The sequence below is a fragment of the Nocardioides sp. NPDC127514 genome (genome assembly GCF_040302125.1).
Lineage (GTDB): Bacteria > Actinomycetota > Actinomycetes > Propionibacteriales > Nocardioidaceae > Nocardioides.
The window spans coordinates 112,461-167,224 of sequence record NZ_JBEORF010000007.1 but is presented as its reverse complement, the minus strand read 5'-3'; the positions used below and the strand labels follow the sequence as shown (position 1 = coordinate 167,224).

Here is a 54,764-nt window from a genome sequence, read left to right as displayed (position 1 = left end):
GACGTCGCGGTCGAGGGTGGCGTCGGGCAGACCCTTGAGGTGGGTGTCGAACCACCGCAGAGCCATCTCGCCCATGCTGTTGATCCCGCTGCCCTCCAAGCCGGCGCCGGTGGCCGCCTCGGCGTGCGTCCACGGTCCGATGAGCAGCTTGGTGTCCACGCCGTTCTTCTGCATCCGGTCGAAGAGCATCGGCGTGCCGCGCTGGAAGATGTCGTACTGCCCGGCCGTCACGAACGTCGGTACGTCGATCTCGTCGACCACGCTCAGCGGTGACCGCTTCCGGTAGAAGGGTCCGTCGTAGCCGGCGTCGCTGCCCAGAACCGCGCTGACGAGCATCGGCACCTGAAACCCGAGTGCACCGCCGACGTGCTGGAGCAGCGTCGTCAGCGTGGCGTCGGGGCGGGTCTGGTTGACGGCCGGCGGCACCAGTCCGGCACCCGTGACCAGCCCGAACCACAGCGGGATGAACCCGGCGTCGATCTGGCCGCCGGAGGCGACGACGTCGCGGTAGACGTCGCCGGCGGGCACGATCGGGAACATCGCCTTCAGTCCGCGCGGGTGCTGAGCGGCGGTGAAGAACTGGTTGATCGCCATGTAGGACGCGCCCCACAGGCCGAGCTCGCCGTTGCTCCACGGGCGCTTCTTCGAGGTCGCCCAGTTGGCGACCTCGAGGCCGTCCTTCTGCTCACGGTCGCCGAACGCGTCCCACTGGCCCGCGGAGGAGCCGGTGCCGCGTACGTCGGTCTGGACCCAGACGTAGCCACGCTCGACGAAGTAGTCGCCGCCGCCCCCGCCGGAGGCGTTCTTGTTGTAGGGGTTCTGGGTCAGGATCACCGGGAACCGGCCCGCCGCCGGCGTCCCGTCCGCCTTCGCCGGACGATGGACGTCGGCGCGGAGCACCACCCCGTCGGACATCGTCAGCTGGATGTCCTTCTCGACCACCACGCCGTACGTCGCCGGGCGAGGCTTCCACGCCCCGGCCCGCGCCTGGGGCGCTTGAGCCGCCACCGTCGCGACGGAGGCAGCAGAGGCCGCAGAGGCGGCGGACGCGGAGTGCGCCGGTGGCAGAAAGGTCGTGACCAGAGCCAGGAACGGTACGAGGAATGCCAGTCTGCCGAGTTTCACGACTCACTCCAGGGGTGTGTTGGATATCACACCTCGAACGACAGAGTGCAAACGCGAGTTACGTAGCAGGTCTCGGGTTTTGAATAGTGAGACTAAGCAGTCACGGCGACGGTCTTGTCGACGACCGGTGCGCCCGTGGCCGCCGCGACCTCGTCGTACGTCACCCCGGGAGCGAGCTCGACGAGCTCGAACGCTGCGCCCGCCACATCGAGCACACCGAGATCCGTGATGACCCGCTTCACGATCCCCCGACCGGTCAGCGGCAGGTCGCAGGCCGAGAGCAGCTTGGGCGCACCCTTCTTGGTGACGTGCTCCATCAGCACGATCACCCGCCCGGCGCCGGAGACCAGGTCCATCGCACCGCCCATGCCCTTGACCATCTGGCCGGGCACCATCCAGTTGGCGATGTCGCCGTTGGTCGAGACCTGCATCGCGCCCAGGACGGCGACGTCGATGTGGCCGCCGCGGATCATCGCGAACGAGGTCGCCGAGTCGAAGTAGGAAGCCCCCGCGAGCACGGTCACGGTCTGCTTGCCGGCGTTGATCAGGTCGGGGTCGACCTCGTCCTCGTAGGGGAACGGGCCGACGCCGAGGATGCCGTTCTCGGCGTGCAGCACGACCGTCGAGGTCTCCGGGATGTAGTCGGGGATCAGCGTCGGCAGGCCGATCCCGAGGTTGACGTAGTCGCCGTCCTGCAGCTCCTGCGCGGCGCGTGCGGCCATCTGGTTGCGGTCCCAAGCCATGACTCAGGCCTCCTGGTTCGTGGTCGGGCGCTCGCCGCGCGTCGTACGCTTCTCGATGTCCTTGCGCGCTGCCTGCTCGGGCGTCAGCGCGACGATCCGCTTCACGAAGATCCCCGGAAGGTGGACGTCGGCCGGGGCGATCTCACCGACCTCGACGACCTCCTCGGCCTCGACGACGGTCACCCGACCGGCCATCGCGGCCGGTACGTTGAAGTTGCGCGTGGAGGCGTTGAACTGGGCGTTGCCGGCCCGGTCGACGCGGGTCGCGCGGACCAGCGCGAAGTCGGTGATGATGCCCTCCTCGAGCACCATCTGCTTGCCGTGGAACTCCCTGACCTCCTTCGGCTCGGAGGCCTCGGCGATCGTCCCGTCGGGGTTGTAGCGGTAGGGCAGGCCGCCGTCGGAGACCATCGTGCCGACGCCGGTCGGGGTATAGAAGGCGCCGATCCCGCTGCCGCCCGCGCGCATCCGCTCCGCGAGCGTGCCCTGCGGGGTGAGCTCGAGGGTGATCTCGCCGGCCAGGTACTGGCGCCCGAACTCCTTGTTCTCGCCGATGTAGCTCGCGATCACCCGGGAGATGCGGTGGTCGTCGAGCAGCAGCCCGAGCCCGGCGCCGTCGACGCCACAGTTGTTGGAGACCACCATCAGGTCGTCCGCACCCTGCTCGCGCAGCGCCTCGATCAGGAACCACGGGATTCCCACCAGCCCGAAGCCGCCCACGGCCAGGCTGGCCCCGCTGTGAATGTCGGCGACCGCCTCCGCGGCCGACCCGACCACCTTGTCCAGACCCATGTCTTCTCTGCTCTCTCGAAGGATTTCGTACGTCGCTCTGCCGGCTGCTTTCAGCGCACCGACTCGAAGACCGCAGCGAGCCCCTGCCCGCCACCGATGCACATCGTCTCCAGGACGTACCGGGCCTCACGCCGCTGCGCCTCGCGGGCGGCGGTGGCGAGGATGCGGGCGCCGGTGGCGCCGATCGGGTGACCGAGCGAGATGCCCGAGCCGTTGGGGTTGAGCCGCTCGTCGGTGGCGTCGATCTTCCACTCGCGCAGGACGGCGAGGACCTGGGCGGCGAAGGCCTCGTTGAGCTCGATCAGGTCGACCTCGTCGAGGGTGAGCCCGGCCCGATCGAGTGCGGCGCGGCTGGAGAGGACGGGGCCGATGCCCATCCGCTCGGGTTCGCAGCCGGTGACGGCCCACGACTTGAGCGCCAGCAGGGGAGTCAGGCCGCGCCTCTCGGCCTCGGCGCGCGTGGTCACGATGCACATGGCGGCGCCGTCGTTCTGGCCGGACGCGTTGCCGGCGGTGACGGTCGACTCCTCGTCGACCTTCAGCCGGATCGGGCGCAGCGAGGAGAGCTTCTCCAGGGAGATGTCGGCACGCGGGTGCTCGTCGCGGTCGACGACGACGTCGGGCTTGCGGCGGCCGCCGGGGACGGTCACCGGAACGAGCTCGTCGGCGAACTTGCCGGCCTCGTGGGCGGCGACGGCACGCTGGTTGGAGCGCAGCGCGAGCTCGTCCTGCTCCTCGCGCCCGATGCCGTAGTCACGGCGCAGGTTCTCGGCGGTCTCGATCATGCCGCCGGGGAGCGGGTGGTCCTTGCCGCCGGCGGTCTCGCGAGCCCGGTCGAGGCGGTCGAGCAGCTCGATGCCGCCCTGCTTCACCCCTCCGCGCAGCCCGAGCGCGTAGTGCTCGACGTTGGACATCGACTCCGCACCACCGGCCACGACGAGGTTCGCGGCCCCGGTGGCGACCGAGCCCGCGGCGTACAGGATCGCCTGCAGGCCCGAGCCGCAGCGACGGTCGATCTGGAGGCCGGGGACGCCGTTGCCGAGCCCGGCGTCGAGGGCCGCGATGCGGCCGATCGCAGGGTTCTCGCCGCTCGCGTAGCCGTTGCCGAGGATGACGTCGTCGACGTCGCCCTCCTGGAGGCCGGTGCGCGCGACCAGCTCGCGCAGGACCGTCGTGGCGAGGTCGGTCGCGGTCAGCGGCGCCAGGGCGCCGAGGAACCGGCCGACCGGGGTGCGGAGGGGCTCGCAGATGACGATGTCGTTGGCGGAGCTGCTCATGCCGTCGACGGTACGCGTGCAGTCATGACTTGAGAAGTATTCATTTGGCGTCGATTGACACGTCTGAAGTCTTGATCCACTGTCCGACCGGACAGTGCGCGGGCGAGGCTATTGCGATAAGTTCGCGTTAGCAGTTTCCTCTCGGGTTCCACTTCGACCGACCCCCACGCAGATCAATGAGGTGACCATGCACGTCCCCGACGGCTTCCTGGACGCGCCGACGTCGATCGCCACCGGTGCAGTCGCTGTCGTCGCGGTCGGCGTCGCGCTGCGCGGCGCGCGCCGTGAGCTCGACGACAAGACCGCCCCGCTGGCCGGCCTCGTGGCCGCGTTCGTCTTCGCGACCCAGATGCTCAACTTCCCGGTGGGGGCGGGCACGAGCGGTCACCTGATGGGTGGCGCGCTGGCGGCGGTGCTGGTGGGGCCGTGGACCGGGGTGCTGTGCGTCTCGGTCGTGCTGATCGTGCAGTCCCTGCTCTTCGCCGACGGCGGCATCACCGCGCTCGGCACCAACATCCTGCTCATGGCCGTCACCACTGTGCTCGTCGGCTGGTTCGTGAGCCGGGTGCTGATCAAGGTGCTGCCGAAGCGGGTCGGGCTGGTCGCCCCCGCGGCTGCGATCGGCGCCTTCCTCTCCGTCCCCGCGGCGGCGGTCGTCTTCACCGCGCTCTACGCGGTCGGTGGCACCGCCGACATCTCGCTGACCACGCTGGCCACCGCGATGCTCGGCTGGCACACGGTGATCGGTCTGGGCGAGGGCGCGATCACGTTCCTCGCGGTCGGCGCGATCCTGTCCGTACGCCCCGACCTCGTCTACGCCGCGCGAGGCGTGATCGCCGAGCGAAACCTGGTGATCAAGCCGAAGGAGTCGGTGGCATGAGCGAGTCCACGAAGACCGTGCCGTTCAAGTGGGTCGCCGTCGGCATCGCCGTCGTCGCGCTCCTCCTGGCCGGGGTGGTCTCCTACTACGCCTCCGCCCACCCCGACGGCCTCGAGTACGTCGCCGGCAAGACCGGCTTCCTCGACAGCGCCTCGGAGCACGGCGCGGCCGACGGCCCGCTGGCCGACTACGGCACGAAGGGCGTCGACAACGAGCGGCTCTCCGGCGGTCTCGCCGGCGTGATCGGCACCGTGGTGGTGCTCGTCCTCGCCGGTGGTCTGGCCCTGGTCGTACGCCGCCGCTCCGCCGAGTCCGAAGAGGCCTGACCCGGTGCCCGCCCATCTGAAGGTGCTCGCTCTGATCGGCTTCATGCTCGTGGTGGTGGCGACGCCGCGGGAGTGGTTCGCTGCGTACGCCTTCTTCCTCGCGGTCCTGGTGACGGTCGGCGCGGTGGCGCGGGTGCGCCCGGGGTGGGTGCTGAAGCGGATGGTGGTCGAGACGCCGTTCGTGGTCTTCGCGGTGCTGATGCCCTTCATCGCGCACGGGCCGCGGATCGAGGTGCTCGGACTCAGCCTCAGCGAGTCGGGTCTGCTCTCGGCGTGGGGGCTGCTCGTCAAGGGCACCCTCGGTGTGATCGCCGGGCTGCTGCTGGCCGCGACCACGACGCCCCAGGAGCTGGTCCACGGCCTGGAGCGGCTGCGGCTGCCTCAGCAGCTGGTGCAGATCATGGCGTTCATGGTGCGCTACCTGGAGGTGGTGACCGACGAGATGCGCCGGATGGCGGTCGCGCGTGCGTCCCGTGGCTTCGAGGCCCGCAACCCGCTCCACTGGCCGGTGCTGGCCCGCTCGGTCGGCGCGCTGTTCATCCGCTCCTTCGAGCGCGGCGAGCGCGTGCACCTGGCTATGGTCTCGCGCGGCTACACAGGGAGAATGCCCCGGTGACCACTCCAGTCCTGGACGTACGCGGCCTCGCCTTCGCCTACCCCGACGGCCATCAGGCGCTCTTCGGCGTCGACCTGCACGTCCACCGCGGTGAGCGGGTCGCGCTGCTCGGTCCCAACGGGGCCGGCAAGACCACGCTGGTACTGCACCTCAACGGCATCCACCTCGCCGGCGCCGGATCGGTCGCGGTGAGCGGGCTTCCCGTGACCAAGGCCAACATCAAGGAGATCCGCCGCCGAGTCGGCATCGTCTTCCAGGATCCCGACGACCAGCTCTTCATGGGCACCGTCCGCGAGGACGTCGCCTTCGGCCCCGCCAACCTCGGGCTGCGCGGCTCGGAGCTCGACGCCAAGGTGACCGAGGCGCTCGCGAAGGTCGGCATGGAGGAGTACGCCGACCGGCCCCCGCATCACCTCTCCTTCGGCCAGCGCCGCCGGGTCGCGGTGGCCACCGTGCTGGCGATGGACCCCGAGATCCTGGTCCTGGACGAGCCCTCCTCCAACCTCGACCCCGCCTCCCGCCGCGAGCTCGCCGACATCCTCCGCGACCTCGACGTCACCGTTCTGATGGTCACCCACGACCTGCCGTACGCCCTCGAGCTCTGCGAGCGCTCCGTCATCCTCGACGGCGGCATCGTGGCCGCCGAGGGCCGCACCGTCGACGTACTCTCCAACGCCGACCTGATGCGCGCCCACCGCCTCGAGCTCCCCTTCGGCTTCGACCCGGTCGCCGCAGCCGCCACCCTCTAGCCGAGACGTCACTTACGTTGGCCGAGACGTCAGTTAGGTCGGCCGAGACGTCAGTTAGGTCGGCCGAGTTGGCACCGTGGTGCCAACTCGGCCGACGGGGCTGACGCCTCGGCAGGGGTCAGTCGGCCAGGCGGCGGGAGCGGTAGTGGAGCTTGGCGCTGACGTAGCCGCGCCAGCCGACCAGGGTGAGGCCGAGGAAGAGGAGCGAGACGACCAGGAAGGCGGGCGCGAGGCCCTCGCCGGAGAGGCCGCGCAGCACCATCCCGATGACGTACGTCCCGAGCCAGACGACCACGCCCGCAGGCCATGCGCGAGCGGCAGGCCAGCGGCGCCAGATCAGCACGGCCCAGGACACGGCGAGCCCGATCAGGAAGGGCCAGGCGATGCGGAGCACGACGAGCGCTGGGCCGGAGTCGTGCGACTGGCGTCCGGCGAAGGCGAAGAGGAGCACGAAGAAGACGTCGACGGCGAAGGCCGCGACCGCCCACTTGGGCACGAGCCCGGCGATGAGTGGGGAGGAGTCGTCGGGCTTCGTGGAGGACATGGGCCCAGGATACGAGCCTGATCTACGAGACCAGCCAGACCCCGCCGCGCATCACCCGGGTCGGCTGCAGCGACTCGTCGGTGAGCACGAGGTCGGCGCGCGCGCCGGGCTCGAGGCGGCCCGCGTCGAGGCCCACCACCGATGCCGGCCGCAGGCTCGCGGCCTTCATCAGCATGGCCAGGTCGATCCCGGCGGCTGCATGGCGGCGTACCTGGTCGATGAGCCGCGACGTACCCCCGGCGATCGACCCGTTGCCGGTCCCGTCGGCCACGCGAGCGACCCCGGAGCGTACCTCCACGGACAGCGGTCCGAGCTGGTAGTCGCCGTCGGCCATCCCGGCCGCGGCCATCGCGTCGGTGACGAGCACGACCGAGCCGGGCACCATCGACATCACGGCCCGGACCGTCTCGTCGTCGAGGTGTACGCCGTCGGCGATCAGCTCCACACAGGCATCGCCGACACCCGCGGCTCCGAGAGCGCCGAGCACCGGCCCAGGCGAGCGATGGTGCGCGGGCGGCATCCCGTTGAAGAGATGGGTGACCAGGCTCCCGGGCCCGGACAGGAAGGCACGAGCCCGCGAAGCCGACGCCGCGGTGTGTCCCAGTGCCACCACGACCCCGGCCTCGGTGAGCACCGAGGCGACCTCATCGGCCCCGGGGAGCTCCGCGGCCAGCGTCATCACCCGCAGGTGACCCCGTCCGGCCTCGACGAACTCACGGGCGAGACCGGCATCCGGCGCGAGCAGCATCGCGGGATCGTGCGCCCCGCGGCAGGAGTGCTCCAGGAACGGCCCCTCCATGTGGATCCCGGCGATCAGCCCGGCCTCCGCGGCCGTGGCCAGCGCCGAGACGACCGACAGCAACCGGGTTGGCGAATCGGTCACGGTCGAGGCCAGCAGCGTGGTCGTGCCGGCAGCGTGATGAACGCCGGCCGCGGTGGCGATCTCGTCCGCCGACGTCGAGTGGAAGGACGCACCGCCACCGCCGTGGTTGTGGATGTCCACCAACCCCGGGAGCAGGATCCCCGACGACGACGGGTCGCCGGGGACGGCAGCCCGCACATCCGAGACGAGCCCCGCGGACACGGTCACGACGACGTCGTCGAAGCCGCCCGGCCGCGGCACTCGGCCGCGCACCACATGCTCTAGATCCATCGCTTGAACCAGATCCTCGTCAGCCATTCCTGCCGGGTGAGCAGCTCATCGGTGTAGATCGGCCAGAACCAGGCGAAGTTGCAGATCACCAGCACGACGAAGATGCCACCGGCGACGGCACCCCCGACGCGACGCCGGGTGGCAGGGTTTCCGCCGGCCAGCGGCGGCGGCCGGTCGAGCAGCTTGCCCAGACACAGGCACAGGCCGAGCACCAGGAACGGCAGCGCGATGATCATGTAGAAGGAGAAGATCGGCCGCCCCGCGTACTGCAGCCAGGGCAGCCACGTCGACAGCACCCCGACGACGGCGACCCCGAACCTCCAGTCCCGCGCGGCGACCCACATGAAGGCCGAGACGATCAGCGCGACGAACGCTCCCCACCACAGCACCGGGGTGCCCAGGAGCAGCACCTGCCGCAAGCACGTCCCAGCCTCGGCAGGGCCGTCGCCGTCGGGATCGGTTGCGGGGGAGGCATCGCACATCTCGCCGCGCGACTTCGCGCCCGACAGGATCCCGGTGTCGGCGGCGACCCCGACCGGCCGGTTCAGGACCAGCCAGCCGATCGGATGCGAGCCGTAGGTGTGCTCGGCGCACTCCAGGAAGTGGGTGTGGAAGGTGAAGACGTCGCGGTGGTAGTACCACAGCGACCGCAGCGACTGGCTGACCTCGCCGAGGCCGGACGCGTCCGGCTCCGTGGCGGTCGGCCAGCGCTTGTCGTTGAGGTTCTCGGGGACGTACGACTTGTTCTCGCAGTGGCCCTCGCCGGTGTAGCGCGTGTACTGCGTCGCCGAGAGCGACTCCTCGTAGACGTCCGCGTGGGTCATCCACGGGATCCACGTCATCACGTAGACGGCCAGCGCGACGCCCACCAGATGCACGAACGCCGTCGGCCCGTCGGCCACACAGGCACGGAGCCATGACAGCCGTACGCCGAAGGAGCGCCGCATCCCCGCGGACCAGGCCACATAGAGGAGACCGAAGGCGGCCAGCGGGTAGAGCGCCTCCCACTTGGAGCCGATCGCCAGGCCCCATGCGATGCCTGAGCAGAGCAGCCACGGACGGAACAGCATCTGGCGGACAGGACCCCATGCACCCGGCGCGGCGAGCTGGGTGGGCGCGAGCGCGGAGAACCGCCGCCGGCACCAGTCGCGGTCCATCACCATCAGGTGCACCGCGAGCAGGAGGAAGAAAGCGACGAAGAGATCGAGCAGGGCCAGGCGCGAGAGCACGAACGCGAGCCCGTCGAGGGTGACCAGGATGCCGCCGACGAGACCGAGCAGCATGGAGCCGGAGACGCGGCGTACGAACCGGATCGTCAGCAGCACCAGCAGCGAGCCGACCACGACCGAGGCGATCCGCCAGCCGAACGGGTCCATCCCGAAGAGCTTGATGCCCAGGGCGATGATCCATTTGCCCACGTCGGGGTGGACGATCATCGACGGCCCGTCGGCGAACTGCCCGTCGAGCTGTCCGGCCAGGATGTTCTCGTCGGCGCCCTCGATGAAGTTACGCGCGTAGCCGAACTCGAGCAGCGCCCAGGCGTCCTTGGCGTAGTAGGTCTCGTCGAAGGCGAAGACCTTCGGGGTGCCCAGGTGCCACAGCCGCAGCAGGAACGCCAGCGCGGTGATCCCGAGCGTCGCCGCCCAGCCGGCCCGCGGCGAGCCGTTGATGCGGCGCCGGGCGCGTTCCCAGGCGGTCGGCAGGAAGTGACCTGAGGGGGTGCTGGCCAGGCCCTCCATGGGCTCCGGCTCCTCGGTCACCGTCGTCGTCACGAGGGAACCTTATAAGCCTGCGACAATATCGGTGTGGTAGATCCAAACGATGGCGTGCTCGTACTCGCGGCAACCCCGATCGGACGCGTCGAGGATGCCCCACCCCGCTTGGCCTCCGAACTCGCCACCGCGGACGTCATCGCCGCTGAGGACACCCGCCGCCTGCGTCGGCTGACGACGGATCTCGGTGTCGAGATCAAGGGCCGCATCGTCTCCTACTTCGAGGGCAACGAGAGCTCACGTACGCCGACGCTGCTCGCCGACCTCCTGGACGGCAACCGCGTGCTGCTGGTGACCGACGCCGGGATGCCCTCGGTCTCCGACCCCGGGTATCGCCTGGTCGCCGCCGCGGTCGAGAAGGACGTACGCGTCACCGCGGTGCCCGGCCCCTCGGCCGTCCTCACCGCCCTGGCCGTCAGCGGCCTCCCCGTCGACCGGTTCTGCTTCGAGGGCTTCCTGCCCCGCAAGGCCGGCGAGCGTTCCCGCCGCCTGGCGAACCTGGCGAAGGAGGAGCGCACCATGGTCTTCTTCGAGGCCCCCCACCGCACCGAGGCCGCCCTGGCGGCGATGCGCGACGCCTTCGGCGACGGCCGGGGCGCCGCGGTCTGCCGCGAGCTGACGAAGACCCACGAAGAAGTACGCCGCGGGGGACTGGCCGAGCTCGTCGACTGGGCCGCCGAGGGAGTGCGCGGCGAGGTCACCATCGTCGTCACCGGCGCCGACCCGTCCGCCGAGATCGGCAGCGACCCCGACAGCCTCCGCGCCGCCGTCGCCGACCTGGAAGGCGAGGGCCACACGAAGAAGGAGGCCATCGCCGAGGTGGCCAGACTGGCCGGCGTACCGAAACGCGAGGTCTACGACCTCGTCCACAAGAGCGTGTAGAAGACTGGTGAGCATGAGTTTCGCCCCGGCACCCGAGCCACTGCCCGCACCGGTCGTCGACAACCACACCCATCTCGACATCGTCCGAGGGGACGAGAGTCTCCCGGTCGAGGAAGCGCTCGCGCAGGCGGCCGCCGTGGGCGTGACCAGGGTGGTCCAGATCGGCTGCGACCTGCCCGGTGCGCGCTGGGCGGTCGAGGCGGCCCAGACGTACGACAACATGGTCGCCGGGGTGGCGCTCCACCCCAACGACGCTCCCCGCCAGCCCGACCTCGAGGCCGCGCTGGACGAGATCGAGAAGCTCGCCGGGGCGCACGACAAGGTGCGCGTGGTGGGGGAGACCGGGATGGACTTCTTCCGCACCGACGAGGAGGGTCGCGAGACCCAGGCCTACTCGTTCCGGCGCCACATCGACATCGCCAAGAGGCTCGACAAGACCCTGATGATCCATGACCGCGACGCGCACGAGGCGGTGCTCGAGGTGATCGACAGCGTCGGCCCGCCCGAGCGCTGGGTGATGCACTGCTTCTCCGGCGACCCCGAGTTCGCCCGCCAGTGCCTCGACCGCGGTGCCTACCTCTCCTTCGCCGGCACGGTGACGTTCAAGAACGCCCAGTACCTCCGTGACGCCCTCGCGATCACTCCCCAGGACCGCATCCTGGTCGAGACCGACGCCCCGTTCCTGACGCCCCACCCGCACCGCGGCGCGATCAACTCCAGCTACATGATCCCGGCCACGATGCGGGTGATGGCCGACGTACGCGGCGAGGACCTCGAAGCGCTCTGCCACGCCGTCAACACCAACACCGAGACGGCCTTCGGCGGCACCTGGTGATGGACCGGCACTGACACGAGAGGGGCCCGAGGCGATCGCCTCGGGCCCCTCTCGTTGCTGTGATCAGGTCAGGAGACGCTGAGCGTCATCGTGCCCCTGCGCTCGTCCGAGTAGAGCACCTTGATCTTGACGCCGCTGCCGGCCGTCTTGGTGGAGTGCGCCGGGTTGGACGCGTCGTAGTACGCCGTCTCCGAGCTGTCGTAGAAGGTCGGCACGCCCTTGCGCCGCGGCAGGTCGAGGACGTTGTTCGGGGCGCCGGCGATCTCGTTCTCCAGGTGGAGCGCGTCGGTGCGGTCGACGTCGAAGGTCGAGTCGTACCCCTGGATCCGGTTGCGCGACAGGGTGCCGTTCGACCACTTCTGGACGCCGACGGAGGCGTCGACGACCAGCGCCTGGCCACCACCGGGGTGCTCCGAGGTGTTGTTGTCGGTGAACTCGCCGTTCTTGTACCAGATCAGCAGGCCGTCCTGGTAGGCGTAGTGGTCGACCTTGTCAGGCGCGGTCACCCCGTAGCCGAAGTTGTACGGACCCTCGGCCAGCGTCTTGTCGTAGCCCTTGTACTGCCGGTTCTCGGCGATGTAGAAGCGCGGGTACGTCGAGATGTAGGTGCCGTCGGTGATGCCCATGTACTCCTTGTTGGTCCAGCCGTCGAAGGACGAGAAGTCCGTCGTGTAGGCCGAGCCGACCGAGAGGTCGTCGATGGCGAAGCCGTAGTAGGCGACGCCGCCGTCGTTCGCGGTGCGGAAGCGGAGCTTGACGTTCTGGCCCGCGTACGCCGAGAGGTCGGCGGTCAGGTCGACGTACTCCTGCGGGTCGTGGTCGGCGCAGTTGCCGTCACAGGTGCTGTCGGAGGTGCCGTGGATGCCGTTGTTGTACTCAGCAGAGGACAGGTTCGTCGCCAGCGGGGTCGACCACGTGGTGCCGCCGTCGGTGGAGGCCTCCAGGAAGGTGAAGTCGTACTCCGCCTCGAGGTCGTACTTCACCTTGGCCGAGAGCGTGCCGCCCGCGGGGACGGTGATCTCCGGGCTGACCGCGGTGGCGGTGCGGTCGTCGCCCTTGCCGGAGTAGAGGAACGTCTTGCCGGACGTACCGGAACCGACGTCGTGGGTGGTCTCGCCGTCGGGCAGGTTGACCACGAGCGCCTGCGGGGTCTTGGACCCGGTGTCGTGGAAGCTTGGACCCAGGGTCAGCTTCTTGGACGTACCGGCCTCGACGGTGTCGTAGTTGAGCCAGCCGAGGAAGAGCTTCTCCGGGGCGCCCATGTGGTTCGGGGTGGTGCCGATGGTGCCGTCACCGTGACCGAGCCAGGAGCCCGAGCTCATCAGGGTCCAGAAGCCGGTGCCGTTCTCGCCGCCCGCGGTGTCGTAGAAGTCCGGCAGACCGAGGTCGTGGCCGAACTCGTGCGCGAAGACGCCCAAGCCGCCGTTCTCGGGCTCGGTGGTGTAGTCGCGGATCCAGATGTCGGTGTTACCGATCTTGACGCCGCCGGCCTTCGGGTGGTTGGCGGGGCCGTCGGAGCCGGACGCGTTCGCGGCCCAGCGGTGCGACCAGATGGTCCACGGTGCGCCACCGGCCTCCTCGCCGACGCCGGAGTGGATCGCCTGGAAGTGGTCGATGTAGCCGTCGGCCTCGTTGAAGTTGCCGTCGCCATCGAGGTCGTAGCGGTCCCAGATGTCGTAGTCCTGGAGGTACGCAGTGATCTCGGCGTCGGTCTTGCCGGCCGCCTTCTGCGCGTCGTACCAGGCGTTGGCGCTGTCCTGGACGAAGTTCTTCATCGCGGCGGCGGTCTCGTCGCCCTTGTCGTTCTGGTAGTAGGACTCCGCGTGCGGAAGCGTCACCCAGTCGCTCACGTCGCCCTGGAGGTCGAAGCGGCCGCTCGACATCTCCTTGTAGACGTTGTGGAAGGACTCGGCGCCCTTCTCCTGGTTGAAGAACATGTCCATGTAGTGCTCGCGGGAGAAGTCCTCCTCCCAGTAGGTGGAGTTGTCGTTCTCGGCGGGCGGCGCGATCTCGTTGTGGAGCGGGCCCGAGGTGTTGTCGGGGAAGGCCGGGTTGCCGCCTTCGCCGAACTCGACCAGGAAGCTCAGCAGCTGGGACTTCTCGGTGGGCTCGTGCTCCACCCAGCGGGCGTTCTTGCCCGAGCCCATCTTCACGACCTCGCTGCCGTTCTTCGTGACCGTCTGCTTCTCGCCCGTGGCGACGGCAGTGGCGGCGTTGGTCTTGAGCTCGCGGCGCTTGGTGTTGAGCGCGTCGGGCTTGTCATCGACCTTCTGCTTCACCGCAGCGGCGGCGGGGGTCCCCGAGTCCTCGACGGCGCTAGCCGACGAGTGGGTCAGGGCCACCGGCGTCACGCCGGCGACCGCAACCGCGGCGAGAACGCTGGTAAGGCGTCTGTTCATCGTTCCTCCGGAGTCTGGTGACATCGCGCACATCTGCCTTCCCCGAGAACTGACCGGCACGACGGGCCATCACGACAGAGATGGCTTCGGAGTACAACACCAAGCAACGGAGTTACCTGTAAAGGATTTGTCGCCTATTGGCCAGAGGGAACGAAATTTCGTGGCGGGATTACGACATGCGCTCTGATCAACCCGCTTGACCAGCGATTTCGACGTGGTGAATCGCACACCTGTCATTTGCTACGACAGGTATTGACAGCACTCCCTGACCCTCATTTGATGCCGAGATTGCATGCTTGTAATTGCCTGCGGACTGGGCAGGAGACTTGCATTTAACCGACCGTATTTGTTCCGCTGTCCGGCGAGATAGCCGGGATCGGGACAGATCCGGACGGTGTTGGGGGTGGGCCTCAGCGCGTAGATCACCAGATCTCGCAACACCGTTCGCCCGTGCCCGGAGAGCACGAACATCGGAGCATTGTGCCCGTCAGCAGCACCACCTCATGGGTTCGCAACATCGCATCTACTCGTCGCCGTAAGGCCATTCTGGTCGGCGGACTCGCCGCCGCCGTGGTCGCCACAGGCGGCACCGCATACGGCGTCAAGACCTCGCAGACCGATGTCATCGTCTCGGTCGACGGCAAGGCCAAGGACGTCAGCGTCCACGCCGACACGGTCGGTGAGGTCCTCGAGGCCGAGGGCATCGAGATCGGCGACCGGGACGCGGTTGCTCCCTCGCTCGACACCGAGGTCGAGGACGGCAGCGCGATCAGCGTCCGCTACGCCCGTCAGCTGAGCCTCGAGGTCGACGGCAAGGCCCAGGACCACTGGGTCACCGCGACCACCGTCGGCGGCGCTCTCGCCGAGCTCGGCCGTGACTACGACCGGGCAGAGCTCTCGACCAGCCGCGGTGCCTACATCGGCCGCGACGGGATGTCGCTCGACGTCATCACGCCGAAGACCGTCAAGGTCGAGCTGGCGGGGAAGAAGACCAAGAAGGTCAGCGTGACCGCGCTGACCGTCGCCGATGCGTTGAAGGACCTCGGTGTCGACCTCGAGCGCCGGGACAAGGTCTCCCCGGCCTCCGACAAGGCAGTGAAGACCGGTCAGAAGATCGTCTTCACCGACTTCTCCGCCAAGACCCAGAAGGTCGCCCGCGAGAAGATCGAGGCGCCGGTCGAGGAGCGCGAGGACTCCTCGATGTACGAGGGTGAGACCGAGGTCGTCGACGAGGGCTCCGACGGGGTCCGTTCGGTGACCTACCGGATCGTCCTCAAGAACGGCGAGGCCGTCTCCAAGAAGGTCCTCGAGCAGAACGTCCTCGACAAGGCCGAGCCGCGCATCGTCAAGGTTGGCACCAAGGAGAAGGAAGCGCCTGCGGCCAACTTCGCCGGCGGCAACACCGTCTGGGACCAGCTCGCGCAGTGCGAGTCCGGTGGCAACTGGGCGATCAACACCGGCAACGGCTACTACGGCGGGCTGCAGTTCAACCTGCAGACCTGGCAGGCCTACGGCGGCTCCGGTCTCCCGAGCGAGAACAGCCGCGAGACCCAGATCGCGATCGCGACCAAGGTCCGTGACGCCAACGGTGGCTACGGCTCCTGGCCGCACTGCTCGCAGCAGCTCGGTCTGCCGCAGTAAGGCTGTTTCGGCCCTCGGGCCATAGTCTGTACCCATGACCGACCGCACCCCGCCGCGCCTGTTGGGCCCGGCGGAGGTGCGGTCGCTCGCATCCGAGCTCGATCTCCGCCCCACCAAGCAGCGCGGGCAGAACTTCGTGATCGATGCCAACACCGTGCGCCGGATCGTGCGCGAGTCCGGCGTCACCGCCGATGACGTCGTCGTCGAGGTCGGCCCCGGCCTCGGGTCGCTCACCCTCGCGATCCTCGAGACCGGCGCGAAGGTGACCGCGATCGAGATCGACGAGGTCCTGGCGCAGCGGCTGCCGAGAACCATCCAGGAGTACGCCCCCGACCAGGCCGACGCGTTCAGCCTGCTCCGCGCGGACGCTCTCCGGGTCGACTCCGTCCCCGGCCCGCCGCCCACGGCGCTGGTCGCGAACCTCCCCTACAACGTCTCGGTCCCGGTCCTGCTGCACCTGATGTCGCTGCTGCCCTCGCTGCGCCACGGCCTGGTGATGGTGCAGGCCGAGGTCGCCGACCGGCTGGCGGCCAAGCCCGGCTCCAAGGTCTACGGCGTCCCCTCGGTCAAGGCCGCGTGGTACGCCGAGGTACGCCGCGCCGGCGCGATCGGTCGCAACGTCTTCTGGCCGGCGCCCAACGTCGACTCCGGCCTCGTCTACTGGCGTCACCGTGATCCGCCGTCGACCGCCGTCTCGCGCGAAGAGGTCTTCGCGGTCATCGACGCCGCCTTCGCGCAGCGTCGCAAGGCGCTGCGCGGCGTACTCAAGCCTCTGGCCGGCTCTGCCGACGCCGCCGAGAAGGCACTCGTCGAGGCCGGGATCGACCCGCTGGCGCGCGGCGAGGCGCTGACCATCGCGGATTTTGTACGCATCACCGAATCGCTCCAAAGGGTTCCCTCATGACGATCACCGTCCGCGCCGCCGCGAAGTTCAACCTCCACCTCGGCGTCGGGCCGGTCCGTGCGGACGGGTTCCATCCGCTGGCGACCGTCTACCAGGCGATCGGGCTCTACGACGACGTCACCGTGAGCGAGGCCGCCGAGTGGCAGGTGACGCTCACCGCGGAGGACCACATCGCGCTGGGGGAGATCCCGACCGGCGATGACAACATCGTCGTGCGTGCCGGCAAGGCTCTCGCCGCCCACCACGGCATCGACAGGGCCGCGAACGTCGCGATCCACAAGGGCATCCCGGTCGCCGGCGGTCTCGCCGGCGGCTCGGCCGACGCCGCCGCGACGCTCGTCGCCCTCGACCGGCTGTGGTCGCTGGAGACCTCCGACGAGGATCTGCTGAGTCTGGCGGGGCAGCTGGGCTCCGACGTACCGTTCGCGCTCATCGGTGCCACCGCCATCGGCGGCGGCCGCGGCGAGATCGTGGAGCCGGTCACCGACAACGGTGCCTGGTGGTGGGTCGCGGTCGGCAACGAGCAGGGGCTCTCGACGCCGGCGGTCTACCGCGCCTTCGACGAGCATGCCGGGACCGGGGTCGGCGACCCCCAGGTCCCCGAGAGCCTGCTCATGGCGCTGGAGAAGGGCGACGCGGAGCTCCTCGCCGAGGCGCTCGCCAACGACCTGCAGGCCCCGGCGCTGGCGCTACGCCCCGACCTCGCCCAGACCTTCGCCGACGGCGCGGAGGCAGGTGCCCTGGCCGTACAGCTCTCCGGATCGGGCCCGACCGTCCTGATGCTCTGCCGCGACGCCGCCCACGCCCGCGAGGTCGCCGGAGCGATGCAGGCCAAGGCGTACGACCGCGTCTGGACCGCCCCGGGCCCCGTCGCCGGTGCCCACGTCGTCACCTACTGACAGCCGAGACGTCAGCTACGTCGGCCGAGAGGGCAGCACCGTGTCCCCTCGGCCGACGTACGTGACGTGTCGGCCGACGTACCTGACGCCTCGGCGGGGTCAGGCGGCGCTGGAGACGACCTCGTCGGAGATCGCCGCGGCAGCGCGGCGCAGGTGGCGGGTGATGCTGGCGGCGTTGAACCCGGCGGCGCTGCCGGAGACGGAGACGGCGGCGATCGCGCGGCCCTCGATCATGATCGGGACCGCGGCGCAGACGATGCCGAGCTGGGCCTCCTCGCGGTCGAAGGCGATGCGCTCGCTGTTGGCGCGGCGGAGCTCGGCGAGGAACTTCGCCGGGTCGCCGTGCGAGTGGCGGGTGCGCCTCACCAGGCCCGACTCGAGCACGGGCGCGATGTGGTTGCGGTCGCTGAACGAGAGGATCGCCTTGCCGAGCGCGGAGCAGGCGGCGGGCGCTCGCCCGCCGACGTACGTGTCCGGCTGGATGCCACCGCGACCGGTGATCTTCTCCAGGATGACGATGTCGGTGCCCTCGAGGATGGCGAGGTGCACGGTCTTGCCGGTCGCCACGTAGAGCTCGGCCAGGTGTGGCATCGCGGTCTCCCGGATGCCCTGCGGTCGGCAGATCTGCACCGCGTTGCCGAGCTCGAAGAGCCGCCGGCCGAGGACGTAGTGGCGGCCGGTGCGCTCGACGTACCCGCTCTGCTCGAGGTGGCGCAGAAGGCGGAAGGCGGTCGACTTGGGAAGGCCCGCGGTGCGAGCGATCTCGCTGACACCGAGCTTCGGGCCGGCTCCGAGAAATGCCTCCAGGATCTGGAGGGCCTTCGTCGCAGACGGGGTCGCCGAGGAGGTCGTCCTCGGGGCACCTTCATGGTCGTGCTGACTAGCCAGGGTGGGGATAGCAGTGACGCTCATGGGGGGGATCTCCTTAACTGAGACGGAGGCACCACGAAGGGGGGATCTGGGGCCTCCAACTCTCTGTGACAGCAGTCACTGTAACGATCGTTCCGGAGGTTGTGGAGCAAATGTTGGATAAATCTCATTCCTGACCTGCGGAAATAGATGACACGGCATACAGTTCGATGCGTTTCCGCCCGTTAGCGCCGTAAACCCTCTGTGGACGTACGGTAGTAGGTCAGTGACTGATCTGTGTATGAAACGGCGTAGCCGTCACCAGTCGCGCCAGCAGGTCCGAGGTCGTGGCCGGTGGCATGTCGGCGCTGTCGAGCGCCTCGGCAAAGAGAAGTCCGTCTGCGATCACCAGCAGGAGCGCGGCCATCTCATCGGCGTGCACCGGCCCGTCGTCACCGAGAGCTCCGCGGAACCAGCCGGCGAAGTCGTCGCGCGACTGGCGGCGTACGGCAAGGAACCGGTCGCGGCCGGGAAGTGGCTCGGCCCTCTTCGGCAGCACCAGCATCAGGCCGATCCGCAGGAACGGGGGCAGCCGGCGCAGGCTGGCCACCAGGGGCCTCAGCATCAGTGGGAGCTCGGCCGCGCAGTCGCAGTCCGCGCTGGGCGGCTGCCAGGAGGACTGGGTGCTGATCCAGGCGCGGTAGGAGTCGTCCACCGCTGCCGAGAACAGGTCGTCCTTGTTCGCGAAGTGCCAGTAGACCGATGAGGCCGGCAGCTCCGCCGCGGCGCAGATCCGGCTGATCGAGGCGCCCTCGTAGCCGCTCTCCGCGGCGACCTCGAGAGCTGCCGCGACGAGCTTCTCGCGGCTGCTGCTCCTGCCCTGGTACGTCACCGGCGGCAGCTCCACGGGCTCGGAAACGGCCGCGGGGTCCTGCTTGCGGAGGTGGTCCGCGACCTCGGCCAGCCCGTCGGCGAGCCGCTGCCGGAGCGGGTCGAGCTCGGCGTACTCGTCGGTCTGGGCGTGGATGAAGAGGCCGTCGTGGGCGGCGAGCGTCAGCCGGGCGAGGGTCTCGATGTGCGGGGCCGGAAGTTCGACCGCCTCGTCCCACCACCGCTCGAACTCGGCGAGCGTCTGGGTGCGGATCTGGAGGAAGCGCTCGCGCGGACCGTCGCCGACTGTCGGTCCGGACTCGAGTGCCAGCATCAGGCCCATCCGCCACCAGTCGGCCCTGGCACCGTGGGTGTCCGACGTCGTACGCCGCAGGTTGGCCAGCAGCCCCTCGCGCAGGTCGTCGCCGGTCGGTGTCGGCTCCCACCGCGGGGCGATGTCGTTCCAGCGGGTGTAGCCGTGCTCGAGCGCCTCGGCGAGGAGCTGGTCCTTGTTGGAGAAGTGCCAGTAGAGGGAGGACGGCGGGAGGCCGGTCGCGCGACGGACCAGCGCCATCGTCGTGCCGACATAGCCACGCTCGGCGGCCAGCCGGAGCGCTGCTTCGAGGATCATCTGACGCGAGCCGTGCGTGTGCTCGCGGAGCGTCGTCTTCTCGGCCATTGCACTGAGTCTAAGCAGGTCAGGGGCTCTTCGTCCGCCCGGTGTGCCGCTGGGTGGCCGCCGCGATGCTGGCTGCCTCACCGCCCTCGGGGACAATGGGAGACGATATGGCGAACCTCCTCAACCTCGAGCACGTCTCCAAGGCGTACGGCATCCGGCCCCTCCTCGACGACGTCTCCCTCGGCATCAACGCCGGCGACCGGGTCGGCATCGTCGGCCGCAACGGCGACGGGAAGACGACGCTCCTGCAGGTGATGACCGGCCTGGAGGAGCCGGACTCCGGTCGCGTCTCGCGCCAGCGTGGCCTGCTGGTCGGGTTCCTGCACCAGGGTGACCAGCTCATCGACACCCACACCGTGCGCGAGGCGGTGCTCGGCGGGCGCTCCGACCACGAGTGGGCCGGCGTCCCCGTGCTCCGTGAGATCGTCGAACAGCTCCTGGCCGGGATCGACCTGGACCGTTCCGTCATGGGTCTCTCCGGTGGCGAGCGCCGTCGCTGTGCCCTGGCCGAGCTGCTCCTGGGCGACCACGACCTGATCGTGCTCGACGAGCCCACCAACCACCTCGACGTCGAGGCCGTGGCCTGGCTCGCTTCGCACCTGGCCGCGCGCTCGTCCGCGCTCGTCGTGGTCACCCACGACCGCTGGTTCCTCGACGCGGTGTGCCAGTTCACCTGGGAGGTTCACGACGGCCAGGTCGACGCCTACGAAGGCGGCTATGCCGCCTTCGTCCTGGCCAAGGCCGAAAGGTCCCGTCAGGCCGCCGCCACCGAAGTACGCCGCCAGAACCTGGTCCGCAAGGAGCTGGCCTGGCTGCGCCGCGGTGCCCCGGCGCGTACGTCGAAGCCGAAGTTCCGCATCGACGCCGCCAATCAGCTCATCGAGGACCTACCCCCGCCGCGCGACCGCTTCGAGCTGCAGAAGTTCGCCACCCAGCGGCTCGGCAAGGACGTCATCGACGTCGAGGACGTCGACCTCTTCCGCGGCGAGCGGCAGCTGCTGTCGCACGCCACCTGGCGCATCGGCCCGGGGGACCGGATCGGTATCGTCGGCGTCAACGGCGCCGGCAAGACCTCGGTGCTGTCGCTGCTGGACGGCACCCTCCCGCCTGCGGTGGGGAAGGTACGCCACGGCCGCACCATCGCTCTCCAGCACCTGACCCAGCAGCTCGACGACCTCGACCCGGAGGCGCGAGTCCTCCCGACCGTCGAGTCGATCAAGCGCGTCACCAAGACGACCGACGGCCAGGAGCTCTCGGCGACCTCGATGCTCGAGCGCTTCGGCTTCACCGGCGACAAGCTGGTCACCCGCATCGGCGACCTCTCCGGCGGCGAGCGCCGCCGCTTCCAGCTGCTGCGCCTGCTGCTCACCGAGCCCAACGTGCTGCTGCTCGACGAGCCGACCAACGACCTCGACATCGAGACGCTCAACGTCCTCGAGGACTTCCTCGACGCCTGGCCCGGCACCCTGATCGTCGTCTCCCACGACCGCTACTTCCTCGAGCGCGTCACCGACTCCATCTGGGCCCTTCTCGGCGACGGCCAGATCTCCATGCTCCCGCGTGGTGTCGACGAGTATCTCGAGCGCCGCCTCCCCATCCCTGCCGAGACGTCAGCCCCGCCGGCCGAGGCGTCACGCTCGTCGGCCGAGACGGCAGCGGCTGGCCCGTCGAAGGCCAAGCCCGGCTCCGCCGACGAACGAGCGGCGAAGAAGGTCATCGCCAGGATCGACAAGCAGCTCGAGCGGATCGGTGAGCAGCAGCAGAAGCTCGAGCTCGCGATGGCCGAGTCGGTCAACGACTACACCCGGCTCGCCGAGCTCAGCGCCGAGCTCGATCAGCTCGCCGCGGAGAAGGACGACCTGGAACTGGAGTGGCTAGAAGCCGCCGAGGTCCTCGAGTAGTTCTTCGGGAACAAGCACGCCGAGTCGGCGCAAACTGACGAGATCGAGCGCCGAGTCGGCGCGTCATGACGAGCCGACTCGGCGGAGATTTCGGTCAGGATGAGCCGACTCGGCGGGGCTCTTGGTCAGGACGAGAAGGGGACCAGCAGCCGGCGCAGCAGGTCGGTGAGCTGGCTCTGCTGGTCGCCGGAGAGGCCGTCGAGGAACTCCCGCTCGGCTGCGAGGAGCGCCTCGAAGGCGCTGTCGACGGTCGCCTTGCCGTCGGGGGTGAGCCGGACGAGGACACCCCGCCGGTCGGCCGGATCCGGCAGCCGTTCGACCAGGCCGCGCGAGGCGAGCCGGTCGACGCGGTTGGTCATGGTCCCGCTGGTCACCAGCGTCTCGCGCAGCAGGCGGCCGGGGGAGAGCTCGTAGGGGTCGCCCGCTCGGCGCAGCGCGGCGAGTACGTCGAACTCCCACGACTCGATCCCGGAGCCGGAGAACGCGTCGCGCCGAGCGAGGTCGAGGTGACGCGAGAGGCGGGAGAGACGCGAGAAGATCTCGACGGGACCCAGGTCCAGGTCGGGCCGCTCGTGTGCCCAGGCCTCGCTCAGGTCGTCGACTTCGTCGCGCATGGCGAGAGCGTAGCCCAAGTTCGCCTCATCGAGAATCTTGACATCGAGACAAGTCGGCGAGACGATCTGAATATCTTGACATCAAGAGAAATCGAGAGGACGTACGCCATGACCGCATGGGATCCCGAGCGTTACCTGACCTACTCCGACGAGCGAGGTCGGCCGTTCGTCGATCTCCTTCGCCGGGTCGACGCGGATCGTCCGAAGACCGTGGTCGACCTCGGCTGCGGCCCCGGCAACCTGACCGCGTTGGCGGCGGGTCGCTGGCCAGATGCGAGGGTCGTCGGCCTCGACTCCAGTGCGCCGATGATCGACAAGGCGCGCGCGACCATCGACGGCGTCGACTTCGCGGTGGCGGATCTCCGCGACTGGGCCGAGTCGGTGGTGCCGGGATCCGTGGACGTACTCCTCTCCAACGCCACCCTCCAGTGGGTTCCTGGCCATCTGGACCTGCTCCCTGCGCTCGCCGGTGCGGTCAATGAGGGTGGCTGGTTCGCCTTCCAGGTCCCGGGCAACTTCGACGAGCCCAGCCATCGGCTGCGCGAGGAGCTCGCCGCCGAGGAGCCGTACGCGGAGCACACCCGTCACCTCGAGGCGCCCGGGTCGCACGACCCGGCCGACTACTTCGACGTGCTGGTGGGAGAGGGCTTCGAGGTCGATGCCTGGGAGACGACGTACCTCCACGTGCTGACAGGGGATGACCCGGTCTTCACGTGGATCGCCGGCACGAGCCTCCGTCCTACGGCCGCGGTGCTCGAGAAGGCTGGTCTCTTCGAGCCGTTCGCCGAGGAGCTCAAGAACCGTCTGGCTCAGGCCTATCCCGTACGAAACGATTCGGTAGGAAACAGTTTCGTCCTGCTTCCGTTCCGCCGCGTCTTCGTGGTCGCCCGGAAACTGGGGGCATGATGCGCATCCATCACGTGCAGGTCGGCATGCCCGCCGGCCGCGAGGACGAGGCCCGGAGCTTCTATGCCGACGGCCTCGGGCTGACCGAGGTGTCGAAGCCGGCCGAGCTGGCCAAGCGCGGCGGCGCCTGGTTCCGCTCTCCGGGCGGCGCGGAGATCCACCTCGGTGTCGAGGATCCGCACCGACCGCAGGCCAAGGCTCATCCCGCGCTGGCGGTCGAGACCGAGGCGGACCTGGAGGCGATGGGGGCGAGATTGGGGAGCCTGGGCTTCGAGGTCGACTGGAGCCAGCGCCACAACGCCGAGGGCTTCCAGCGCTTCCATGTCCGCGATCCGTTCGGCAACCGCGTCGAGATCGTGTGGCAGACGGGCATCTAGCACGAACTTCTGTCCCGTGTAGGCGAAAACCGGAATCATCCAAAAAAGAACCGTAACGCCCACTGGTCTGGACCGTTGTCCCCCGGGGGATACAACAACGAGCCAGGAATGATGCCAGAAACGATGGAAGGCAAGACTTTGACTGACGACGTGACCGTCCCCCAGCCTCGGGACGCGGAGACGACGAGCGTGGTCAATCGAGTCCGCCGGGCTCAGGGCCAGCTCGGTGGCGTGCTCCGCATGATCGAAGACGGCCGCGAGCTCGCCGATGTGGTCGGCCAGCTCAAGGCAGTGACCCGCGCCCTCGACAAGGCGGCCTTCGCGCTGCTCTCCAACGAGCTGCGCCGCGCGCACGCCGACGGAGATCGCCCGGAGCAGATCGAGGAGCTCGAGAAGGTCTTCCTCTCCCTCTCCTGATCTCGGGCCAGGAGAGGGGAGGAGGTTACCCTCGGGTAACCTGGCTGCCATGAGCCAGCTCTACGACCTCTGGAAGTCCTTCAACCGTGTCCCGGTTGTCGGCAAGCGAGCATTCTCGGTCGCGTTCGCGAAGAAGGCGCCCTACTTCGGGTCCATCCACCCGCTGGTCAACCAGCTGCGACCCAACTACGCCGAGGTCATCGTCCCCAACCGCAGGGGCAACCACAACCACATCGGCACCGTTCACGCCATCGCGCTGTGCAACGGTCTCGAGATGGCCATGGGTGCCCTTGCGGAGGTCACCATCCCGCGCGACAAGCGCTGGATCCCCAAGGGGATGACCGTCTCCTACACCGCCAAGGCCTCCACCGACATCACCTGCATCGCGGAGACCGACCAGGAGCAGTGGGACACCGCCGACGGTGACCTCGCGGTGCGCGTCAAGGGCATCCGTGAGGACGGCACCGTGGCCATCGAGGGCACGATCAACCTCTGGGTGACCCCGAAGAAGAAGTAAGAGCAGGTAGACGACTGAGCGAGGTCGAGCGGCGAGCTTGCTCGTCCGCTCGGGCCGAGCGAAGGAGTCAGCTCGCGAAGCGAGCACGCAACGGCCCGCTGCCCCGAGGGGCAGCGGGCCGTTGGTTCGTCCTGATGGTGTCAGGCGTTGCCGCCCGGCATGCCGGCTGCGGTCGCCGTCTGCACGTCCGGGTCCTCCGCGGTGCCGACGGGACCGGCGGTGTGACCGACCCTCCGCGTACGGGCCTCGACGACGTTCGCCACGAAACCGAGGATCGTGTTGATTGCGATGTAGATCAGCGCCACGACGATCGCCGCGGGGATCAGGTTGTTGTAGTTGCCCTCGATCTTGTTGATCTGGTTGAGCAGTTCGTCGTAGGCGAGGATGTAGCCGAGGGCGGTGTCCTTGAGCAGGACGACGAGCTGAGCGATGATCGCCGGCAGCATCGAGCGCACGGCCTGAGGCAGCAGGATCGCACGCATCACCTGACCGGGCGAGAGCCCGATCGCGACGCCGGCCTCCGACTGTCCCTTCGGCAGAGCGTTGACACCCGCACGGATGATCTCGGCCAGCACGGAGCCGTTGTAGAGCATGAGTCCGAGGACGACCGCCCAGAAGACGCTGGTCTCGAGCCCGAGCGGCTGCTGCATGAAGTAGATGAACATCATCAGCAGCAGCATCGGGATCGCACGGAAGAACTCCACGATCACACCGCTGGGGACGCTGATGATCCGGCTCTGCGAGAGGCGGCCGACTGCGAGGAGGAACCCGAACGTGAGCGCGAGCACCGCACCGACGGCGAAAGCGCTCAGCGTGCCGATGAGACCAGGGATGAGGAAGTTCTCCCAGACCGGCGCCTCGAGGAATGGCTTCCACTTCTCGGCGTCCCACTGCCCGGTTTCGTCGAACTTGGAGTAGACGAACCAAGCCGCCCAGGCCAGGAACACGAGGGCGATGGCCGAGTAGACCCAGTTGAGCGCCTTGCCGCGGGGTCCGGGGGCGTCGTACAGAACTGAGGCGCTCATTATCGGATCACCGCGAATCGCTTGGCGGCCCAGCCGGCGATGAAGCCGATGGGCAGGGTCAGGATCATGAAGCCCACCGCGAAGATGATGAAGATCAGCAGGATCTGGTCGGAGTTGCGCTCCATCAGCGACTTCATCTGCCCCGACGCCTCGTTGACCATGGTGGCGGTGGTGACACCGATGGTGACGGCGACCGTCGTGTTCTTGGTCATCGCGATCAGTACGCTGGCGAGCGGGTTGATCACCGACCTCAACGCTTGGGGAAGGACGATCAGGCGAAGGTTCTGGGTGAAGGTCAGCCCGATCGCGCGCGCCGCCTCGGCCTGGCCGAGCGGCACCGTGTTGATGCCCGAGCGCAGCACCTCACACACGAAGGTCGAGGTGTAGACGCTGAGTGCGAGGACCGCCAGCCAGAAGTTGTTGCGGTAGATCAGCTCCTCGTTGAAGTTGAGGCCGAGTTGATAGCTCAGTCCGAAGAGCGTGAAGAACATGACCAGGGTCAGTGGAGTGTTGCGGAATGTGTAGACGACGGCCGAGCCGATCCAGCGCAGCACGGGAACCGGTGAAACCCGGAACGTCGCGAGCACCACGCCGAGCAGCAGCGAGAAGATGCCGCTGAAGAAGGCGAGTCTCAAGGTCAGCCCGAACGAGGTCAGGATGGCTGACCCGCTCTCGGAGATGAGGTCCATTGGTCCTTCCAAATTTCTTGCGCTGGACGCGGCGACGGGGCAGGGGAGCAGACTCCCCTGCCCCGCGGATGCCTCAGTAGCGGTCGACGGCCGGCGGCTCCGGCAGCTCGTAGCCGGACTCACCGAGGTTGTCGTTGAACGCCTCTTCCCAAGCGCCGTCCTCGAAGGACTTCTCGATCAGGTCGTTGATCTTGTCGCGGTCCTTGCTGCCCTTGGGCAGACCCACGCCGTAGTTCTCCTCGGAGAACGGCGCACCGACGATCTTGAACTTGCCCGGGTCCTGCTGGGCGTAGCCCGCCAGGATGATGTCGTCGGTGGTCATCGCGTCGAGCTGGCCGCCCTCGATCGCGGTGACGCACTTGCTGTAGGTGTCGAACTCCTGCAGCTGAACGCCCTTGGCGTACTCGTCCTTGACCTTCTGGGCCGAGGTCGAGCCGGTCACCGAGCAGAGCTTCTTGCCGTCGAGCGTGTCGGGGCCGGTGATGTCGGTGTTGTCGGCGGCGACCAGGAGGTCCTGGCCGGCGATGTAGTACGGGCCGGCGAAGTCGACCTCGGCCTTGCGCTCGTCGGTGATCGAGTACGTCGCCAGGATCATGTCGACGGTGCCGTCCTTGAGGAACGTCTCGCGGTTGGCGGAGACGGCCTCGACCCACTCGATCTGGTCGTCGTCGTAACCGAGACCCTCGGCGATGTACTCGGCCATGTCGACGTCGAAGCCGGAGTAGTCACCGTCGGCCTCCTTGAAGCCGAGGCCCGGCTGGTCGAACTTGATGCCGATCTTGATCTTGTCGCCGCCGGCGTCGGAGCCGGTGTCGTCGCTACCACCACAGGCAGCGAGCGAGCCCGTGAGCGCGAGAGCGCCCAGGGTCGCGGCGATCTTCGTGAACTTCATCGTTTCCACCTTCTGGAATTCTGGAATTGAGGGTTGGTGCGGTGCAGGTTTCGCGAGCTCAGGGCTCACCCGAGACGTACGTTCAGTGCTTGAGGATCTTGCCGAGGAAGTCCTTGGCGCGCTCGGACTGCGGGTTGTCGAAGAACTCGGCCGGGGTGTTGGACTCGACGATCTGGCCGTCGGCCATGAAAACGACCCGGTCGGCGGCGACGCGGGCGAAGCCCATCTCGTGGGTGACCACGATCATCGTCATGCCCTCCTTGGCGAGGCTGACCATGACGTCGAGCACCTCCTTGACCATCTCCGGGTCGAGCGCGGAGGTGGGCTCGTCGAAGAGCATCACCTGCGGCTTCATCGCCAGCGCCCGGGCGATGGCGACACGCTGCTGCTGGCCACCGGAGAGCTGCGCAGGGTACTTGCTCGCCTGGACGCCCACGCCGACGCGGTCGAGCAGCTTCTTGGCCTCGGCCTCAGCCTCGGCCTTCTTCAGCTTGCGCACCTTCATCGGGCCCAGCGTGACGTTCTGCAGGATCGTCTTGTGCGCGAAGAGGTTGAAGCTCTGGAAGACCATCCCGACCTCGGCGCGCAGCTTGGCCAGGCCCTTGCCCTCTGCCGGCAGCTCCTTGCCGTCGAGCTTGATCGTGCCCGAGTCGATCGTCTCCAGGCGGTTGATCGCGCGGCAGAGAGTCGACTTCCCCGAGCCCGACGGCCCGATCACCACGACGACCTCGCCACGCTTGATCTCCAGGTTGATGTCCTGGAGAACGTGAAGGTCGCCGTAGTGCTTGTCGACATGGTCAAGAACCACCAAAGCGTCTCCCGAAGGTGCGCCGGCGGGTTCGGTGTCAAGCACGGTCATGCCGCAGACCTAACCACATCCTGCATTGCACATCTATGACTTGGCCCCCGGGATCGGTTACAACCAGATAACCAACAAGACTGGGTACGCCCGTTGGGTCGCCCATCCGCGCTGGATTCCTCGACGCGGCCCCTGCGGTCGTACGCTTGAAGGCGCTATGACTACGTCGATCGCCTCTGGCTCCGCTTCGGCGGTGCGCACCTACGAAGTCCGCACCTACGGGTGCCAGATGAACGTCCACGACTCCGAGCGCCTCTCCGGGCTGCTGGAGGATGCCGGCTATCTGAAGGCGACCGAGGGTACACAGGCCGACGTGGTCGTCTTCAACACCTGCGCGGTCCGGGAGAACGCCGACAACAAGCTCTACGGCAACCTCTCCCACCTGGCCCCGATCAAGCAGGCCAACCCCGACCTCCAGATCGCCGTCGGCGGCTGCCTCGCGCAGAAGGACCGCGCGACGATCACCGAGAAGGCGCCGTACGTCGACGTGGTGTTCGGGACGCACAACATCGGCTCGCTCCCGGTGCTGCTCGAGCGGGCCCGGGTGCAGGAGGAGGCCCAGGTCGAGATCCTGGAGTCCCTCGAGGTCTTCCCGTCCACGCTGCCGACGAAGCGCGAGTCGGCGTATGCCGCCTGGGTGTCCGTCAGCGTGGGCTGCAACAACACCTGCACGTTCTGCATCGTCCCGAGCCTGCGCGGCAAGGAGAAGGACCGGCGACCGGGCGAGATCCTCGCCGAGATCGAGGCGCTGGTCGCCGAAGGTGTCACCGAGGTGACCCTGCTGGGCCAGAACGTCAACGCCTACGGCGTCGAGTTCGGCGACCGGCAGGCCTTCTCGAAGCTGCTGCGCGCCTGCGGCGAGATCGAGGGGCTGGAGCGGGTCCGGTTCACCAGCCCCCACCCGGCCGAGTTCACCGACGACGTCATCGAGGCGATGGCCGAGACGCCCAACGTGATGCCGTCGCTGCACATGCCGCTGCAGTCGGGCTCCGACCGCGTGCTCAAGGCGATGCGCCGCTCCTACCGGTCGACCAAGTTCCTCGGCATCATCGAGCGCGTCCGGGCAGCGATCCCGCACGCGGCGATCACCACCGACATCATCGTCGGCTTCCCGGGGGAGACCGAGGAGGACTTCCAGGCCACCCTCGATGTGGTCCGTGAGTCGCGCTTCGCCTCCGCCTTCACGTTCCAGTACTCCAAGCGTCCCGGCACCCCCGCCGCGGATCTCCCCGACCAGATCTCGCCGGAGGTCGTGAAGGACCGCTACGGCCGTCTCGTCGACCTCGTCAACGAGATCGCCTACGAGGAGAACAAGAAGAACGTCGGACGTACGCTCGAGCTGATGGTCGCCGAGGGCGAGGGTCGCAAGGACGCCGAGACCCACCGGCTCTCCGGTCGCGCTCCCGACAACCGGCTCGTCCACTTCAACGCCGCCGGGGCCGAGGGCGTACGTCCTGGCGACATGGTGAAGGTCGAGATCACCTACGCGGCTCCGCACCACCTGGTCGCCGACAACCCCGTGCTCGAGGTACGCCGCACCCGTTCCGGCGACGCCTGGGAGGCGCGTCAGGGCCGCCCCGAGGCCGCGGCCGCTTCGGTCGGGCTGGGGATGCCGTCGGTCGGCGTGCCCGCTCCGCTGCCGGCTGCGCCGGCGTGCGGCTGATCGTTCGGCACCTGATTACTCGAACAGCAAATTCTCCGTAACTTCGTTCCCCCTGAGGGTATTCCTGTCCTAGTCTGAGGCAACTTGTCTCAGGAAGGGATACCCCCATGTCGATTCCCAAGCTGGTCAACAGAGCAGCGGCGATGGGTGCACTCGGTGTTCTCGTGGCCTCGGGCCTGGCAGCCGCGGCCCCCGCGGGCGCCATGCAGGCGTCCGCAGGAGGAGATGCCTGCTTCGACCCGCACGAGGTCGGCGCCGCCCGCGTCGCTGAAGGGGCCAAGCAGGTCCGCGACACCAACCATCTGACCGCGAAGCAGGCCGAGGCCAAGGAGAAGGCGCTCTCCAGCGCCCTGGCCGCGCAGGGGAAGAAGGGCGGCACCGCCAACCTCGCCGCGACGACCATCCCGACCTACATCCACGTCATCCAGGAGGACGCCACCACCGGCATCGTCCCGCAGGCGAACATCGACGCTCAGATCGACGTGCTCAACGCGGCGTACGCCGGCACGCCGTTCTCCTTCGACGTGGTCGGCCAGGAGACCACGATCAACCCGGCCTGGTACCCGATCATCTCCGGCTCGGCCGGCGAGCGGGACATGAAGGCGGCCCTGCGCCAGGGCGGCGACAACGCGCTCAACGTCTACATCGGCGAGATCGACGACGGCCTGCTCGGCTGGGCGACCTTCCCGACCAAGAACATCGGGTCGCAGGACGGTGTGGTCATCCTCGGCGAGTCGCTGCCGGGCGGCTCGGCGGCGCCGTACGACGAGGGCGACACGGCCACGCACGAGGTCGGCCACTGGCTGCACCTCTACCACACCTTCCAGGGTGGCTGCCGCGGCAAGGGTGACCAGGTCGCCGACACCCCGGCCGAGGCCGCGCCGGCCTTCGGCTGCCCGGAGGGCTCCGACACCTGCACCGCTCCGGGCCTCGACCCGATCCACAACTTCATGGACTACACCGAGGACGCGTGCATGGACGAGTTCACGCCGGGTCAGGTGCAGCGCATGATCGACGGATGGGTGGCGTACCGCGCCTGATCGTCGATCTCTGGGTGAGATCTCTGTGTGAAACGCGTCGAGCGCCGGGTCCCTTGCGGGCCCGGCGCTCGATCCGTGTGTGATCAGCAGAGCTGGATCAGTACTGCGACTGGCTCTGCGCGCCGCCGAAGCCGCCCTCGCTCGAGCCCTCGTCGGAGCCGTAGGAGGAGCTCTCGGACTGCTCCTGACCGCCGCCGAAGCCGCCCTCGCTGGACTGCTCGCCGCCGAAGCCACCCTCGCTCTGGCCACCCTCGGAGCCGTAGGACGAGCCCTCGTTGGACTCCTGGCCGCCGAAGCCACCCTCGGACTGCTCGCCGCCACCGTAGGAGCTGCCCTCGTCGGACTGCTCACCGTAGGAGGAACCGCCCTCGCTCGAGCCGTAGGAGGAGCCCTCGGACTGCTCCTGGCCGCCGCCGAAGCCGCCCTCGCTGGACTGCTCGCCGCCGCCGAAGCCGCCCTCGCTCTGGCCGCCCTCCTGGCCGCCGAAGCCACCCTCACTCTGGCCACCCTCGGAGCCGTAGGAGGAGCCCTCGTTGGACTCCTGGCCGCCGAAGCCGCCCTCCTGGCCGTAGTTCTGCTGCTCGTCGCTGTTGCCGTAGTTCTCAGACATATTGGTCCACACTTCCGAGTAGTTGTGATTGGACCGGAATCGAACGTGCATCGCACGCTCGCCCCCCGGCTGCCTCATTCGTGAGACGAGAATGAGACGGTCTCGACCGTTCCATGTGACGGCACAAGTCGCAACAGGTTCGTAACAGTGTTTCGAAAATAGACACGTAAAAAGTCAGCTGGGTGTATAGGAACGGAAACGCGAAGCGGGGAGCAACCCGGTCTGGGTCGCTCCCCGCTTCGAGGCCTGTGAATGGCTCAGTTGCCGCCGTCCAGCTTCTCTGCTTCGTTCTTCGCAGTCTCGACGCCCTGGTCGATCTGGTCGCTGAACTTGCCACCGGTCTTCTCGTCGGCGAACTCGCCGGCCTTGTCCAAGCCCTCGCCGACCTTGTCGGCGCCGATCTTGTCGATGCCCTGCTGGGCGAGGTCCTTTGCCTTGTCCAAGAAGCTCATGCTTCCCCCTCTTGATCGGTGGCTCCCCGTATGAGCCAACTAGCGGCCAGACTAACCACATGGAGTACGACAGCAACAGGGGGACACGCGACCCGAATAGTTCATCTGGACTACGTGGGTCGGGATCTTTTTCCCTGTCCGACACCCCGATCGTGGCCGTCGTCGGAGCCACCGCGGCAGGGAAGACGTCGCTCTCGCTCGACCTCGCCGAGACCCTCGGCGGCGAGATCATCAACACCGACGCGATGCAGGTCTACCGCGGCATGGACATCGGGACCGCGAAGCTGCCGGTCGCGGAGCGGCGCGGGATCCCGCACCATCTGCTCGACCTCCTCGACATCGCCGAACCGGCCTCCGTCGCCGACTTCCAGGGGCTGGCGCGCGAGGAGATCGCGACGCTGCGCAAGGCAGGGAAGACACCCGTGCTGGTCGGCGGCAGTGCTCTCTACACGCGAGCGATCCTGGACCGGTTCGAGTTCCCGGGGACCTCGAACGAGGTGCGTGAGCGTCTGGAGAAGGAGCTCGAAACCGCTGGTGAGAAGGCGCTTCACGACCGCCTGCGAGCCCTGGACCCGGTCGCGGCCGAACGGATCGAGATCGACAACGGTCGTCGCGTCGTACGCGCTCTGGAGGTCATCGAGCTGACCGGCGAGCCGTTCAGCGCACGGTTGCCCGAGCAGGTCTACCACGACCCGGCCTCCATCCAGATCGGCGTCGACATCTCCCGGGAAGCCCTGGACGTACGCATCCGGCAGCGGGTCTCGGAGATGTTCGAGTCGGGCTTCGTCGATGAGGTCGCGCGGCTCCTGGAGGCGGGTCTGGGGCGGTCGAGGACCGCGTCGAAGGCGATCGGCTACCAGGAGGTCGCCGCCTATCTCGCCGGGGAGACGACGCTGGAGGAGGCCATGGAGAGAACGGCCATCAAGACGAGGCAGTTCGCACGCCGGCAGGACGCCTGGTTCCGCAAGGATCCGCGGGTCGTGTGGGTCGCGTACGACGATCCGTCCCGTCTGGAGAAGGCCGTCGCGGCGGTGCGGAGGGTGGGGCTGTGAGCGAGAACGTGCGTGACAGGCTGAGGGAGCTGCTGGACGCGGTGCTCGACGGGGCCGACGCCGGAGAGCCGCGCACGCTGGCGCAGATGGCCGGCGACGCGTACACCTCGCCCTATCATTTCAACCGGCTGCTCTCCCGGGGTGCGGGCGAGCCGCCGGTGGCGATGCGGCGGCGGGTGATGCTGGAGCGCGCCGCGTGGCAGCTGCAGCACGGTGGCACGGTGACCGATGCCGCCTGGGCCGCCGGCTACGAGTCGGTCGAGGGCTTCTCGCGGGCCTATGCGAAGGCCTTCGGGCACCCGCCGAGCACCGCCGCGGTCAGCCACTGGCTGCCGGCGCCGAACGGGATCCACTTCCATCCGCCGGAGTCGTTGTGGGTCGACTCCCAGGAGCGGGTGCTCTCTCCGCTCACCGAGCAGCTCGTCATGCACGACCTCGACGACACCAGAGCGCTGCTCGACCTCGCCAAGGGCCTGCCCACGGAGGTGCTCACGCAGGTGCGGCTGGCCGGCCACGTGGTGCTGGAGTGGGACGGCCCGGAGGAGTCGCTCGCGCAGGTCCTGGAGGCGACGGTGTGGGCAAAGGAGTGCTGGGTGGCCTCGATCGAGGGCCTCGCGATGCCGGTCCGGAGCCGCACGGACTCGGTCGTCGCTCTGGTCGAGCGGCACGAGGCCGTGGCGGCGCGGTGGTTGGCGGTCGTACGCGACATCGAGCGGCGCGGGGCCTGGGAGGACCGGCTCATCGACGCCCTGTGCGAGCCGCCGGAGAGCTTCCAGATCGGGTCGGTGGTCGCCCACGTCCTGACGTACGCAGCCCATCGCCGTCTGCTGGTCCGGATGATGCTCCGGATGGCCGGTGTCGAAGTCGACCGGGGCGACCCGATCGAGTGGCTGCGGGCTCGCCGGGGCGAGGTGCCGACGGTCTGAGCGACGGGCGAAATGATTCGGCCGCCCGCGCGCCCGCCTCGTACCCTGAGGCCGTGACCCCTACCTGGACTGAGATCAGCACGCTCGAGGAGCTCGTCGACCTGGTCGGTGTGCCGAACGAGCGGGCGGTGACCAAGGGGCGCCCGGCGCTCCTCGACATCGACAGGCAGTGGCTCGCCGCGACGCCGTTCTGCGTGCTCGCGACCTCGGACGCCGACGGCAACTGCGACGCCTCGCCGAAGGGGGATCCGGCCGGGTCGCTGGTGCACGTCATCGACGACACGACGATCGCGATCGCGGAGCGTCCTGGCAACAAGCGGGTCGACGGCTACCGCAACGTGCTCGCCAACCCGCACGTCGGGCTCAACTTCCTGATCCCGGGCCGCGGCGACACGCTGCGGATCAACGGCCGTGCCCGGCTGGTCTCGGACGCACCGTTCTTCGACGAGATGGCCGTCAAGGGCAAGCGGCCGATCCTCGCCCTGGTCGTCGACATCGACGACATCTTCTTCCACTGCGCGAAGGCGTTCCTGCGCTCGGGCCTGTGGGACCCGGAGACGTGGGACCCCGACCACCTCCCCAAGCGTGCGGTCATCGCCAAGCAGGTCGAGAACGACCCGCGTACGCTTGCCGAGATGGAGGACTACTACCGCACCGACACCTACTCGAAGTTCCTGTACTGATGTCCTACGCGTTCTTGAAGGGGCACGGTACGGAGAACGACTTCGTGCTGCTGCCGGACGTCGACGGGTCGGTGCACGGTGCGCTCTCCGACGAGGAGATGGCCGACCGGGTCCGGGCGCTGTGCGACCGCCGGGCCGGCATCGGCGGCGACGGGATCCTGCGGGTGATCCGGACGGCCGCCTATACCGGTGAGGATCGTCCGGTCAGCGACGCCGAGTGGTTCATGGACTACCGCAACGCCGACGGCACCCGAGCCGAGATGTGCGGCAACGGCACCCGGGTCTTCGCGGAGTATCTGCGCTCCGTCGGGCTCGCCGGCGACGAGGTCACCTTCGCGACCCGCGCCGGCGACAAGATCCTCCGCGCGTCCGGAGACGTCTGGACCGCCGACCTGGGCTCGCCGAAGCTGCTCGGGTCGACCCAGGTCACCGTCGCCCACCACTTCTGGTCGGCCTGCAACGTCGACATGGGCAACCCGCACGCCGCCGCCGAGGTCGAGTCGATCGACCCCCACGGCCCCGTCGGTGACCTCTACGACTCCCCGATCTTCGACGAGGCGGTCTATCCGCACGGGGTGAACGTGGAGTTCTTCGAACGCGTCGCCGAGCGTCACGTCGCCATGCGGGTCTTCGAGCGCGGCGCGGGCGAGACTCGCTCGTGTGGCACCGGAGCCTGCGCGGTGATGGTCGCGGCCGCCGAGGCCGACGGTCTCGCGATCGCGCGCGATGCCGATGTGACGTACCGGGTCGATGTCCTCGGCGGCACGCTCCACGTCACCTGGACGACCGACGACCGGGTGCTGCTCACCGGGCCGGCGGTCCTGATCGCCGAGGGCACCACCGCGCTCTGACTGCGAGACGGTTAACGGGTATTCACCATCGTGAGGGTGGTCACGTCTATGGTGCTGCCCATGGAGTTGACTGATAGCACAGCGATCGTGACCGGTGCGGCCAGCGGGATCGGGGCGGCGACCGCCCGGGCGCTGGCGGCCAAGGGTGCGACGGTGATCGTCGCGGACATGCAGAAGGACAAGGGCGAGGCCCTCGCGGAGGAGATCAAGGGCCTGTTCGTGCCCGTCGATGTCACCGACACCGACCAGATCACCAACGCCGTGGAGCGGGCCGTGGAGATCGCGCCGCTGAAGGCGGTGGTCAACTCGGCCGGGATCGGGTGGGCGCAGCGCACCATCGGCCGCGACGCCCAGATCGGCTCGGCGCACGACCTGGACGCGTACAAGAAGGTCATCGCGATCAACCTGATCGGCACCTTCGACATGTGCCGCCAGGCCGCGACCTACATCAGCCGCAACGAGCCCGACGCCAACGGGCAGCGTGGCGCGATCGTCAACCTGGCCAGCGTGGCGGCCTTCGACGGCCAGATCGGGCAGGTGTCCTACTCCTCGTCCAAGGGCGGCGTCGTCGGCCTCACCCTCCCGCTCGCGCGCGACCTCGCCGCCGTCGGCATCCGCGTCAACACCGTCGCCCCGGGGCTGATCGACACCCCGATCTACGGCGAGGGCCCGGAGTCGGAGGCGTTCAAGGCCAAGCTCGGCGAGAGCGTGCTGTTCCCGCACCGGCTCGGTGAGCCGGCGGAGCTGGCCAGCATGGTCGTGGAGTGTCTGACCAACGACTACATGAACGGCGAGACGATCCGCGTCGACGGTGGCATCCGGATGCCACCGAAGTAACTGAACGCAAGAAGTACCCCGACGGCTGGCGCACCGCTAATGTGTGCGCCAGCCGCGGACCGTTTCATGACCGCTCCGCGGATGTCGGAGCAAGGAGTTCGCATGTCCGATAAGGCGGACACCAGTACGTCGAAGGCGCTCGCGATCATCGAGCCCGACGACCCCACGGGGTCGGCGGGACCGGGCGAGCCCTCGCGCGAGCCACGCCTGACGCGGGAGACGGTCGGCGTGATCGCCGGTGCGGCCGGCGTACTGGCACTGTGCCTGCTCGCGACCGCGCTGGTCGCCAACGGCAACGCGGACTCGACCGACGACCGGAGCTGTCTCGGCCCGGACATGACGGTCGCGGTGGCTCCTGAGGCGGCGACCGTCGTGGGCAACATCCTCGAGGACGCCGGCTGCGGCCAGATCGAGGTGGAGGCGACCAAGGCCGACCAGGTCCTCCAGCCGCTGGCGCTCGACGGCGATCTCCCCGATGTGTGGATCCCTGACTCCTCGGTCTGGCTGGACCGGGTCGACCCGGCCGTCGAGCCGGTGACGCTGCGGGCCTCGATGGCCTCCTCGCCGGTCGTGCTCGTCTCCGGCGACGGGCTCACCCGCACCTCCTACGCCGAGGCCTTCGCCGAGGACGACCTGCTGATGGGCGACCCCCAGCGGATGATGAGCGCGCTCGGCACAGCCGTCGCGAGCCGGGGGAAGCCCCAGAGCGAGGCCAAGCTGGAGCCGTACGCAGAGCGGCTCGCCTCCGGCGTGGAGGGCGCCGGGCCGACCGACTCGGCACGCCTGGCCGAGCTGCAGACGGTCATGAGCGGAGTGACCGCGACCAGCGAACAGCAGTGGTCGACGTACGCGCCGTCGCTGAAGGCCAGTGCCCCGAAGGAGGGCACGGTGGTCCTCGACTACCCGGTCCTGATCACCGCCGACGCCTCGCGCCGCAACTCGATCGCCGCCTCGATCACCAGCTTCGCCAGGGTGCTCGACAGCGGTGCCGCCGACACCGCGCTGACCCAGGCCGGGTTCCGCACCACCGGAGCCGGCAAGCCGGCGCCCAACGTGGGCGCGTACACCCGCGTCGACACGGCCGCGGTGGCGGAGACGGCCGCGGAGTGGAACGCGAGGCTTCGGCCGACCCGGGCGGTCGCGGTCATGGACGTCTCCGGCTCGATGGCCTGGCCGGCCGCTCCTGACAGCGCCACCACCCGCCTCCAGCTCACCCAGAAGGCTGCCTCGGAGGCCGTCGGTCTCCTTCCCGGCAGCGCCGCGCTCGGGCTCTGGGCCTTCTCCGAGAAGACCGAGGGCACGCTGGGCGCGGACCACAAGGTGCTCGTCCCCACCCGTCAGCTGGCCTCGAAGGACCAGCGCGCGCAGCTGACCGAGGAGATCGCCGGTCTCACCGAGCGCACCGGTGGCGGCACCTCCCTGCACGACACCGCCCTGGCGGCCTACCAGGCCGCGGTCGCCTCCTACGACCCGCTGGCCTCCAACGACGTGCTCCTGTTCACCGACGGCACCAACGACGACCCCGAATCGATGGACGTGGCAGAGCTCGTACGCCAGCTCGAGGCTGCCTCCGACCCACGGCGGCCGGTCCGCATCCTGGGGATCGGGATCACCGCCGACGCCGACCTCGGCACGCTGCAGGCGATCGCCGATGCGACCGGTGGGGCGGCGTACGTCGCCCAGCGGCCGGAGGACGTCGGAACCGTTCTGCGAGAGGCACTCGAGCAGCGCTGAGGCGCGCTCTTGGATAAGCATTGTCCCCCGGGTGGTGCGGCGCCGTACCCTTGTTGGTATATGACGAACAACGCACACGATTTTTCACTCGCTGACGAGCTCGAGGCCACCGAGGACTGGGACGCGCTCGATGACGGGTTCGAGTCCGGCTACGCCGACGAGGATCCTGAGGACATCGACCCCACCGTCGGTGCGATGGAGCTCGCCGAGCGGCACGCGCTCAAGCGCGTCGCCAGCCTGCGCACCGAGCTCGAGGACATCACCGAGGTCGAATACCGCCAGCTTCGCCTGGAGCGAGTGGTGCTCGTGGGCGTGTGGGCCGGCGGCACCCAGACCGACGCCGAGAACTCCCTGGCCGAGCTCGCGCTCCTCGCCGAGACGGCCGGCTCGGAGGTGCTCGAGGCGATCTACCAGCGCCGCCAGGCGCCGGACCCCGCGACGTACATCGGACGCGGCAAGGTCGAGGCGCTCAAGGAGATCGTCGCCGCGACCGGCGCCGACACCGTGATCGCCGACGGCGAGCTCGCGCCGAGCCAGCTCAGGAACCTCGAGGACCGGACCGGGGTCAAGGTCGTCGACCGGACCGCGTTGATCCTCGACATCTTCGCCCAGCACGCCAAGTCGCGCGAGGGCCAGGCACAGGTGGAGCTCGCCCAGCTCAACTACATGAAGCAGCGGCTTCGTGGTTGGGGTGGCAACCTGTCCCGCCAGGCCGGTGGCCGTGTCGCCGGTGGTGCCGGTATCGGTGGCCGTGGTCCTGGTGAGACCAAGATCGAGACCGACCGCCGCCGGATCAACACCAAGATCGCCAAGCTCAACCGTGAGCTGAAGGCGATGAAGGGCACCCGCGACACCAAGCGTGCCGACCGCAAGCGCCACCACATCCCGGCGGTCGCGATCGCCGGCTACACCAACGCCGGCAAGTCGTCGCTGCTCAACCGGCTCACCGGTGCCGGGGTGCTCGTCGAGGACGCGCTCTTCGCGACCCTGGACCCGACCACCCGCCGCACCACCACCGAGGACGGCCGGGTCTACACGATGTCCGACACCGTCGGGTTCGTGCGCCACCTGCCCCACCAGCTCGTCGAGGCCTTCCGCTCGACGCTGGAGGAGGTCGCCGACGCCGATCTGGTCGTGCACGTCGTCGACGGTTCTCACCCTGATCCCGAGGGTCAGCTGGCCGCGGTGCGCGAGGTCTTCGCCGAGATCGGTGCCAGCGAGGTGCCGGAGCTGGTCGTGATCAACAAGGCCGACATCTCCGACCCGCTGGTGATCGCCAGGCTGCTGCGCGCCGAGCCACACTCCGTCGCGGTCTCGGCCAAGACCGGAGAGGGCATCGACGCGGCCATCAAGGCCGTCGAGACCGACCTGCCGCGACCGGGTGTCGAGTTCTCCGCGCTGGTTCCCTACGAGCGGGGCGACCTGGTCAACCGGATCCACCAGCACGGCGAGATCGACCACCTCGAGCACACTGCCGAAGGCACCATTGTCAAGGGCCGTGCCAACGCGGACCTGGCCGGGGAGCTGGCTGCGTACACGAACTGAGCGAGGCCGAGCGGCGAGCTTGCTCGTCCGTTCGCGCCGAGCGAGGGAGTAAGCGCGCGCAGCGCGCACTCTGCATGATCTTGGAAGCTGATCTCGGGCGCTGATCTTCGACGCTGATCCGGCGTTGCGACATTGGCGATGACAGGCTGGTCCCTCACACTTGGGACGATCGGTCGTCGGAGAGGTCAGGGATGCGGACAGAGGTACGCCACGCGGCGCGCGCCACGATCGTGAGCGCGCTGGCTGGTGCTGTCCTGGTGGCCACGCTGGCGGGCTGCGGCAGCCAGGACGAGGGCGCGCTCCCGGGGCAGAAGGCGAGCCACGAGTCCGAGGTGACCCAGGATCTGTGCACTCGGCTGGCCGCCGAGTCGGTGACCCGCGCCTCTGTGGTGACCGGAGCCGGCGAGAAGGTCGTGGTGATCGGTGACTCCTGGGCCTCTGGCTTCGGGCTGGACGACCCCGGCCTGTCCTGGCCGCGCTACCTCGACGGCGAGGTGCGGGTCTCCGGCTTCGGCGGCACCGGCTACTCGCACGAGCTGATGGAGCGGTGCGGCCCGATCTCGTTCCCCGAGCGGGTCCCCGACGCGGTGGCGCAGGGGGCCGACCTGGTCGTGCTCGAGGGCGGCATCAACGACTCCAAGAGCGATCTCGACGACGTCGAGAAGGGCTTCCGGGCCACCCTGGACGAGCTGAAGGGCCACGAGGTGATCGTGCTCAGCGCGCCCAAGGTGAACTCCCGCGCCAAGGCCATCCGGGGCGTCAACAAGATGATGCGGCGGGTCTCGGCGGAGTACGGGGTGACGTACATCAACGTCTTCGACCTCGAGCTGCCGATGCTCGAGGACAACACCCACCTGACCGTGGCGGGCCACATGCAGTTCGGGGAGATCGTCGCCCGCCGGATCGCGGAGAGCCGATCGGAGACTGTCCCCGCCCACGGCTAAGGTTGCCCAAGTGACCGTCACCGAAACCGCATCCCCGACGCCCGTACGTGAAGCACTGGCGGATGCGGTCGCGACCCTCGGCGGGGCCACCCGCGAGGGTCAGGTGCTGATGGCCGACGCGGTCGCGCAGGCCTTGGCCGACGAGGAGCACCTGCTCGTCGAGGCCGGCACCGGCACCGGGAAGTCGCTGGCCTACCTGGTCCCGTCGCTGCTCCACGACAGCCGGGTCGTGATCGCCACCGCGACCCTGGCGCTGCAGCACCAGCTCGTCGAGCGTGACCTGCCGCGCCTGGTCAAGGCGATCGGCTCGCGCCCCGGCGTCGACGCGTCCTACGCCGTCCTCAAGGGCCGCTCCAACTACGCCTGCCTCCACCGGGTGCGCGAGGGCGCCCCCGACGACCAGGGCACCCTGGTCGACGTCCCGCTGGGCCCGATGGCCGAGAAGGTCCTCGAGCTGCGCAGCTGGGCCGAGAAGGAGGCGGAGAAGGGCGGCAGCGGCGAGCGCGACTCCGCGCCCCGCCACACCGACCGCGAGTGGCGCCAGGTCTCTGTCAACCACCGCGACTGCCTCGGCGCCGCCAAGTGCCCCTTCGGCGAGGAGTGCTTCGCTGAGGTCGCCCGCGACAAGGCCCAGAAGAGCCACCTGATCGTCACCAACCACTCCCTGCTCGCGATCGACGCGATCGAGGGCGTGCCGATGATCCCGGAGTACGACGCCGTGGTGATCGACGAGGCCCACGAGCTCGTCGCCCGAGTGACCCAGGCAGCGACCGACGAGCTGACCGCGGCGGAGGTGGAGCGGGCCGCCCGACGGGCCCAGAAGCACATCGAGGGCTCCGAGGCCGACGACCTCGCCGACGCCTCCGACGCGTTGCGGGCGGCGATCAACGAGACCTCGCCCGGCCGGCTGATCACGCTGCCCGAGGTCGTCTCGGACGCGCTCGTGCTGGTGCGCGACGCCGCTCGGTCCGCGCTCTCCGCGCTCCCGAAGCCGAAGGACTCCGAGGGCGCCGACCCCGGCTTCCAGCAGGCCAAGGGCGGCCTGCAGGAGGTCTTCACCACCGCCGAGCGGATGGCCGCCGCCTCCGAGCACGACGTGATCTGGCTCAACGAGGGCGGGGACCGGATCCCGCCGAGGCTCTGCGTCGCGCCGCTGCAGGTCTGGGCGCAGATGCGCGAGAAGCTGCTCACCGAGAAGACCGTCGTCTTCGCTTCGGCGACCCTCAAGCTCGGCGGCGACTTCGGCCCCGTGGCCGGATCCCTCGGGCTCAAGGCGGAGGAGCGCACCGAGGTGGGCGCCGGGGCGCAGCGTACCGATGACGTGCTGCCGTGGATCGGGCTCGATGTCGGCAGCCCGTTCGACTACGGCAAGCAGGGGATCCTCTACGTCGCCCGCCACCTGCCTCCTCCCGGACGCGATGGCATGGGCGCCAAGACCCTCGACGAGATCGTCGACCTGGTCGACGCCGCCGACGGGCGTACGCTCGGGCTCTTCTCCTCCCGGCGCGCCGCCGAGGCCGCCGCCGAGGTCGTGCGCCAGAAGCTGCCTCACCTGACCACGCTGGCCCAGGGCGACGCGCAGCTGCCCGAGCTCGCCGCGCAGTTCGTCGCCGACCCGCACACGGTGCTCTTCGGCACGCTGTCGCTGTGGCAGGGCCTCGACGTCCCCGGTGACACCTGCCAGCTCGTGATCATCGACCGGATTCCGTTCCCGCGGCCCGACGACCCGCTGATGTCAGCCCGGCAGCAGGCGGCGGACAAGGCCGGCGGCAACGGGTTCATGCAGGTCGCCGCCACCCATGCCGCGCTGCTGCTCGCACAGGGGGCCGGCCGGCTGATCCGCACCACCACCGACCGTGGCGTGGTGGCCGTCCTGGACGCCCGCCTGGCCACCGCCCGCTACGGCGGATTCCTCAAGGCCAGCCTGCCGCCGATGTGGGCCACGACCGACCCCGACGTCGTACGGAAGGCCCTCAAGCGCCTGTCGGAGATGGCCTCGTCCTGACCTCACATCACGCCGAGTCGGCTCGTTCTAACGAGCCGACTCGGCGTGATGTGAGGGGTCAGCGGTACGTCTTGGCCCACCAGCGGTGGGTGGCCTTGTCGGGGGTTGCGATGCCGTGGCACGAGAACGCGGTGCCCTGGCCGCAGTCGAAGTTGCTGCTCGCGTTGGCGAAGGTGACCTCGACCTTGCGGATCCGCTTCGAGGAGAAGCCCTCGATGGTCTTGGTGGCGATGCCCTTGCTGTTGGGCTTGAGGTAGTAGACGCCGCGGGTGCCGTCGGTGCGGAAGATGCTCACCACGGCGCCGTTGGCGTTGGGCCGGGCCACGTCGACCTTGACCCGCAGCTTCCAGCCCTTGCCGACGTTCTTCGGGACGAGGCGCTGGGAGGCGTAGGTCAGGTGCTTGAGGGTGAACTGGCCGTCGACGGTCTGGCGCTTGGCGGGCAGCGCAGTGCGGCCGTCGTAGACCGGCGGGTAGTAGAACCGGCCTTCGCTGTAGGTCTTCGAGGGGGCCAGGTTGGCGGCGGCGAAGCGGATGTACTGCTGCTTCAGCGTGGTGCCACGAGCGGCAAGCGCCTGCCGGATGGCGGTGGTCGAGTAGGTCGACGGCGCTCGGTTCCAGATCGAGAGGACGACCTCCGGCAGGGTCCCGCGCTCCTTGGCGAAGCGCTCGGACAGGTAGCGGAAGAAGATCCAGTTGCCGTAGATGCCGAGGTTGGAGGCGTAGGAGTTGTCCAGCGGCTTGCGCTGGTCCTCGAGCTGGCCGTAGCCCAGGTACTGGCGGTTGTCGTTGATGCTGTCGTAGACCTCGTCCTCGACCCAGGTCGCGGTCGACTCCATCATCCAGCGGTCCTCGCCGGCGTCGTAGGCGAACTGGACCGCGTGGAAGTACTCGTGGGCAGCGGTCACCCGGAGGTTCTCGGTGGGCGTGTTGACCGTGCCGTACTCGCTGGTGGCGTAGTCGTTGTCCATGACGCAGTAGGCCGTCGCGGCCGTCTTGGAGACCTTGGTCTCCGGCGCGCAGTAGCCGTAGTAGCCCTCGTCGTAGAGGTTCTCCAGGTAGATGTCGACCTTGCCCGGGGTGACCGACTTGTCGGCCGCGGGCTTGCGGTAGCCCGCCTGCACGTAGAGGTTGTGGACCTTCGTGACCACGTCGCGGACCTGGTTCGCGTACGTCGACGAGGCACGGTCGCCGCCCTTGCCCGGCGTGTAGTGGACGCAGACCGCGTCGCTGCAGGTCTGGGTGGCGGTGCGCGGGCGGGCGAGCAGCTCACGCGCGGCCGCCTTGTTCGAGCCGTCCAGGGCGTCCTTGGCGTTCCACAGGTCGGTCAGCGCGATGGTCGCGTCGGGCCGGCCGGCGACGTGCCGCCCGGGCACGACCTGACGAGCGCCGCGCACCGACTGGTTGCGCTTGACCTTCTTGGCCGCGGCGAGCGCCTCCCGGGCCGCCTTCTCCGTCACCGGCTGCTCGGCGCTGGTGTCACCGCCGGTCCTCACCGAGGTCGCCGGCGTCGAACCGGTTGCGGGCATGGTGGCGACGAATGTCGCGACGACCATGCCTGCGATCAGGACGAGGGATCGTTGTTTGCGGTTGATCCGGCGGGCAATGTTTCGCATGAGATACCAGACGTTCGGGAAGGCAGACCTGGGCAGTCTAAGCGCAGAGCGTCGCTGTGTCCGGGGGACACGGCCTAGACGGGCTCCGTGACGTGATGGAGCCTGTTGCTTCCGGTTGCGGTGGCGTACGACCTGGTCCAGGTGGCGGCGGTGTTGGAGTCCTTGCGCTCGCCGATGACGTACCAGTCCATCTGAGCCCGGTTGCGGGTCACGTCGAGCACGGAGTAGCCGTGGTCGTCGAAGTTGAGGTAGCGGACGTGGCGGTTGGCGGTCCTGATGATGTTCTCGACCGTGAGGCTGACCGTGCGGCGCGGCGCACCGAGGATGTCCTTGAGGTTGTTCGAGGTCACCGAGGTGGCCACGAACTCGACTCCGGCGGTCCTGCCGAGCGGGTAGACGGCGGAGTCGTACGGCAGGTCGCAGGCCCACGCCGAGTGGATGTCGCCGGTGACGAAGACGGTGTCGGTGATCGCGTTGTTGCGGATGTGCTCGAAGAGCTCGGTGCGGTCGGCGGTGTAGCCGTCCCACTGGTCCACGTTGTAGGCGATGCCGTTGTCGGGCAGCAGGCCGGTGACGTCGTTGACCGGGCTGATGAGGCTCTTGGGGAGCGCGCCGAACGTGACCGGCGCGATCATCACCGGGTTGCCGACGATCTTCCACTGGGCATCGGTGAGCAGGCCGTCCTTGAGCCAGGCGAGCTGCTCGTCGCCGGTGATCGTGCGGTCGGGGTCGTCGACGTCGGCGAGGTCGGTGCGGGCGACCTGCTGGGAGCGGTAGGAGCGCAGGTCGAGCATGCTCAGCTCGAGCAGGTTGCCGAAACGCAGCCGTCGGTAGATGCGGTCGTGGAGGTGGCCGTCGGTCTCCACCGTGGCCGTGCCGCCGACGCGCAGCGGCATCCACTCGTCATAGGCCTGGTTGGCGTTGGTCTTGCGGTCGATCCAGTCGTACTCGCCGGGCTCGTTGTTCTCAGCACCCAGCAGCCAGGCGTCGTTGGCCGACTCGTGGTCGTCCCAGGTGACGATCCAGGGCAGCCGGGCGTGGGCGGCGGCGAGGTCGACGTCGCGCTTGTACTGCGCGTGCCGGATCCGGTAGTCGGCCAGCGTGTGCATCTCGTGGGCCGGCTCGTGCGGCCGGACGTCCTCGTTGGCCATGCCGTAGCCGTACTCGCCGGGGGCGTACTCGTAGAGGTAGTCGCCCAGGTGGAGGATCGCGTGCAGGTCGTCGCGGGCGGCCAGGTGGCGGTAGGACGCGAACCAGCCGGCCTGCAGGTTGGAGCAGGAGACCACCCCGAAACGTACGTTCTCCGGGGTTGCGTCCGCGGCCGGAGCGGTGCGGGTGCGGCCGACCCGGCTGGTCTGGCCGTTGTAGGTGAAGCGGTAGAAATACCAGCTCTCCGGGGCCAGGCCGGAGACGTCGAGCTTCACGGTGTGGTCGCGGTCGGGGCCCGTCTGCTGGGATCCCTTCGCGGTGACGCGGCCGAAGTCGGCGGTGGGTGACACCTCCCAGCGGACCAGCACCTCCTCGCCCTGTCCGGACCCTGGAGTCGCGTCCGCGGTCGGCGTGACCCGGGTCCAGATGACCACGCGGTCCGGGAGCGGGTCACCGGAGGCGACACCGTGCTGGAAGTGGTTGAGCGTGCTGCCCGCGGCCTCGGCGGGCTCGGGAAGAGCGATGGCTCCGGCCCCTGCGGCGGTCGCCAGCCCGGCGGCGATGAGGGTACGGCGGTCGATCTGCGTCTGGGTCACGCTGTATGGAACGACGCAGCCGCCGGCCCTGTCATGGGCCGGCGGCTGGATTTCACGCAGTGTTCCCGGACTGGTTCCGGGAGGGCTCAGAGGCTTCGCAGAACCGCCGTCACCTTGCCGAGGATGGTCGCGTGGGTGCCGTCGATCGGCTCGTACGCCGCGTTGTGCGGCAGCAGCCAGACCTTGCCGTCCTTGCGGGAGAGCGTCTTGACCGTGGCCTCGCCGTCGATCAGCGCGGCCACGATCTCGCCGTTCTCGGCGGTCGGCTGCTGGCGCACGACCACGAAGTCGCCGTCGCAGATGGCCGCGTCGACCATCGAGTCACCGGAGACCGAGAGCAGGAAGAGGTCGCCGTTGCCGACCAGCTGCTTGGGCAGCGGGAAGACGTCCTCGATGCTCTGCTGGCTCGAGGTCTCCTCGGCCAGGATCGGGCCACCGGCCGCGATCCGTCCGACCAGGGGGACCATGGCGGCGTCGGGGTTGGGGTTGATGTCGGCCTCGGCGGTGATCGTCGACTCGGGCTCCTCGCCGGACATGGCCTTGCGGTGGGCCATCACCTCCGGGAGGAAGACCTCGAGAGCGCGCGGTCGCTTCGGGTCCTTGCGGATCAGACCACGCTGCTCCAGCGCACGGAGCTGGTGGGCGACGCTGCTGGTGCTGGTCAGCCCGACCGCGGCCCCGATCTCGCGCATGCTGGGCGGGTAGCCGCGCTGCTCGATGCTGTCGCGCAGGTGAGCGAGGATGCGCTGCTGACGCGGCGTGAGCCCGGTCGCGTCCGGCGGCCCGTCGGGCAGCTCGCGGACGCGGCTCTTCTTCGAACCGCCTGATCCGGTGCCTGTCTTCTGCGTGGTCATGTCATCACATTAGTCCCTCTGGCACCACGACATCAAACATTTGTTCGACCTCGCGGGCGGCGCGTGTCGGCGTTCGAAAATTCTTGGGGTCGCTACTTGCGTTGTTCGAACACGTGATCTACCTTCGAACATGTGCTCGATCGAACACGTGATCGAGAGACTTGTGATCAGGAGGCCGTGAGATGAGTGCAACCGTCTATGTGCTGCCCGTAGCCGAGCCGCCGCGTCCGGCGCCGGAGGTGCGTCGCTCGACCGTGCGGCTCACGCGTCGCGGCCGAGTCGTCGTGTTCGCATTCGCGCTCGTCGTGCTCTTCGGGATCGCGCTGATCGGGGCGCGGGTGGCGTTCGCGGTGGAGAACGGTGCCGACAAAAGCCCCTCCACCTCCGCCCACACGATGGTCGTCGGCGATGGCGACACGCTCTGGGACATCTCCTCGAAGGCCGTCGCCGGCACCGACTCCTCGATTCGGGAGATGGAGCAGAGGATCAAGGAGCTCAACGGTCTCGAGTCCTCGATGCTCGTGTCCGGACAGACGCTGATCGTTCCGACCGCGCCGTAGGCGGCGCCGCATAGATGTCCGGCTGCTCCTTCGAGACGACTGAGCGAGGTCGAGCGGCGAGCTTGCTCGTCCGCTCGCGCCGAGCGAGGGAGTCAGCCCGCGCAGCGGGCACCCTGGCGGCCGGCTACCGGGGAAAAGTGAGAGTGCTGCAGACGATGGGAAGCGTCTGCAGCACTCTCGCTGTGTCGGGTCAGTGGCGCCCGCGGTAGGGGCTGTCCGGCTCGGCCGGCGGCCACTGCTTGTTGCGTGTGCTGTGTCGCGGCGGCCACTCGTCGTCCGGCTCGGCCGTCGGTTCCTGGGGCTGGCGCTGGGTGGGCATCGCCTGGGTCGCGGCGGGGTCCTGGGTCAGGCGAGCCCGCGAGCCGGTCTGGCCGTAGCCGGTCGGGGTCTGGTAGGCGCCCGACTGATACTGAGGGGAGCCGGCCTGCTGGGTGGGGTAGCTGTCCGTGCCGTATCCCTGCGAGCCGTACCCCGAAGCGCTCTGCGGCGTCGACGTCGGTGTCGGCGGGCTGGAGTAGTAGGGCTGCGGGGCGGGCGGCGGGCTGGTCGGCGGCTGGTAGGACGGTGCACCGTAGGCGGCCCGGCTGCCGGTGTTGCCGTAGACCTGGTCGCTGCTGGGGTAGCCGTAGGGCGACTGGGAGCCGGTGTCGGTGTAGGCCGAGCGGTTGCTGGTGTCGCCGTAGGGCGGCTGGCTCCCGGTGTCGGAGCTGTGCCGGCCGTACGAACCGGTGTCGTCGTAGCCGTAGGAGCCGGTGCCGTAGTAGTCCTGCTCCGGGTAGGCCTGCTCAGGGTAGGCCTGGTCGGAGTAGGCCGGGGCCGAGTAGTCCTGCTCCTCGACGTAGGCGTTGGAGTGGCTACCGGCGTAGTCGTCGGCGGGTGGCGTGGTGGGGGAGCCGGAGAAGGCCCGCCAGGCCTTCCCGGCGAAGGTGAAGGTCAGGAAGAGGCAGGCGACTGCAACGACCGCCGCGATGGCGAGCTTCGCCCAGGCGCCGGAATCGCCTCCCCGTGCGTCGGCCCCGAAACCGACGGCGACCCACACGAGCACTCCCCAGATGACGAGGAAGGCCAGTGTCGCGATCGCAGGCAAGATGAAAGGTGGCCGGGGACCGCTTCTGGGGCGCGTGCCTCTCCGCGACCCGACGCGATTTCCTCCGGAGATGTTTGTCACGGGGGTCATTCTTACTCATCCAGGCCAGTCCGTCGCCGCTGAACCGGAATCTTTCGGTGTTTGACCGGCGACACGCCGGACACGCGGGTAAACACGGCGCTCGCTTGCATCGTCGTGGGGGCGGGCGTACGGTTACCACTACATCTAGTAGTTACACCGCTGTAGTTATCCACATCTAGTTCACATGAACAGGCGGATGGCCCACAGCGATGGGGGTGTTGTTCCACAGGGACTCACGCTCATATCCACAGGTTCCACAGGCTCGGGCCGCCAATGAGACGGCCTGGATCCACAGGTCTCACGAGAGGGGCTCGACCGTGCACTGTCCGTTCTGCCGACACAGCGACACCAAGGTGCTCGACTCCCGCGTGGCCGAGGACGGTGGCCAGATCAGGCGCCGCCGGGTCTGCCAGGAATGTGGGAAGCGGTTCACGACCGTCGAGCAGATGCAGCTGATGGTGGCCAAGCGCTCCGGCGCAGCGGAGCCGTTCAGCCGCGACAAGGCGGTGCACGGCGTACGCAAGGCGTGCAAGGGCAGGCCGGTCACCGAGGACCAGCTCGCCTGCCTCGGCCAGGAGGTCGAGCAGGCGCTGCGCAGCCAGGGGCTGGCCGAGGTTCCCAGCAACGAGGTGGGGCTGGCGATCCTCGCGCCGCTGCGGGAGCTCGACGAGGTGGCCTACCTGCGCTTCGCGAGCGTCTACCGGGCCTTCGGCTCGGTGGAGGACTTCGAGCGTGAGATCCAGATGCTGCGTACGGAACGGGAAGTCCAGGACTTCGAGGCAGAACATCCGGTCGAGGCCCCGGTGGGCTCCGACTAGGTCCCACGGGACACACAGACCGGCCCGGGCAGGCCGTGGGGAAGCGACCTGCTCGGGCCAATCAACGGCACAGCCAGCGGAAACAGATAGAACAGAGCAAGGACTCCACCATCAGCACCGACCAGCAGTACGGCACAGCGATCGATGACAACAGGGGGAACGAAATGACAGACACGGCAGCAGAGGCACAGGCATCGGCGAAGGCAGGCGCCGGGCTGAAGATCGAGCGGATCTTCAGCACCGAGGGCGTCCACCCCTACGACGAGATCACCTGGGAGCGTCGCGACGTCGTCCAGAAGAACTGGAAGACCGGCGAGACCGTCTTCGAGCAGACCGGAGTGGAGTTCCCCGACTTCTGGTCGATCAACGCCTCGACGATCGTGACGACCAAGTACTTCCGCGGCGCGCTCGGCACCGAGAAGCGTGAGCAGAGCCTGAAGCAGCTGATCGACCGGGTCGTGAACACCTACGTCGCCTCCGGCAAGGAGAACGGCTACTTCGCCTCCGACGACGACGCCGACCTCTTCGGTCGCGAGCTCACCTGGCTGCTGGTCAACCAGCACTTCGCCTTCAACTCGCCGGTCTGGTTCAACGTCGGCACCGAGTCCCCCCAGCAGGTCTCGGCCTGCTTCATCCTCTCGGTCGACGACTCCATGGACTCGATCCTGAACTGGTACAAGGAGGAGGGCCTGATCTTCAAGGGCGGCTCCGGTGCCGGTCTCAACCTCTCCCGCATCCGCTCCTCCAAGGAGCTGCTGAAGTCCTCCGGCGGCACCGCGTCGGGCCCGGTCTCCTTCATGCGCGGCGCCGACGCGTCCGCGGGCACCATCAAGTCCGGCGGCGCCACCCGCCGCGCGGCGAAGATGGTCGTGCTCGACGTCGACCACCCCGACATCGAGGAGTTCGTCGAGACGAAGGCGCGCGAGGAGGACAAGATCCGCGCGCTGCGCGACGCCGGCTTCGACATGGACCTGGGCGGCAAGGACATCTCGTCCGTGCAGTACCAGAACGCCAACAACTCCGTGCGCGTCTCCGACGAGTTCATGCGCGCCGTCGAGGAGGGCAAGAAGTTCGGCCTCCGGGCGCGTACGACCGGTGAGGTGATCGAGGAGATCGACGCCCGCGAGCTGTTCCGCAAGATCTCGATCGCGGCGTGGGAGTGTGCCGACCCGGGTCTGCAGTACGACGACACGATCAACGACTGGCACACCAACCCGGAGACGGGCCGGATCACCGGCTCCAACCCGTGCTCGGAGTACATGTCGCTGGACAACTCCTCCTGCAACCTGGCGTCGCTGAACCTGCTGAAGTTCCTCAAGGACGACGACACCTTCGACGCCCTGCGCTTCCAGCAGGCCTGCGAGGTCGTCTTCACCGCGATGGACATCTCCATCTGCTTCGCCGACTTCCCGACCGAGGCGATCGGCGAGACCACCCGCGACTACCGCCAGCTCGGCATCGGCTACGCCAACCTCGGCGCGCTGCTGATGGCGATGGGTCTGGGCTACGACAGCGAGGGTGGCCGCACGATGGCCGCCGCCATCACCTCGCTGATGACCGGTGCCGGCTACAAGCGCTCGGCCGAGCTGGCCGGTGTCGTCGGCCCGTACGCCGGTTACGCCCGCAACGCCGAGGCCCACCAGCGGGTCATGCGCAAGCACCAGGCCGCCAACGACGCGGTCCGCTCGATCAACCCGGTCGACCGCAACATCATCGACGCGGCGACCCGCGTGTGGAACGACGTCGTCGAGATCGGCAAGGTCAACGGCTTCCGCAACGCCCAGGCCTCGCTGCTCGCCCCGACCGGCACCATCGGCTTCATGATGGACTGCGACACCACCGGCATCGAGCCCGACTTCTCGCTGGTCAAGTTCAAGAAGCTCGTCGGTGGCGGCTCGATGCAGATCGTCAACCAGGTGATCCCGCGCGCGCTGAAGAAGATGGGCTACCAGCCCGAGCAGATCGAGGCGATCGTCGCCTACATCGCCGAGCACGGCCACGTCATCGACGCCCCCGGCCTGCGCCAGGAGCACTACGAGGTCTTCGACACCGCGATGGGCAAGCGCGCCCTGCAGCCGATGGGCCACGTACGCATGATGGCGGCGACCCAGCCGTTCCTCTCCGGCGCGATCTCCAAGACCGTCAACCTGCCCGAGACCGCCACGGTCGAGGAGATCGAGCAGGTCTACATGGAGTCGTGGAAGCTGGGCCTGAAGGCCACCGCGATCTACCGCGACAACTGCAAGGTCGGCCAGCCGCTGGCCGACGGCAAGTCGGAGGGCGCCAAGAAGGACCAGGGTCTCTCCACCGCTGCCGCTGCGGAGGCCGCGGCCGCCGAGGTCGAGCCCGAGGTCGTCGAGAAGATCATCGAGAAGATCGTCTACGCGCCGACCCGCAAGCGCCTGCCGAAGTCCCGCGTCTCGCGCACCACCTCCTTCACGGTCGGTGGCGCCGAGGGCTACATGACCTCCGGTGCCCACGCCGACGGCGAGCTCGGTGAGGTCTTCCTCAAGCTCGGCAAGCAGGGCTCGACCCTCGCCGGTGTCATGGACGCCTTCTCCATCGCGGTCTCCGTCGGCCTCCAGTACGGCGTGCCCCTGGAGACCTACGTCTCCAAGTTCACCAACCTGAAGTTCGAGCCCGCCGGTCTGACCGACGACCCGGACGTACGCATGGCGCAGTCGCTCATGGACTACGTCTTCCGCCGCCTGGCGCTGGACTACATGTCCTTCGAGGACCGCTCCGCTCTCGGCATCTACTCCGCCGACGAGCGTCAGCGCTACCTCGAGACCGGCTCCTACGAGCAGCTCGGCAACGGCACCACCGCCGCCGAGCTGGTCCAGAAGCCGGCGCCGGAGCGCAAGGCTGCTCCTGTCGCCGAGCCGGTCGAGGCCGAGGTCGAGGAGGAGACCGAGGCCGAGGTCGTCGAGGAGGCGCCGAAGGCCACCGCCCACACCACCGCCGAGCTGCTCGAGTCGATCAGCGGCATGGCCATCGACAGCCCGCTCTGCTTCACCTGCGGCACCAAGATGCGCCCCGCCGGCTCCTGCTACGTCTGCGAGGGCTGCGGCTCGACCTCTGGTTGCAGCTGAGCCTGAAGGCTGAATGAGTCCGGTCCCGCACCTGAGGAAGGGTGCGGGACCGGGTTCGTTTTATGGGTGGGCGTGAACGACGAGCACGACAGCAGGCGCCATGTCGCCGAACACGCTCGTCAGCCTATGGTCTCTGGATGACAAGCGGTGTCTCGTACGACGGGAACGACTTCTACTGTGACGTCGCCATTCCACACCCCGACCGTCTCGACGTGGTGCACAACAGCGCCAGGGTGCTGGCGTTCCACCACACGCGGCCGTTCTGGGCGGTCCATGTCGTGGTGGTGCCTAAACGTCATATCGGGTCGCTCACGACTGTGAGCGACGAGGATGAGATCGATGTACGTGAGCTGTTCGGTGTCGTCCAAGCAGTGGCCAGAGACGTGGAGGTCGAGCATGGCGCCGCGGCCGTGCTCACCAATCTAGGTGCCTACCAGGACTCCAAGCACCTGCATGTGCGTCCATAGCGGCGGGCGCCGAGATTGACCCGTGCTGGTGCAGTAGTTGCGCGACTCTGGCGGCCATTCGGCAATGAGTTTCGAACACCTGGTGCCGGCGAAGGCGGGCGGTGAGCCTGCCGCCCAGCGCCAGGTCGTCGAGGTCGCGGTCGGCGTCGCGGCCCAGCGTTGCTCGGAACGATAGGTGCAGGCGCCGACAGTTTCGTGAGCTCTGTCGATGCCCAGCGGTCAGTGGCCGAGGATGCGGCTCAGCCAGGTGCCGTTGGGGTCCTTGGGGTCGGCGGTGTGGCCGGGGCACCACTGGCCGGCGGGTACGGAGGCCTTGACGGTGGCGACGTGGCGGCCGCAGCCGGCCCAGGTGGTCTTCTTGCACTTCTTGCAGCGGACGGGGCGACACATGGTTCGGTTCCTGCTTCTGTGGTTCTGGTCGGGGCTCAGGCGGGAGGTTCGCCGGCGTCGAGGGCGTCGACGAACTCGCAGAACGCGTCGAAGGCTCGCGCGCCGTGGATGGTGGCGGGACCGCCGTGCATGAGGAAGGTGACGCCGATCGCCTCGGCTGCCTCCTGGGGGCTCGCGCCGGCGCGAGCGGCGCCCTGTCCGTGGGAGGCGGTGCAGCCGTCGCAGCCCTCGACCACGCCGATCGCGAAGGCGATCAGCTCCTTGGTCTTACGGTCGAGCGCACCGTCGGCGAAGGCCGCCTTGGAGAGCCCGCCCCAGCCCTTGTAGACGTCGGGGATCGCGCGGCGTAGCTCCTGGTGGAGCGGCCCCAGGTCACGCAGGACGCTCTTGCCGTGAGGTGAGCTGTGGTCGGTCGTGGTGGTCATGATGGCTCCTTTCGGCGTGGTCGAGGGACTGTCTCTCCTCGGCAGGCATAACCCCCCGGGGGGTTACGTTGACGACGGTAGCATAACCCCCCGGGGGGTTATAGAATCACTGAAGACGAAGGAGAACCGATGACCAGCTTCACCCTGAGCGCCACCATCCCCGCGTCGTACGCGGAGACCTTGGCGCGCGTGCGAGACCTCCTCGGCGACGCCGGATTCGGCGTCCTCACCGAGATCGACCTGGCCGCCACCCTGCACGCCAAGCTCGGTGTCGACATCCCGCAGCAGGTGATTCTCGGAGCCTGCAGGCCCCAGCTCGCACATCGCGCGCTCGAGGCCGACCCGCGGATCGCGACGATGCTGCCGTGCAACGTCGTGGTGGCGGCCGAGGGGGAGGAGACCCGGGTGGAGATCTTCGATCCGGCTGCGATGACCTCGTTCAGCTCGGACGTCGGCGTCGCCGAGGTCGCGGCGGACGCGCGCCAGCGCCTCACCGGCATGTTGGAAGCACTCACCGAAGAGAAGAAGGACGACCATGCAGCTCGAGCCTGACGAGATCAAGGCCATCATCACCCGACTCAAGAAGGCCAACGGACACCTCGCGTCCGTGATCCGGATGCTCGAGGAGGGTTCGGAGTGTGAAGACGCCCTGACCCAGCTCGCGGCGGTCAACAAGGCGGTCAGCCGAGGCGGCTATGCGCTTGTCGCCACCGGGCTGGAGAAGTGCCTCGCCGAGGGTGGGCGCGACAGCGTCGACACCAAGAAGATGGAGAAGCTCTTCCTCGCTCTTGCCTGAACGGCGGGCCGATCACTGTCCACAGGCGAGTTCCGGGACAGGGTTATCCACAGGCCGGTGATAGGCGCTGGCGGGGCCTCGGGATCCGAGGTCTGCTGGGGTCATGCCCAAACGAAAGAAGCGTGAGAACTCACCTCGTCCGCCGAACCGGCCCGGGGATCCGCGGCGGCGGTCGTTCGCGGAGAAGGTCATCGACAGTCCCTATTGGCCGGCGATGTTCGCGGTGAACGACGCCGAGGCCCGCGGGGATGTGAAGTCGGCCCTGGAGATCATCCACACGACTAGCGATCAGCTCGACAAGGAGCAGTTCTGGCATCCGTCGCGCCTCGAGCGGCTGGAACAGCTGCGGCTGCTCGCGGC

Annotated in this window: 55 protein-coding genes (2 of these 55 cut by a window edge); 32 read left to right on the top strand and 23 right to left on the bottom strand. The window is 68.7% G+C overall.

Annotation, left to right across the window (positions count from 1 at the left end; translation table 11 throughout):
• From ABTX24_RS07745 to ABTX24_RS07730, 4 genes are all read right to left on the bottom strand, one after another.
• Positions 1 to 1,125: the 5' portion of a CocE/NonD family hydrolase gene (locus tag ABTX24_RS07745; RefSeq protein ID WP_350838601.1), read on the bottom strand. The gene continues 717 nt to the left of window position 1, outside the view; only the first 1,125 of its 1,842 coding nucleotides appear in the window; the start codon lies at positions 1,123 to 1,125; its stop codon lies beyond the left edge, outside the window.
• A 92-nt stretch (positions 1,126 to 1,217) separates the two neighbouring features.
• Positions 1,218 to 1,868, bottom strand: a complete 651-nt coding sequence (locus ABTX24_RS07740; protein WP_350838599.1) for a CoA transferase subunit B — start codon at positions 1,866 to 1,868, stop codon at positions 1,218 to 1,220.
• Between the two features lie 3 nt (positions 1,869 to 1,871).
• Positions 1,872 to 2,660 (bottom strand): CoA transferase subunit A, encoded by a 789-nt coding sequence (locus tag ABTX24_RS07735; RefSeq protein ID WP_160025462.1) that lies wholly within the window; start codon positions 2,658 to 2,660, stop codon positions 1,872 to 1,874.
• Between the two features lie 50 nt (positions 2,661 to 2,710).
• Positions 2,711 to 3,937 carry an acetyl-CoA C-acetyltransferase gene (locus ABTX24_RS07730; protein ID WP_350838597.1) on the bottom strand — a complete coding sequence of 409 codons (1,227 nt, stop codon included), beginning with the start codon at positions 3,935 to 3,937 and terminating at the stop codon, positions 2,711 to 2,713.
• A 187-nt stretch (positions 3,938 to 4,124) separates the two neighbouring features.
• Between ABTX24_RS07730 and ABTX24_RS07725 the strand changes: the two genes are divergently transcribed.
• The 4 genes from ABTX24_RS07725 to ABTX24_RS07710 are packed head-to-tail and all read left to right on the top strand — an operon-like array spanning position 4,125 to position 6,508.
• Complete coding sequence (locus tag ABTX24_RS07725) at positions 4,125 to 4,817, top strand: energy-coupling factor ABC transporter permease (RefSeq protein WP_350838595.1); 693 nt, start codon at positions 4,125 to 4,127, stop codon at positions 4,815 to 4,817.
• Positions 4,814 to 5,143: a PDGLE domain-containing protein gene (locus ABTX24_RS07720; protein WP_350838593.1), complete on the top strand. Its 330-nt coding sequence runs from the start codon at positions 4,814 to 4,816 to the stop codon at positions 5,141 to 5,143. The genes ABTX24_RS07725 and ABTX24_RS07720 overlap by 4 nt, the downstream gene beginning before the upstream one ends.
• Positions 5,144 to 5,147: 4 nt before the next feature.
• Positions 5,148 to 5,759 (top strand): cobalt ECF transporter T component CbiQ, encoded by a 612-nt coding sequence (gene cbiQ / locus ABTX24_RS07715; protein WP_160025458.1) that lies wholly within the window; start codon positions 5,148 to 5,150, stop codon positions 5,757 to 5,759.
• On the top strand, positions 5,756 to 6,508 hold the full coding sequence (locus ABTX24_RS07710) for an energy-coupling factor ABC transporter ATP-binding protein (protein ID WP_350838591.1): 753 nt from the start codon (positions 5,756 to 5,758) through the stop codon (positions 6,506 to 6,508). The genes cbiQ and ABTX24_RS07710 overlap by 4 nt, the downstream gene beginning before the upstream one ends.
• 118 nt (positions 6,509 to 6,626) lie before the next feature.
• On the opposite strand, the gene ABTX24_RS07705 is transcribed toward ABTX24_RS07710, so the two are convergent.
• Genes ABTX24_RS07705 through ABTX24_RS07695 form a run of 3 tightly spaced genes read right to left on the bottom strand, consistent with a single transcriptional unit; the run spans position 6,627 to position 9,977 of the window.
• On the bottom strand, positions 6,627 to 7,052 hold the full coding sequence (locus tag ABTX24_RS07705) for a DUF3054 domain-containing protein (protein WP_160025456.1): 426 nt from the start codon (positions 7,050 to 7,052) through the stop codon (positions 6,627 to 6,629).
• Positions 7,053 to 7,074: 22 nt separating this feature from the next.
• Positions 7,075 to 8,205 carry an N-acetylglucosamine-6-phosphate deacetylase gene (locus ABTX24_RS07700; protein ID WP_350838588.1) on the bottom strand — a complete coding sequence of 377 codons (1,131 nt, stop codon included), beginning with the start codon at positions 8,203 to 8,205 and terminating at the stop codon, positions 7,075 to 7,077.
• On the bottom strand, positions 8,196 to 9,977 hold the full coding sequence (locus tag ABTX24_RS07695; RefSeq protein ID WP_350838586.1) for a dolichyl-phosphate-mannose--protein mannosyltransferase: 1,782 nt from the start codon (positions 9,975 to 9,977) through the stop codon (positions 8,196 to 8,198). Before ABTX24_RS07695 ends, ABTX24_RS07700 begins: the two co-directional genes overlap by 10 nt.
• Before the next feature lie 54 nt (positions 9,978 to 10,031).
• Here ABTX24_RS07695 and rsmI point away from each other — a divergent pair, with 54 nt between their 5' ends.
• Together rsmI and ABTX24_RS07685 are read left to right on the top strand one after the other, a co-directional pair.
• Positions 10,032 to 10,859: a 16S rRNA (cytidine(1402)-2'-O)-methyltransferase gene (rsmI, locus tag ABTX24_RS07690; RefSeq protein ID WP_350838631.1), complete on the top strand. Its 828-nt coding sequence runs from the start codon at positions 10,032 to 10,034 to the stop codon at positions 10,857 to 10,859.
• A gap of 13 nt (positions 10,860 to 10,872) precedes the next feature.
• On the top strand, positions 10,873 to 11,694 hold the full coding sequence (locus ABTX24_RS07685; RefSeq protein WP_350838584.1) for a TatD family hydrolase: 822 nt from the start codon (positions 10,873 to 10,875) through the stop codon (positions 11,692 to 11,694).
• Between the two features lie 68 nt (positions 11,695 to 11,762).
• Here ABTX24_RS07685 and ABTX24_RS07680 read toward each other — a convergent pair whose 3' ends face one another.
• Positions 11,763 to 14,093, bottom strand: a complete 2,331-nt coding sequence (locus ABTX24_RS07680) for an immune inhibitor A domain-containing protein (RefSeq protein WP_350838582.1) — start codon at positions 14,091 to 14,093, stop codon at positions 11,763 to 11,765.
• A 480-nt stretch (positions 14,094 to 14,573) separates the two neighbouring features.
• Here ABTX24_RS07680 and ABTX24_RS07675 point away from each other — a divergent pair, with 480 nt between their 5' ends.
• Genes ABTX24_RS07675 through ABTX24_RS07665 form a run of 3 tightly spaced genes read left to right on the top strand, consistent with a single transcriptional unit; the run spans position 14,574 to position 17,537 of the window.
• Complete coding sequence (locus ABTX24_RS07675) at positions 14,574 to 15,734, top strand: resuscitation-promoting factor (RefSeq protein WP_160025450.1); 1,161 nt, start codon at positions 14,574 to 14,576, stop codon at positions 15,732 to 15,734.
• Positions 15,735 to 15,768: 34 nt separating this feature from the next.
• Positions 15,769 to 16,638: a 16S rRNA (adenine(1518)-N(6)/adenine(1519)-N(6))-dimethyltransferase RsmA gene (gene rsmA / locus ABTX24_RS07670; protein ID WP_350838580.1), complete on the top strand. Its 870-nt coding sequence runs from the start codon at positions 15,769 to 15,771 to the stop codon at positions 16,636 to 16,638.
• Positions 16,635 to 17,537 (top strand): 4-(cytidine 5'-diphospho)-2-C-methyl-D-erythritol kinase, encoded by a 903-nt coding sequence (locus ABTX24_RS07665; RefSeq protein WP_350838578.1) that lies wholly within the window; start codon positions 16,635 to 16,637, stop codon positions 17,535 to 17,537. Before rsmA ends, ABTX24_RS07665 begins: the two co-directional genes overlap by 4 nt.
• Before the next feature lie 99 nt (positions 17,538 to 17,636).
• Here ABTX24_RS07665 and ABTX24_RS07660 read toward each other — a convergent pair whose 3' ends face one another.
• Both ABTX24_RS07660 and ABTX24_RS07655 read right to left on the bottom strand, forming a co-directional pair.
• Positions 17,637 to 18,449, bottom strand: coding sequence for an IclR family transcriptional regulator (locus ABTX24_RS07660; protein ID WP_160025447.1), 813 nt, complete (start codon positions 18,447 to 18,449; stop codon positions 17,637 to 17,639).
• A gap of 220 nt (positions 18,450 to 18,669) precedes the next feature.
• On the bottom strand, positions 18,670 to 19,935 hold the full coding sequence (locus ABTX24_RS07655; protein WP_350838576.1) for a TetR/AcrR family transcriptional regulator: 1,266 nt from the start codon (positions 19,933 to 19,935) through the stop codon (positions 18,670 to 18,672).
• A gap of 107 nt (positions 19,936 to 20,042) precedes the next feature.
• On the opposite strand from ABTX24_RS07655, the gene ABTX24_RS07650 reads away from it, so the two are divergent.
• Positions 20,043 to 21,836, top strand: coding sequence for an ATP-binding cassette domain-containing protein (locus ABTX24_RS07650; RefSeq protein WP_350838574.1), 1,794 nt, complete (start codon positions 20,043 to 20,045; stop codon positions 21,834 to 21,836).
• Positions 21,837 to 21,961: 125 nt separating this feature from the next.
• Here the strand turns inward: ABTX24_RS07650 and ABTX24_RS07645 are convergent, their stop codons facing one another.
• Positions 21,962 to 22,450 (bottom strand): MarR family winged helix-turn-helix transcriptional regulator, encoded by a 489-nt coding sequence (locus tag ABTX24_RS07645; protein ID WP_045546820.1) that lies wholly within the window; start codon positions 22,448 to 22,450, stop codon positions 21,962 to 21,964.
• Between the two features lie 108 nt (positions 22,451 to 22,558).
• Here ABTX24_RS07645 and ABTX24_RS07640 point away from each other — a divergent pair, with 108 nt between their 5' ends.
• The 4 genes from ABTX24_RS07640 to ABTX24_RS07625 all read left to right on the top strand — a co-directional run bounded on the left by ABTX24_RS07640 (position 22,559) and on the right by ABTX24_RS07625 (position 24,667).
• Positions 22,559 to 23,356: a methyltransferase domain-containing protein gene (locus ABTX24_RS07640; RefSeq protein WP_350838572.1), complete on the top strand. Its 798-nt coding sequence runs from the start codon at positions 22,559 to 22,561 to the stop codon at positions 23,354 to 23,356.
• Positions 23,353 to 23,733, top strand: coding sequence for a VOC family protein (locus ABTX24_RS07635; RefSeq protein ID WP_350838570.1), 381 nt, complete (start codon positions 23,353 to 23,355; stop codon positions 23,731 to 23,733). The genes ABTX24_RS07640 and ABTX24_RS07635 overlap by 4 nt, the downstream gene beginning before the upstream one ends.
• Positions 23,734 to 23,883: 150 nt before the next feature.
• Positions 23,884 to 24,150: a metal-sensitive transcriptional regulator gene (locus ABTX24_RS07630; RefSeq protein WP_008362591.1), complete on the top strand. Its 267-nt coding sequence runs from the start codon at positions 23,884 to 23,886 to the stop codon at positions 24,148 to 24,150.
• Between the two features lie 49 nt (positions 24,151 to 24,199).
• Complete coding sequence (locus tag ABTX24_RS07625; protein ID WP_160025442.1) at positions 24,200 to 24,667, top strand: hotdog fold domain-containing protein; 468 nt, start codon at positions 24,200 to 24,202, stop codon at positions 24,665 to 24,667.
• 140 nt (positions 24,668 to 24,807) lie between these two features.
• Here ABTX24_RS07625 and ABTX24_RS07620 read toward each other — a convergent pair whose 3' ends face one another.
• From ABTX24_RS07620 to ABTX24_RS07605, 4 genes are all read right to left on the bottom strand, one after another.
• On the bottom strand, positions 24,808 to 25,692 hold the full coding sequence (locus ABTX24_RS07620; RefSeq protein WP_350838568.1) for an amino acid ABC transporter permease: 885 nt from the start codon (positions 25,690 to 25,692) through the stop codon (positions 24,808 to 24,810).
• Positions 25,692 to 26,381, bottom strand: coding sequence for an amino acid ABC transporter permease (locus ABTX24_RS07615; protein ID WP_160025440.1), 690 nt, complete (start codon positions 26,379 to 26,381; stop codon positions 25,692 to 25,694). The genes ABTX24_RS07620 and ABTX24_RS07615 overlap by 1 nt, the downstream gene beginning before the upstream one ends.
• 73 nt (positions 26,382 to 26,454) lie before the next feature.
• Positions 26,455 to 27,273 carry a glutamate ABC transporter substrate-binding protein gene (locus ABTX24_RS07610; protein ID WP_160025439.1) on the bottom strand — a complete coding sequence of 273 codons (819 nt, stop codon included), beginning with the start codon at positions 27,271 to 27,273 and terminating at the stop codon, positions 26,455 to 26,457.
• Between the two features lie 82 nt (positions 27,274 to 27,355).
• Complete coding sequence (locus tag ABTX24_RS07605) at positions 27,356 to 28,132, bottom strand: amino acid ABC transporter ATP-binding protein (RefSeq protein WP_160025438.1); 777 nt, start codon at positions 28,130 to 28,132, stop codon at positions 27,356 to 27,358.
• 157 nt (positions 28,133 to 28,289) lie between these two features.
• Here ABTX24_RS07605 and miaB point away from each other — a divergent pair, with 157 nt between their 5' ends.
• Together miaB and ABTX24_RS07595 are read left to right on the top strand one after the other, a co-directional pair.
• A complete protein-coding gene (gene miaB, locus ABTX24_RS07600) occupies positions 28,290 to 29,795 on the top strand; it encodes a tRNA (N6-isopentenyl adenosine(37)-C2)-methylthiotransferase MiaB (RefSeq protein WP_350838566.1) in 1,506 nt (501 codons plus the stop codon).
• A 107-nt stretch (positions 29,796 to 29,902) separates the two neighbouring features.
• Complete coding sequence (locus tag ABTX24_RS07595; protein WP_350838564.1) at positions 29,903 to 30,835, top strand: zinc metalloprotease; 933 nt, start codon at positions 29,903 to 29,905, stop codon at positions 30,833 to 30,835.
• A 97-nt stretch (positions 30,836 to 30,932) separates the two neighbouring features.
• Here ABTX24_RS07595 and ABTX24_RS07590 read toward each other — a convergent pair whose 3' ends face one another.
• Together ABTX24_RS07590 and ABTX24_RS07585 are read right to left on the bottom strand one after the other, a co-directional pair.
• Entirely contained in the window at positions 30,933 to 31,445 is a 513-nt protein-coding gene (locus ABTX24_RS07590; RefSeq protein WP_350838562.1) for a hypothetical protein, read from the bottom strand.
• 257 nt (positions 31,446 to 31,702) lie between these two features.
• Positions 31,703 to 31,897 carry an antitoxin gene (locus ABTX24_RS07585; RefSeq protein WP_160025434.1) on the bottom strand — a complete coding sequence of 65 codons (195 nt, stop codon included), beginning with the start codon at positions 31,895 to 31,897 and terminating at the stop codon, positions 31,703 to 31,705.
• Positions 31,898 to 32,049: 152 nt separating this feature from the next.
• Between ABTX24_RS07585 and miaA the strand changes: the two genes are divergently transcribed.
• From miaA to ABTX24_RS07540, 9 genes are all read left to right on the top strand, one after another.
• On the top strand, positions 32,050 to 32,949 hold the full coding sequence (gene miaA / locus ABTX24_RS07580; RefSeq protein ID WP_350838560.1) for a tRNA (adenosine(37)-N6)-dimethylallyltransferase MiaA: 900 nt from the start codon (positions 32,050 to 32,052) through the stop codon (positions 32,947 to 32,949).
• Positions 32,946 to 33,875, top strand: a complete 930-nt coding sequence (locus ABTX24_RS07575) for a helix-turn-helix domain-containing protein (protein WP_350838558.1) — start codon at positions 32,946 to 32,948, stop codon at positions 33,873 to 33,875. Before miaA ends, ABTX24_RS07575 begins: the two co-directional genes overlap by 4 nt.
• A 53-nt stretch (positions 33,876 to 33,928) precedes the next feature.
• Complete coding sequence (locus tag ABTX24_RS07570) at positions 33,929 to 34,558, top strand: pyridoxamine 5'-phosphate oxidase family protein (RefSeq protein ID WP_350838557.1); 630 nt, start codon at positions 33,929 to 33,931, stop codon at positions 34,556 to 34,558.
• The gene (gene dapF / locus ABTX24_RS07565; protein ID WP_350838555.1) at positions 34,558 to 35,409 is read left to right on the top strand and encodes a diaminopimelate epimerase; all 852 of its coding nucleotides are present in this window, start codon (positions 34,558 to 34,560) and stop codon (positions 35,407 to 35,409) included. The genes ABTX24_RS07570 and dapF overlap by 1 nt, the downstream gene beginning before the upstream one ends.
• A gap of 60 nt (positions 35,410 to 35,469) precedes the next feature.
• Complete coding sequence (locus tag ABTX24_RS07560) at positions 35,470 to 36,246, top strand: SDR family NAD(P)-dependent oxidoreductase (RefSeq protein ID WP_350838553.1); 777 nt, start codon at positions 35,470 to 35,472, stop codon at positions 36,244 to 36,246.
• A gap of 102 nt (positions 36,247 to 36,348) precedes the next feature.
• Complete coding sequence (locus ABTX24_RS07555; protein WP_350838551.1) at positions 36,349 to 37,980, top strand: VWA domain-containing protein; 1,632 nt, start codon at positions 36,349 to 36,351, stop codon at positions 37,978 to 37,980.
• Positions 37,981 to 38,040: 60 nt separating this feature from the next.
• Positions 38,041 to 39,525, top strand: a complete 1,485-nt coding sequence (gene hflX, locus ABTX24_RS07550) for a GTPase HflX (protein WP_350838549.1) — start codon at positions 38,041 to 38,043, stop codon at positions 39,523 to 39,525.
• Between the two features lie 191 nt (positions 39,526 to 39,716).
• Positions 39,717 to 40,469 (top strand): SGNH/GDSL hydrolase family protein, encoded by a 753-nt coding sequence (locus tag ABTX24_RS07545; protein ID WP_160025428.1) that lies wholly within the window; start codon positions 39,717 to 39,719, stop codon positions 40,467 to 40,469.
• Positions 40,470 to 40,479: 10 nt separating this feature from the next.
• Positions 40,480 to 42,474 (top strand): ATP-dependent DNA helicase, encoded by a 1,995-nt coding sequence (locus ABTX24_RS07540; protein ID WP_160025427.1) that lies wholly within the window; start codon positions 40,480 to 40,482, stop codon positions 42,472 to 42,474.
• A gap of 58 nt (positions 42,475 to 42,532) precedes the next feature.
• On the opposite strand, the gene ABTX24_RS07535 is transcribed toward ABTX24_RS07540, so the two are convergent.
• The 3 genes from ABTX24_RS07535 to lexA all read right to left on the bottom strand — a co-directional run bounded on the left by ABTX24_RS07535 (position 42,533) and on the right by lexA (position 46,688).
• Positions 42,533 to 44,089, bottom strand: coding sequence for an MXAN_6640 family putative metalloprotease (locus ABTX24_RS07535; protein WP_350838547.1), 1,557 nt, complete (start codon positions 44,087 to 44,089; stop codon positions 42,533 to 42,535).
• A 74-nt stretch (positions 44,090 to 44,163) separates the two neighbouring features.
• On the bottom strand, positions 44,164 to 45,834 hold the full coding sequence (locus ABTX24_RS07530; protein WP_350838545.1) for an alkaline phosphatase D family protein: 1,671 nt from the start codon (positions 45,832 to 45,834) through the stop codon (positions 44,164 to 44,166).
• 86 nt (positions 45,835 to 45,920) lie between these two features.
• Positions 45,921 to 46,688 carry a transcriptional repressor LexA gene (gene lexA, locus ABTX24_RS07525; RefSeq protein ID WP_160025424.1) on the bottom strand — a complete coding sequence of 256 codons (768 nt, stop codon included), beginning with the start codon at positions 46,686 to 46,688 and terminating at the stop codon, positions 45,921 to 45,923.
• A 182-nt stretch (positions 46,689 to 46,870) separates the two neighbouring features.
• Between lexA and ABTX24_RS07520 the strand changes: the two genes are divergently transcribed.
• A complete protein-coding gene (locus ABTX24_RS07520; protein WP_160025423.1) occupies positions 46,871 to 47,248 on the top strand; it encodes a LysM peptidoglycan-binding domain-containing protein in 378 nt (125 codons plus the stop codon).
• Positions 47,249 to 47,438: 190 nt separating this feature from the next.
• On the opposite strand, the gene ABTX24_RS07515 is transcribed toward ABTX24_RS07520, so the two are convergent.
• On the bottom strand, positions 47,439 to 48,335 hold the full coding sequence (locus ABTX24_RS07515; protein ID WP_350838543.1) for a hypothetical protein: 897 nt from the start codon (positions 48,333 to 48,335) through the stop codon (positions 47,439 to 47,441).
• Between the two features lie 398 nt (positions 48,336 to 48,733).
• Here ABTX24_RS07515 and nrdR point away from each other — a divergent pair, with 398 nt between their 5' ends.
• The 3 genes from nrdR (at position 48,734) to ABTX24_RS07500 (ending at position 52,793) form a co-directional block, all read left to right on the top strand.
• Complete coding sequence (gene nrdR, locus ABTX24_RS07510; protein ID WP_160025421.1) at positions 48,734 to 49,234, top strand: transcriptional regulator NrdR; 501 nt, start codon at positions 48,734 to 48,736, stop codon at positions 49,232 to 49,234.
• A 164-nt stretch (positions 49,235 to 49,398) separates the two neighbouring features.
• Entirely contained in the window at positions 49,399 to 52,326 is a 2,928-nt protein-coding gene (locus ABTX24_RS07505; protein ID WP_350838541.1) for a vitamin B12-dependent ribonucleotide reductase, read from the top strand.
• Positions 52,327 to 52,463: 137 nt separating this feature from the next.
• On the top strand, positions 52,464 to 52,793 hold the full coding sequence (locus ABTX24_RS07500; RefSeq protein WP_350838539.1) for an HIT domain-containing protein: 330 nt from the start codon (positions 52,464 to 52,466) through the stop codon (positions 52,791 to 52,793).
• 219 nt (positions 52,794 to 53,012) lie between these two features.
• Here the strand turns inward: ABTX24_RS07500 and ABTX24_RS07495 are convergent, their stop codons facing one another.
• Together ABTX24_RS07495 and ABTX24_RS07490 are read right to left on the bottom strand one after the other, a co-directional pair.
• Positions 53,013 to 53,183, bottom strand: a complete 171-nt coding sequence (locus ABTX24_RS07495; RefSeq protein ID WP_350838537.1) for a DUF8730 family Cys-rich protein — start codon at positions 53,181 to 53,183, stop codon at positions 53,013 to 53,015.
• Between the two features lie 35 nt (positions 53,184 to 53,218).
• A complete protein-coding gene (locus ABTX24_RS07490) occupies positions 53,219 to 53,608 on the bottom strand; it encodes a carboxymuconolactone decarboxylase family protein (RefSeq protein WP_350838535.1) in 390 nt (129 codons plus the stop codon).
• Positions 53,609 to 53,737: 129 nt separating this feature from the next.
• On the opposite strand from ABTX24_RS07490, the gene ABTX24_RS07485 reads away from it, so the two are divergent.
• The 3 genes from ABTX24_RS07485 to ABTX24_RS07475 all read left to right on the top strand — a co-directional run.
• A complete protein-coding gene (locus ABTX24_RS07485; protein WP_350838533.1) occupies positions 53,738 to 54,160 on the top strand; it encodes a DUF302 domain-containing protein in 423 nt (140 codons plus the stop codon).
• Complete coding sequence (locus ABTX24_RS07480; RefSeq protein WP_091051628.1) at positions 54,144 to 54,404, top strand: metal-sensitive transcriptional regulator; 261 nt, start codon at positions 54,144 to 54,146, stop codon at positions 54,402 to 54,404. The genes ABTX24_RS07485 and ABTX24_RS07480 overlap by 17 nt, the downstream gene beginning before the upstream one ends.
• A 103-nt stretch (positions 54,405 to 54,507) precedes the next feature.
• Positions 54,508 to 54,764 carry the 5' portion of a hypothetical protein gene (locus ABTX24_RS07475; RefSeq protein ID WP_350838531.1) on the top strand. 904 nt of this gene lie beyond the right edge of the window, so only the first 257 of its 1,161 coding nucleotides appear in the window; it begins with the start codon at positions 54,508 to 54,510; its stop codon lies off the right edge, out of view.

Bases quoted from the DNA above. Each gene is read 5' to 3' on its own strand.
- ABTX24_RS07740 (WP_350838599.1), bottom strand. From the start codon at position 1,868: ATGGCTTGGGACCGCAACCAGATGGCCGCACGCGCCGCGCAGGAGCTG.
- ABTX24_RS07735 (WP_160025462.1), bottom strand. From the start codon at position 2,660: ATGGGTCTGGACAAGGTGGTCGGGTCGGCCGCGGAGGCGGTCGCCGAC.
- ABTX24_RS07730 (WP_350838597.1), bottom strand. From the start codon at position 3,937: ATGAGCAGCTCCGCCAACGACATCGTCATCTGCGAGCCCCTCCGCACC.
- ABTX24_RS07725 (WP_350838595.1), top strand. From the start codon at position 4,125: ATGCACGTCCCCGACGGCTTCCTGGACGCGCCGACGTCGATCGCCACC.
- ABTX24_RS07720 (WP_350838593.1), top strand. From the start codon at position 4,814: ATGAGCGAGTCCACGAAGACCGTGCCGTTCAAGTGGGTCGCCGTCGGC.
- ABTX24_RS07705 (WP_160025456.1), bottom strand. From the start codon at position 7,052: ATGTCCTCCACGAAGCCCGACGACTCCTCCCCACTCATCGCCGGGCTC.
- ABTX24_RS07700 (WP_350838588.1), bottom strand. From the start codon at position 8,205: ATGGATCTAGAGCATGTGGTGCGCGGCCGAGTGCCGCGGCCGGGCGGC.
- ABTX24_RS07685 (WP_350838584.1), top strand. From the start codon at position 10,873: ATGAGTTTCGCCCCGGCACCCGAGCCACTGCCCGCACCGGTCGTCGAC.
- ABTX24_RS07680 (WP_350838582.1), bottom strand. From the start codon at position 14,093: ATGAACAGACGCCTTACCAGCGTTCTCGCCGCGGTTGCGGTCGCCGGC.
- rsmA (WP_350838580.1), top strand. From the start codon at position 15,769: ATGACCGACCGCACCCCGCCGCGCCTGTTGGGCCCGGCGGAGGTGCGG.
- ABTX24_RS07665 (WP_350838578.1), top strand. From the start codon at position 16,635: ATGACGATCACCGTCCGCGCCGCCGCGAAGTTCAACCTCCACCTCGGC.
- ABTX24_RS07660 (WP_160025447.1), bottom strand. From the start codon at position 18,449: ATGAGCGTCACTGCTATCCCCACCCTGGCTAGTCAGCACGACCATGAA.
- ABTX24_RS07655 (WP_350838576.1), bottom strand. From the start codon at position 19,935: ATGGCCGAGAAGACGACGCTCCGCGAGCACACGCACGGCTCGCGTCAG.
- ABTX24_RS07650 (WP_350838574.1), top strand. From the start codon at position 20,043: ATGGCGAACCTCCTCAACCTCGAGCACGTCTCCAAGGCGTACGGCATC.
- ABTX24_RS07645 (WP_045546820.1), bottom strand. From the start codon at position 22,450: ATGCGCGACGAAGTCGACGACCTGAGCGAGGCCTGGGCACACGAGCGG.
- ABTX24_RS07640 (WP_350838572.1), top strand. From the start codon at position 22,559: ATGACCGCATGGGATCCCGAGCGTTACCTGACCTACTCCGACGAGCGA.
- ABTX24_RS07635 (WP_350838570.1), top strand. From the start codon at position 23,353: ATGATGCGCATCCATCACGTGCAGGTCGGCATGCCCGCCGGCCGCGAG.
- ABTX24_RS07625 (WP_160025442.1), top strand. From the start codon at position 24,200: ATGAGCCAGCTCTACGACCTCTGGAAGTCCTTCAACCGTGTCCCGGTT.
- ABTX24_RS07620 (WP_350838568.1), bottom strand. From the start codon at position 25,692: ATGAGCGCCTCAGTTCTGTACGACGCCCCCGGACCCCGCGGCAAGGCG.
- ABTX24_RS07615 (WP_160025440.1), bottom strand. From the start codon at position 26,381: ATGGACCTCATCTCCGAGAGCGGGTCAGCCATCCTGACCTCGTTCGGG.
- ABTX24_RS07610 (WP_160025439.1), bottom strand. From the start codon at position 27,273: ATGAAGTTCACGAAGATCGCCGCGACCCTGGGCGCTCTCGCGCTCACG.
- ABTX24_RS07605 (WP_160025438.1), bottom strand. From the start codon at position 28,132: ATGACCGTGCTTGACACCGAACCCGCCGGCGCACCTTCGGGAGACGCT.
- miaB (WP_350838566.1), top strand. From the start codon at position 28,290: ATGACTACGTCGATCGCCTCTGGCTCCGCTTCGGCGGTGCGCACCTAC.
- ABTX24_RS07595 (WP_350838564.1), top strand. From the start codon at position 29,903: ATGTCGATTCCCAAGCTGGTCAACAGAGCAGCGGCGATGGGTGCACTC.
- ABTX24_RS07590 (WP_350838562.1), bottom strand. From the start codon at position 31,445: ATGTCTGAGAACTACGGCAACAGCGACGAGCAGCAGAACTACGGCCAG.
- ABTX24_RS07585 (WP_160025434.1), bottom strand. From the start codon at position 31,897: ATGAGCTTCTTGGACAAGGCAAAGGACCTCGCCCAGCAGGGCATCGAC.
- dapF (WP_350838555.1), top strand. From the start codon at position 34,558: ATGTCCTACGCGTTCTTGAAGGGGCACGGTACGGAGAACGACTTCGTG.
- ABTX24_RS07560 (WP_350838553.1), top strand. From the start codon at position 35,470: ATGGAGTTGACTGATAGCACAGCGATCGTGACCGGTGCGGCCAGCGGG.
- ABTX24_RS07555 (WP_350838551.1), top strand. From the start codon at position 36,349: ATGTCCGATAAGGCGGACACCAGTACGTCGAAGGCGCTCGCGATCATC.
- hflX (WP_350838549.1), top strand. From the start codon at position 38,041: ATGACGAACAACGCACACGATTTTTCACTCGCTGACGAGCTCGAGGCC.
- ABTX24_RS07545 (WP_160025428.1), top strand. From the start codon at position 39,717: ATGCGGACAGAGGTACGCCACGCGGCGCGCGCCACGATCGTGAGCGCG.
- ABTX24_RS07535 (WP_350838547.1), bottom strand. From the start codon at position 44,089: ATGCGAAACATTGCCCGCCGGATCAACCGCAAACAACGATCCCTCGTC.
- lexA (WP_160025424.1), bottom strand. From the start codon at position 46,688: ATGACCACGCAGAAGACAGGCACCGGATCAGGCGGTTCGAAGAAGAGC.
- ABTX24_RS07520 (WP_160025423.1), top strand. From the start codon at position 46,871: ATGAGTGCAACCGTCTATGTGCTGCCCGTAGCCGAGCCGCCGCGTCCG.
- ABTX24_RS07505 (WP_350838541.1), top strand. From the start codon at position 49,399: ATGACAGACACGGCAGCAGAGGCACAGGCATCGGCGAAGGCAGGCGCC.
- ABTX24_RS07500 (WP_350838539.1), top strand. From the start codon at position 52,464: ATGACAAGCGGTGTCTCGTACGACGGGAACGACTTCTACTGTGACGTC.
- ABTX24_RS07495 (WP_350838537.1), bottom strand. From the start codon at position 53,183: ATGTGTCGCCCCGTCCGCTGCAAGAAGTGCAAGAAGACCACCTGGGCC.
- ABTX24_RS07490 (WP_350838535.1), bottom strand. From the start codon at position 53,608: ATGACCACCACGACCGACCACAGCTCACCTCACGGCAAGAGCGTCCTG.
- ABTX24_RS07485 (WP_350838533.1), top strand. From the start codon at position 53,738: ATGACCAGCTTCACCCTGAGCGCCACCATCCCCGCGTCGTACGCGGAG.
- ABTX24_RS07480 (WP_091051628.1), top strand. From the start codon at position 54,144: ATGCAGCTCGAGCCTGACGAGATCAAGGCCATCATCACCCGACTCAAG.